At 56.2% G+C, this 54,891-nt stretch carries 57 protein-coding genes, 7 tRNA genes and 1 other annotated feature (1 of these 65 only partly in view); of the genes, 39 read left to right on the top strand and 25 right to left on the bottom strand.

Annotated features, from left to right (window positions below; all coding sequences use genetic code 11):
• The 11 genes from rplK to KQI26_RS09900 form a co-directional block, all read left to right on the top strand.
• Window positions 1–145, top strand: the 3' end of a protein-coding gene (rplK, locus tag KQI26_RS09950; protein ID WP_118427371.1) for a 50S ribosomal protein L11. It extends 281 nt beyond the left edge of the window; the window shows 145 of its 426 coding nt (coding positions 282–426); the start codon falls outside the window, past its left edge; its stop codon occupies window positions 143–145.
• Between the two features lie 72 nt (window positions 146–217).
• A complete protein-coding gene (rplA, locus tag KQI26_RS09945; RefSeq protein WP_216504292.1) occupies window positions 218–913 on the top strand; it encodes a 50S ribosomal protein L1 in 696 nt (231 codons plus the stop codon).
• Between the two features lie 45 nt (window positions 914–958).
• Window positions 959–1,107 (top strand) — a sequence feature (ribosomal protein L10 leader region).
• A gap of 11 nt (window positions 1,108–1,118) precedes the next feature.
• Window positions 1,119–1,661, top strand: coding sequence for a 50S ribosomal protein L10 (gene rplJ / locus KQI26_RS09940; protein ID WP_216504291.1), 543 nt, complete (start codon window positions 1,119–1,121; stop codon window positions 1,659–1,661).
• A gap of 36 nt (window positions 1,662–1,697) precedes the next feature.
• Window positions 1,698–2,078, top strand: a complete 381-nt coding sequence (rplL, locus tag KQI26_RS09935) for a 50S ribosomal protein L7/L12 (protein WP_118747083.1) — start codon at window positions 1,698–1,700, stop codon at window positions 2,076–2,078.
• Between the two features lie 195 nt (window positions 2,079–2,273).
• Window positions 2,274–4,307 (top strand): DHH family phosphoesterase, encoded by a 2,034-nt coding sequence (locus tag KQI26_RS09930; RefSeq protein WP_216504290.1) that lies wholly within the window; start codon window positions 2,274–2,276, stop codon window positions 4,305–4,307.
• Window positions 4,308–4,386: 79 nt separating this feature from the next.
• Window positions 4,387–4,836 (top strand): 50S ribosomal protein L9, encoded by a 450-nt coding sequence (gene rplI / locus KQI26_RS09925; RefSeq protein WP_118747142.1) that lies wholly within the window; start codon window positions 4,387–4,389, stop codon window positions 4,834–4,836.
• A 20-nt stretch (window positions 4,837–4,856) separates the two neighbouring features.
• Window positions 4,857–6,188, top strand: coding sequence for a replicative DNA helicase (gene dnaB / locus KQI26_RS09920; RefSeq protein WP_216504289.1), 1,332 nt, complete (start codon window positions 4,857–4,859; stop codon window positions 6,186–6,188).
• Window positions 6,178–8,073, top strand: a complete 1,896-nt coding sequence (hpt, locus tag KQI26_RS15775; RefSeq protein WP_216504288.1) for a hypoxanthine phosphoribosyltransferase — start codon at window positions 6,178–6,180, stop codon at window positions 8,071–8,073. Before dnaB ends, hpt begins: the two co-directional genes overlap by 11 nt.
• A 47-nt stretch (window positions 8,074–8,120) precedes the next feature.
• Window positions 8,121–10,064, top strand: coding sequence for an ATP-dependent zinc metalloprotease FtsH (gene ftsH / locus KQI26_RS09910; protein WP_216504302.1), 1,944 nt, complete (start codon window positions 8,121–8,123; stop codon window positions 10,062–10,064).
• 108 nt (window positions 10,065–10,172) lie between these two features.
• A complete protein-coding gene (locus KQI26_RS09905) occupies window positions 10,173–10,787 on the top strand; it encodes a hypothetical protein (protein ID WP_216504287.1) in 615 nt (204 codons plus the stop codon).
• Between the two features lie 36 nt (window positions 10,788–10,823).
• The gene (locus KQI26_RS09900; protein ID WP_216504286.1) at window positions 10,824–11,132 is read left to right on the top strand and encodes a hypothetical protein; all 309 of its coding nucleotides are present in this window, start codon (window positions 10,824–10,826) and stop codon (window positions 11,130–11,132) included.
• Between the two features lie 76 nt (window positions 11,133–11,208).
• On the opposite strand, the gene KQI26_RS15770 is transcribed toward KQI26_RS09900, so the two are convergent.
• The 3 genes from KQI26_RS15770 to KQI26_RS09885 form a co-directional block, all read right to left on the bottom strand.
• Entirely contained in the window at window positions 11,209–11,358 is a 150-nt protein-coding gene (locus KQI26_RS15770) for an oligopeptide/dipeptide ABC transporter ATP-binding protein (RefSeq protein WP_371744125.1), read from the bottom strand.
• Between the two features lie 18 nt (window positions 11,359–11,376).
• The gene (locus KQI26_RS15340; protein ID WP_216504285.1) at window positions 11,377–11,850 is read right to left on the bottom strand and encodes an ABC transporter ATP-binding protein; all 474 of its coding nucleotides are present in this window, start codon (window positions 11,848–11,850) and stop codon (window positions 11,377–11,379) included.
• A 284-nt stretch (window positions 11,851–12,134) separates the two neighbouring features.
• On the bottom strand, window positions 12,135–12,359 hold the full coding sequence (locus KQI26_RS09885; RefSeq protein ID WP_216504284.1) for a hypothetical protein: 225 nt from the start codon (window positions 12,357–12,359) through the stop codon (window positions 12,135–12,137).
• A gap of 149 nt (window positions 12,360–12,508) precedes the next feature.
• Between KQI26_RS09885 and KQI26_RS09880 the strand changes: the two genes are divergently transcribed.
• Complete coding sequence (locus KQI26_RS09880; RefSeq protein WP_216504283.1) at window positions 12,509–12,814, top strand: hypothetical protein; 306 nt, start codon at window positions 12,509–12,511, stop codon at window positions 12,812–12,814.
• A 7-nt stretch (window positions 12,815–12,821) separates the two neighbouring features.
• On the opposite strand, the gene KQI26_RS09875 is transcribed toward KQI26_RS09880, so the two are convergent.
• Complete coding sequence (locus KQI26_RS09875) at window positions 12,822–14,063, bottom strand: M20/M25/M40 family metallo-hydrolase (protein ID WP_216504282.1); 1,242 nt, start codon at window positions 14,061–14,063, stop codon at window positions 12,822–12,824.
• A 192-nt stretch (window positions 14,064–14,255) separates the two neighbouring features.
• Between KQI26_RS09875 and KQI26_RS09870 the strand changes: the two genes are divergently transcribed.
• The 6 genes from KQI26_RS09870 (at window position 14,256) to KQI26_RS09845 (ending at window position 20,833) form a co-directional block, all read left to right on the top strand.
• Window positions 14,256–15,656 carry an aldehyde dehydrogenase gene (locus tag KQI26_RS09870; RefSeq protein WP_371744124.1) on the top strand — a complete coding sequence of 467 codons (1,401 nt, stop codon included), beginning with the start codon at window positions 14,256–14,258 and terminating at the stop codon, window positions 15,654–15,656.
• 85 nt (window positions 15,657–15,741) lie between these two features.
• Window positions 15,742–16,743, top strand: a complete 1,002-nt coding sequence (locus KQI26_RS09865) for an asparaginase (protein WP_216504280.1) — start codon at window positions 15,742–15,744, stop codon at window positions 16,741–16,743.
• Between the two features lie 767 nt (window positions 16,744–17,510).
• Window positions 17,511–18,644 (top strand): N-acetylmuramoyl-L-alanine amidase, encoded by a 1,134-nt coding sequence (locus KQI26_RS09860; protein ID WP_216504279.1) that lies wholly within the window; start codon window positions 17,511–17,513, stop codon window positions 18,642–18,644.
• 114 nt (window positions 18,645–18,758) lie between these two features.
• Window positions 18,759–19,412 (top strand): N-acetylmuramoyl-L-alanine amidase family protein, encoded by a 654-nt coding sequence (locus KQI26_RS09855; protein WP_216504278.1) that lies wholly within the window; start codon window positions 18,759–18,761, stop codon window positions 19,410–19,412.
• A gap of 71 nt (window positions 19,413–19,483) precedes the next feature.
• Window positions 19,484–20,122, top strand: a complete 639-nt coding sequence (locus KQI26_RS09850) for a manganese efflux pump (RefSeq protein ID WP_216504277.1) — start codon at window positions 19,484–19,486, stop codon at window positions 20,120–20,122.
• Between the two features lie 78 nt (window positions 20,123–20,200).
• Entirely contained in the window at window positions 20,201–20,833 is a 633-nt protein-coding gene (locus KQI26_RS09845) for an HAD family hydrolase (RefSeq protein ID WP_216504276.1), read from the top strand.
• Window positions 20,834–21,136: 303 nt separating this feature from the next.
• Here KQI26_RS09845 and KQI26_RS09840 read toward each other — a convergent pair whose 3' ends face one another.
• From KQI26_RS09840 to KQI26_RS09825, 4 genes are all read right to left on the bottom strand, one after another.
• Window positions 21,137–22,210, bottom strand: a complete 1,074-nt coding sequence (locus KQI26_RS09840) for a helix-turn-helix domain-containing protein (RefSeq protein ID WP_216504275.1) — start codon at window positions 22,208–22,210, stop codon at window positions 21,137–21,139.
• A 142-nt stretch (window positions 22,211–22,352) separates the two neighbouring features.
• Window positions 22,353–22,437, bottom strand: a tRNA-Tyr gene (locus tag KQI26_RS09835).
• Between the two features lie 9 nt (window positions 22,438–22,446).
• Window positions 22,447–22,522, bottom strand: a tRNA-Thr gene (locus tag KQI26_RS09830).
• Window positions 22,523–22,620: 98 nt separating this feature from the next.
• Window positions 22,621–23,313, bottom strand: a complete 693-nt coding sequence (locus tag KQI26_RS09825; protein WP_216504274.1) for a helix-turn-helix domain-containing protein — start codon at window positions 23,311–23,313, stop codon at window positions 22,621–22,623.
• A gap of 273 nt (window positions 23,314–23,586) precedes the next feature.
• Between KQI26_RS09825 and pduL the strand changes: the two genes are divergently transcribed.
• The 14 genes from pduL to KQI26_RS09755 all read left to right on the top strand — a co-directional run bounded on the left by pduL (window position 23,587) and on the right by KQI26_RS09755 (window position 33,411).
• On the top strand, window positions 23,587–24,153 hold the full coding sequence (gene pduL, locus KQI26_RS09820) for a phosphate propanoyltransferase (RefSeq protein WP_118427336.1): 567 nt from the start codon (window positions 23,587–23,589) through the stop codon (window positions 24,151–24,153).
• A 209-nt stretch (window positions 24,154–24,362) separates the two neighbouring features.
• Entirely contained in the window at window positions 24,363–25,229 is an 867-nt protein-coding gene (locus KQI26_RS09815) for a class I SAM-dependent methyltransferase (protein ID WP_118747319.1), read from the top strand.
• 25 nt (window positions 25,230–25,254) lie between these two features.
• Window positions 25,255–26,103, top strand: coding sequence for an energy-coupling factor transporter ATPase (locus KQI26_RS09810; RefSeq protein WP_118747318.1), 849 nt, complete (start codon window positions 25,255–25,257; stop codon window positions 26,101–26,103).
• Window positions 26,104–26,106: 3 nt separating this feature from the next.
• The gene (locus KQI26_RS09805; protein ID WP_216504273.1) at window positions 26,107–26,973 is read left to right on the top strand and encodes an energy-coupling factor transporter ATPase; all 867 of its coding nucleotides are present in this window, start codon (window positions 26,107–26,109) and stop codon (window positions 26,971–26,973) included.
• A complete protein-coding gene (locus KQI26_RS09800) occupies window positions 26,967–27,770 on the top strand; it encodes an energy-coupling factor transporter transmembrane protein EcfT (protein ID WP_118747316.1) in 804 nt (267 codons plus the stop codon). Before KQI26_RS09805 ends, KQI26_RS09800 begins: the two co-directional genes overlap by 7 nt.
• Window positions 27,767–28,543 (top strand): tRNA pseudouridine(38-40) synthase TruA, encoded by a 777-nt coding sequence (gene truA, locus KQI26_RS09795; protein WP_118747315.1) that lies wholly within the window; start codon window positions 27,767–27,769, stop codon window positions 28,541–28,543. Before KQI26_RS09800 ends, truA begins: the two co-directional genes overlap by 4 nt.
• A complete protein-coding gene (locus KQI26_RS09790) occupies window positions 28,530–29,753 on the top strand; it encodes a DUF5711 family protein (RefSeq protein ID WP_216504272.1) in 1,224 nt (407 codons plus the stop codon). The genes truA and KQI26_RS09790 overlap by 14 nt, the downstream gene beginning before the upstream one ends.
• A 19-nt stretch (window positions 29,754–29,772) precedes the next feature.
• A complete protein-coding gene (locus KQI26_RS09785; RefSeq protein WP_118747313.1) occupies window positions 29,773–30,411 on the top strand; it encodes a CvpA family protein in 639 nt (212 codons plus the stop codon).
• 96 nt (window positions 30,412–30,507) lie between these two features.
• On the top strand, window positions 30,508–32,838 hold the full coding sequence (locus tag KQI26_RS09780) for an ATP-dependent Clp protease ATP-binding subunit (protein ID WP_216504271.1): 2,331 nt from the start codon (window positions 30,508–30,510) through the stop codon (window positions 32,836–32,838).
• Between the two features lie 101 nt (window positions 32,839–32,939).
• Window positions 32,940–33,013: transfer RNA gene (locus KQI26_RS09775), tRNA-Gly, on the top strand.
• Window positions 33,014–33,040: 27 nt separating this feature from the next.
• Window positions 33,041–33,117: transfer RNA gene (locus KQI26_RS09770), tRNA-Arg, on the top strand.
• Between the two features lie 9 nt (window positions 33,118–33,126).
• Window positions 33,127–33,203: transfer RNA gene (locus tag KQI26_RS09765), tRNA-His, on the top strand.
• A 53-nt stretch (window positions 33,204–33,256) separates the two neighbouring features.
• Window positions 33,257–33,331 (top strand) — tRNA-Gln (locus KQI26_RS09760).
• 4 nt (window positions 33,332–33,335) lie between these two features.
• Window positions 33,336–33,411: transfer RNA gene (locus KQI26_RS09755), tRNA-Lys, on the top strand.
• 44 nt (window positions 33,412–33,455) lie between these two features.
• On the opposite strand, the gene KQI26_RS15765 is transcribed toward KQI26_RS09755, so the two are convergent.
• Both KQI26_RS15765 and KQI26_RS09745 read right to left on the bottom strand, forming a co-directional pair.
• A complete protein-coding gene (locus KQI26_RS15765) occupies window positions 33,456–33,734 on the bottom strand; it encodes a tyrosine-type recombinase/integrase (protein ID WP_371744123.1) in 279 nt (92 codons plus the stop codon).
• Window positions 33,731–34,522: a hypothetical protein gene (locus KQI26_RS09745; RefSeq protein WP_216504270.1), complete on the bottom strand. Its 792-nt coding sequence runs from the start codon at window positions 34,520–34,522 to the stop codon at window positions 33,731–33,733. The genes KQI26_RS15765 and KQI26_RS09745 overlap by 4 nt, the downstream gene beginning before the upstream one ends.
• 246 nt (window positions 34,523–34,768) lie before the next feature.
• On the opposite strand from KQI26_RS09745, the gene KQI26_RS09735 reads away from it, so the two are divergent.
• The gene (locus tag KQI26_RS09735; protein WP_216504303.1) at window positions 34,769–35,320 is read left to right on the top strand and encodes a hypothetical protein; all 552 of its coding nucleotides are present in this window, start codon (window positions 34,769–34,771) and stop codon (window positions 35,318–35,320) included.
• The gene (locus tag KQI26_RS09730; protein ID WP_216504268.1) at window positions 35,286–36,158 is read left to right on the top strand and encodes a hypothetical protein; all 873 of its coding nucleotides are present in this window, start codon (window positions 35,286–35,288) and stop codon (window positions 36,156–36,158) included. Before KQI26_RS09735 ends, KQI26_RS09730 begins: the two co-directional genes overlap by 35 nt.
• A gap of 79 nt (window positions 36,159–36,237) precedes the next feature.
• On the opposite strand, the gene KQI26_RS09725 is transcribed toward KQI26_RS09730, so the two are convergent.
• Entirely contained in the window at window positions 36,238–37,770 is a 1,533-nt protein-coding gene (locus tag KQI26_RS09725; RefSeq protein ID WP_216504267.1) for an ABC transporter substrate-binding protein, read from the bottom strand.
• A 448-nt stretch (window positions 37,771–38,218) separates the two neighbouring features.
• Between KQI26_RS09725 and KQI26_RS09720 the strand changes: the two genes are divergently transcribed.
• Complete coding sequence (locus KQI26_RS09720) at window positions 38,219–39,757, top strand: ABC transporter substrate-binding protein (protein ID WP_216504266.1); 1,539 nt, start codon at window positions 38,219–38,221, stop codon at window positions 39,755–39,757.
• A gap of 63 nt (window positions 39,758–39,820) precedes the next feature.
• On the opposite strand, the gene KQI26_RS09715 is transcribed toward KQI26_RS09720, so the two are convergent.
• From KQI26_RS09715 to KQI26_RS09650, 14 genes are all read right to left on the bottom strand, one after another.
• Window positions 39,821–40,282, bottom strand: a complete 462-nt coding sequence (locus KQI26_RS09715; RefSeq protein WP_204750781.1) for a MarR family winged helix-turn-helix transcriptional regulator — start codon at window positions 40,280–40,282, stop codon at window positions 39,821–39,823.
• Between the two features lie 68 nt (window positions 40,283–40,350).
• Complete coding sequence (gene fabZ, locus KQI26_RS09710; RefSeq protein WP_216504265.1) at window positions 40,351–40,776, bottom strand: 3-hydroxyacyl-ACP dehydratase FabZ; 426 nt, start codon at window positions 40,774–40,776, stop codon at window positions 40,351–40,353.
• Window positions 40,776–42,029, bottom strand: a complete 1,254-nt coding sequence (gene fabF, locus KQI26_RS09705) for a beta-ketoacyl-ACP synthase II (protein WP_216504264.1) — start codon at window positions 42,027–42,029, stop codon at window positions 40,776–40,778. Before fabF ends, fabZ begins: the two co-directional genes overlap by 1 nt.
• A 14-nt stretch (window positions 42,030–42,043) precedes the next feature.
• Window positions 42,044–42,787: a 3-oxoacyl-[acyl-carrier-protein] reductase gene (gene fabG / locus KQI26_RS09700; RefSeq protein ID WP_216504263.1), complete on the bottom strand. Its 744-nt coding sequence runs from the start codon at window positions 42,785–42,787 to the stop codon at window positions 42,044–42,046.
• Between the two features lies 1 nt (window position 42,788).
• The gene (gene fabD / locus KQI26_RS09695; protein ID WP_216504262.1) at window positions 42,789–43,721 is read right to left on the bottom strand and encodes an ACP S-malonyltransferase; all 933 of its coding nucleotides are present in this window, start codon (window positions 43,719–43,721) and stop codon (window positions 42,789–42,791) included.
• Window positions 43,718–44,791, bottom strand: coding sequence for a nitronate monooxygenase family protein (locus tag KQI26_RS09690; RefSeq protein WP_216504261.1), 1,074 nt, complete (start codon window positions 44,789–44,791; stop codon window positions 43,718–43,720). Before KQI26_RS09690 ends, fabD begins: the two co-directional genes overlap by 4 nt.
• On the bottom strand, window positions 44,788–45,723 hold the full coding sequence (locus KQI26_RS09685; RefSeq protein ID WP_216504260.1) for a DUF561 domain-containing protein: 936 nt from the start codon (window positions 45,721–45,723) through the stop codon (window positions 44,788–44,790). The genes KQI26_RS09690 and KQI26_RS09685 overlap by 4 nt, the downstream gene beginning before the upstream one ends.
• 21 nt (window positions 45,724–45,744) lie before the next feature.
• Window positions 45,745–46,683 (bottom strand): beta-ketoacyl-ACP synthase III, encoded by a 939-nt coding sequence (locus tag KQI26_RS09680; protein WP_216504259.1) that lies wholly within the window; start codon window positions 46,681–46,683, stop codon window positions 45,745–45,747.
• Entirely contained in the window at window positions 46,680–47,627 is a 948-nt protein-coding gene (locus KQI26_RS09675; RefSeq protein ID WP_216504299.1) for an acetyl-CoA carboxylase carboxyltransferase subunit alpha, read from the bottom strand. Before KQI26_RS09675 ends, KQI26_RS09680 begins: the two co-directional genes overlap by 4 nt.
• A gap of 5 nt (window positions 47,628–47,632) precedes the next feature.
• Complete coding sequence (accD, locus tag KQI26_RS09670) at window positions 47,633–48,517, bottom strand: acetyl-CoA carboxylase, carboxyltransferase subunit beta (protein WP_118747299.1); 885 nt, start codon at window positions 48,515–48,517, stop codon at window positions 47,633–47,635.
• Between the two features lie 7 nt (window positions 48,518–48,524).
• Window positions 48,525–49,904, bottom strand: a complete 1,380-nt coding sequence (gene accC, locus KQI26_RS09665; protein WP_216504258.1) for an acetyl-CoA carboxylase biotin carboxylase subunit — start codon at window positions 49,902–49,904, stop codon at window positions 48,525–48,527.
• 1 nt (window position 49,905) lies between these two features.
• Window positions 49,906–50,361, bottom strand: a complete 456-nt coding sequence (gene accB, locus KQI26_RS09660) for an acetyl-CoA carboxylase biotin carboxyl carrier protein (RefSeq protein ID WP_216504257.1) — start codon at window positions 50,359–50,361, stop codon at window positions 49,906–49,908.
• Window positions 50,362–50,382: 21 nt separating this feature from the next.
• Window positions 50,383–50,607: an acyl carrier protein gene (gene acpP / locus KQI26_RS09655; RefSeq protein WP_253292782.1), complete on the bottom strand. Its 225-nt coding sequence runs from the start codon at window positions 50,605–50,607 to the stop codon at window positions 50,383–50,385.
• A 173-nt stretch (window positions 50,608–50,780) separates the two neighbouring features.
• Window positions 50,781–51,116: a DUF3870 domain-containing protein gene (locus tag KQI26_RS09650; protein WP_216504256.1), complete on the bottom strand. Its 336-nt coding sequence runs from the start codon at window positions 51,114–51,116 to the stop codon at window positions 50,781–50,783.
• 239 nt (window positions 51,117–51,355) lie between these two features.
• Here KQI26_RS09650 and KQI26_RS09645 point away from each other — a divergent pair, with 239 nt between their 5' ends.
• The 4 genes from KQI26_RS09645 to KQI26_RS09630 all read left to right on the top strand — a co-directional run bounded on the left by KQI26_RS09645 (window position 51,356) and on the right by KQI26_RS09630 (window position 54,754).
• Window positions 51,356–52,213: a DUF4392 domain-containing protein gene (locus tag KQI26_RS09645; protein WP_216504255.1), complete on the top strand. Its 858-nt coding sequence runs from the start codon at window positions 51,356–51,358 to the stop codon at window positions 52,211–52,213.
• A gap of 25 nt (window positions 52,214–52,238) precedes the next feature.
• Complete coding sequence (locus KQI26_RS09640; RefSeq protein ID WP_118747295.1) at window positions 52,239–53,033, top strand: putative hydro-lyase; 795 nt, start codon at window positions 52,239–52,241, stop codon at window positions 53,031–53,033.
• Window positions 53,034–53,308: 275 nt separating this feature from the next.
• Window positions 53,309–54,334 (top strand): 1-aminocyclopropane-1-carboxylate deaminase/D-cysteine desulfhydrase, encoded by a 1,026-nt coding sequence (locus KQI26_RS09635; protein ID WP_216504254.1) that lies wholly within the window; start codon window positions 53,309–53,311, stop codon window positions 54,332–54,334.
• 15 nt (window positions 54,335–54,349) lie between these two features.
• Complete coding sequence (locus KQI26_RS09630; RefSeq protein ID WP_216504253.1) at window positions 54,350–54,754, top strand: DUF3592 domain-containing protein; 405 nt, start codon at window positions 54,350–54,352, stop codon at window positions 54,752–54,754.
• Window positions 54,755–54,891: the final 137 nt, after the last annotated feature.

The raw sequence follows: 54,891 nt of genomic DNA, 5'->3' as shown, positions 1-54,891 counted from the left end.
GAACAAGGTGGCCAAGCTGCCGAAGGAAGAACTGCGCAAGATCGCCGAGCTGAAAATGCCCGATCTGAATGCTTCCAGCGTGGAAAGCGCCATGAGCATGATCGCCGGTACAGCGCGTTCTATGGGCGTCACCATCGAAGAGTAAGAGACGCCCCCGCGGAAAATCCGCGGCGTGGGAGGATGATTCCGAAATACCACAAACTAGGAGGATTAAAAAGTGCGCAGAGGTAAGAAATATGTAGAAAGCGCCAAGCTGGTGGATCGCGCCAAGCTGTACGATCCCGCCGAAGCGCTGGATACCGTGATAAAGACGGCCAAGGCCAAGTTTGACGAGACTGTGGAAGTTCATGTGAAGCTGGGCGTTGACTCCCGTCATGCTGATCAGCAGGTGAGAGGCGCCATCGTGCTGCCTCACGGCACCGGCAAGAAAGTCCGTGTGCTGGTGTTCGCCAAGGGCGATAAGGCCAAGGAGGCCGAGGACGCCGGAGCCGATTATGTGGGCGCTGAAGATCTGGTGGCCCGCATCACCGGCGAGAATTTCTTTGATTTTGATGTGGTCATCGCCACTCCCGACATGATGGGCGTGGTTGGCCGTCTGGGTAAAGTGCTGGGCCCCAAAGGCCTGATGCCCAACCCCAAGGCCGGCACCGTCACCATGGATGTGACCAAGGCCATCAACGAGTCCAAGGCCGGCCGTATCGAGTACCGCCTGGACAAGACCAACATCATCCACTGCCCCCTGGGCAAGGTCTCCTTCGGCACTGAAAAGCTGACCGAGAACTTCAACGCCCTGCTGGGTGCCATCGTCAAGGCGAAGCCCGCCGCGGCCAAGGGCCAGTACATCCGCTCCTGCGTGGTGGCTGCCACCATGGGCCCTGGCATCAAGATCAACCAGGCTCGTCTGACCGACTGATCAGGTTTTTCCTGTTCTTTCTTGACAAACCATTGGTTTGTTGATAAAATAATAGCGCTCATTCCAAAGACAGCAGGTGAACTGCGGTTCCCAACGGCTCTGTGCCGCCTGCCGAGGATGCATTGTTCCATTTTATAGTATGGATTTACTGTGCCCTCATGTCCTTTGGATGTGAGGGCACTTATTCTAAACGGAGGTGAAAACAGTGCCGAACGCAAAGGTTCTGAGCGAGAAGCAGGCCATGGTGGCCCAGCTCGCTGAAAAGATGAAGAACGCCACATCCGGTGTGCTGGTGGACTATAAAGGCATCACTGTTGAAGAAGATACCAAGCTGCGCAGTGAGCTGAGAAAAGCCAATGTGGAATATACCGTCGTGAAAAACACTCTGGTGCGCTTTGCTGCCAACCAGATCGGCTTTGAAGAGCTGGACGGCGTGCTCCATGGCACAACCGCCATGGCTGTGAGCGTGGACGATCCCACTGCTCCTGCCCGTCTGCTGGCCGAGTTTGCCAAGAGCCACGACAAGTATTTCAACATCAAGGCCGGCTTCCTGGAGGGCAAAGTGGTGGATGTTGCCACCGTTGAGTCCCTGGCTGCCATCCCGCCGAAGGATATCCTGCTGTCCACTGTGCTGGGCACCATGATGGCTCCTGTGGCCGCCCTGGCCCGGGTTCTGCAGGCCGTGGCCGACAAGAAGAGCGAAGGCGGAGAGGCTGCTCCCGCTGCCGAAGCCGAAACACAGGCTTAATCATTTTCATTAAAAACTAATTGGAGGTACACTATAATGGCAAGCGAAAAGATTGCACAGCTGATTGAAGAAGTGAAAGTTCTCTCCGTTCTGGAGCTGAGCGAACTGGTACATGCTCTGGAAGAAGAGTTTGGCGTTTCCGCCGCCGCTGCTGTTGCCGCTGCTCCTGCTGCTGGCGCTGCTGCTGGTGCTGCCGCTGACGAGAAGAGCGAGTTCGATGTGGTTCTGGCTGAAGTTGGCGCTTCCAAGATGGGCGTCATCAAGATCGTCAAGGAGATCACCGGCCTGGGCCTGAAGGAAGCCAAGGAGCTGGTCGACAACGCTCCCAAGGCCATCAAGGAAGGCGTTGGCAAGGACGAAGCCGAAGAGATGAAGAAGAAGCTGGAAGAAGCCGGCGCCAAGGTCGAGCTGAAGTAAGCTGTTTTTCCATCGTATTAAAAAGAGACGGGATCACTCCCGTCTCTTTTCCTTTCCCCGCTTTTTGAATTTCCAGAAGAAGGCTCCTTCCTGCGGGCAAGATGCCTTGCATGATGAGGGCTTTTTTGGTATACTATTTTTAATTATTTCGTCTTTGGGGCGGCAGGCTCTGAAGAAGGGAAAGGGGGGTGCCCCATGGAAAAATTGATTGCCCGCATGATGGAGTCGGGAACCCGGCTGGCCTTTGCACTGCTTCTGGTGTTCTGCGCCATATCGGCATTCACCAACATCTGGCTGGCCTTGGGTGAGCTGGCCGTTGTGGTGGTGCTTTATATCGTTTACCGGGCCCGGGCCAAACGGCGGCGGGCCGATATTCGCCGGACAGTGGAAACGCTTTTGTTCCAGGTGGATGACGCATCGAAAAACTCCTTGATGAATTTTCCGCTGCCCACCGCCATCCTCCGCATGGATACCGGGGAAGTGGTGTGGAGCAACGACAGCTTTTATGAGATCACCGGCGCCCATGAGCGGATGTTCAATCTGCACATCACCGATGTGATCGAAGGTTTTGATACCCGCTGGATCATGGAGGGGCGGAGCAAGTGTCCCTATGAGGTGGCGGTGAATGGCCGGAAATTCGATGTGTATGGCAACATCGTCCGCTCGGGAAAAGACGCTTCCAGCGCGCTGCTGGTTACTATGTACTGGGTGGATGTGACCGATTACAGCGAACTGCGCACCAAATACGAGCGCACCCGTCCGGTGCTTTCCATTTTGGTGCTGGACAGCTATGAAGAGCTGATCAAAGGGGTTTCGGAAAGCGAAAAATCCAAACTCACCGCCCAGGTGGATGAGGAGATCAGTAACTGGACCGAGCCGGTACATGGCGTGGTGCGGCGGCTGGACCGGGACAAATACCTGTTTTTGTTTGAACAGAAAGATCTGCTGGAGTTTGTGGAGCGGAAGTTTGATCTGCTGGACAAAGTCCGGGAAATCAAAAGCAGCACCGGTATCAGCGCCACCATCTCCATGGGCATCGGCAAGGGCGATACCGATCTGAACGAGCTGTATCAATATGCCCGTCTGGCAGCGGATACCGCTTTGGCCCGTGGCGGCGACCAGGTGGTCATCAAGAGCAAATATGCTTTTGAATTCTATGGTGGTCACGCCAAGGAAGTGGAAAAACGCACCAAGGTCAAGTCCCGTGTGGTGGCCAATTCCCTGCGCCAGTACATCAGGGATTCTTCCTATGTGTTCATCATGGGCCACCAGCTTTCCGATCTGGATGCGGTGGGCGCTGCGGCCGGCATCTGCGCCGCCGTGCGCAAGTGTGGCAAGAAGCCCTATTTTATCGTCAACAGCGAACGCACCTCTGCCAAGGACCTGATCGACAAACTGGCCGGGCTGGAGGAATACCGGGAATCCTTCATCAAGCCGGACGATGCCATTTTCATCGCCGATTCCAATTCTCTTCTCATTGTGGTGGATACCAACCGGCCGGATTTTGTGGATTATCCCGAAGTGCTCCAGACCATTCAGCGGGTGGCGGTCATCGACCATCACCGGCGGGCGGCCAGCTATATCGAAAACTATGTCATCAGCCTCCATGAGCCCTATGCCAGCTCCACCAGTGAGCTGGTTACAGAGCTTTTGCAGTACATCCTCACCAGTTCTCAGGATCTGAAAAAAGAGGAGGCCGAGGCGCTTTTGTCCGGTATTTTCCTGGATACCAAGAGCTTTACCGTCAAAACCGGCGTGCGTACCTTCGAGGCCGCCGCCTATCTGAAACAGTGTGGCGCCGATACGGTGGAAGTCCGCCGCCTGTTCAACAACAATTTCGATTCCTACATCAAGAAATACCAGATCATCAGCAACGCCGAGCAGCCCTATCCGGGGGTTTCCATTTCGGTGATGGACGAAGATACCGAACGGGCCACCGCATCCCAGGCCGCCGACGAGCTGATCAACATCAACGACATCAAAGCATCCTTTGTGGTCTTCCGGGAGCATGAGAACGATGTGGCCATTTCGGCCCGCTCCTATGGGAAAATGAATGTGCAGGTGGTGCTGGAGAAACTGGGAGGGGGCGGCAGCCTGACCATGGCGGGCGCTCAGTTCCAGGACGCCGATGTGGGAGAGGTGGCAGCCCGGCTTCGGGCGGCCATTGAGGAATATCTGGCTGGAGACCAGGAGGATGGGGAAAACAGTTCCAACGCCCCGTCGGCCTGATTTTTGAAGCAGAGCGGGAAGAGCCTGCCGCGCGGGACTCTTCCATCCTGTGTACGCGCGGAGATGGGAGTGAATGACCATGAAATTGATTTTGCTGCAGGATGTAAAGGGACAGGGAAAAAAGGGCGATATCATCGAAGCCAGTGACGGCTACGCCCGCAACTTTTTGATGCCTCGGAAGCTGGCGGCCCCGGCCACAGCCGATGTGCTCAATGCCAAGAAGATCGCTGATGAGGCCGCTGCCCGTCGGATGAAGCTGGAAAAGGAAGCCGCCCAGAAGCTGGCGGAAGAGCTGAAGAATATGCCGGTGCACATCAAGGCCAAATCGGGAGCCGGTGGCAGATTGTTCGGCAGCGTCACCGCCAAGGAGATCGCCGAGGAGATGCAGCGCCAGCATAAGGTGGAAATCCAGAAGAACAAGATCGTGCTGGAAGAGACCATCAAGAATTTCGGCACCTACCAGGTGAAGGTCAAGCTTTACCCGGAAGTGGTGGGCACAGTGAAAGTGGTCGTGGAAGAGCAGAACTGATGCAGTAGGGGGTTTTGACCATGGATGAGCTTCTGGCCCGGCAGACCCCCCACAGTGTGGAGGCCGAGCAGGCGGTCATCGGAGCAATTTTGTTTGATCCCACTTGCGTGCCCAAAGTGGTGGAGCTGCTCCAGCCCGATGATTTTTATATTGAAACCAATCGGATGATCTTCGATACCATCAGCAGCATGTTCACCGGGGGAAAGCGGATCGACCCGGTAACAGTGCTGGAGGAAATGAAGGCCCTGGGCTATAAGGACAAAGCCGACAGGGCCTATTTTCTGCAACTGATCGATGTGACACCCACTTCTGCCAATGTGGAAGATTATGCCAAGATCGTCCGGGAAAAGAAGATGCTTCGGGATCTTCAGCAGATCTGCAATGAGATCTTCGATCTGACCCGCAATGAGCAGGAGACGGCCAGCACCATTGCCGAACTGGCCGAGCAGAAGATCTATGCCATCCGCCAGGGGCGGGAGATCAATGGCCTGCGGCATATCAAATCGGTGATCAAGGATGTGTATGACCAGCTGGATGAGCTGGCGGCCAACCCCGGAAAATTGCCGGGTATTCCTACCGGTTTTGCCGATCTGGACAACGCCCTGGGCGGACTGAATAAATCCGACCTGATTTTGATTGCCGCCCGTCCGGGCATGGGCAAAACCAGCTTCGCTTTGAATCTGGTGTTGTCGGCGGCCCAGAAATCGGGGAAGGATGTGGCCATTTTCCAGCTGGAAATGAGCGATATGCAGCTGACTACCCGGATGATCTCCAGCGAGGCGCTGGTGGACAGCCGGAAATTGCGCATGGGCACCTTGGACGACAATGACTGGGACAAAATCGCCCATGCCTCTGCGCTGCTTTCCAAAACCAACATTTATATTGAGGACAGTTCGGCCATCACGGTGTCGGAGATCAAGGCCAAGTGCCGCCGCATGGGAAACCGGTTGGGACTGGTGGTCATCGACTATCTCCAGTTGATGCAGGGCTCCAAAAGTTCGGAAAACCGGGTGCAGCAGATCTCGGAGATTTCCCGTTCCATGAAGGTGATGGCCCGGGAGCTGAATGTGCCGGTGGTCTGTCTGTCCCAGCTGTCCCGCGGCCCGGAGCAGCGGCCCAATAAACGGCCCATGCTTTCCGACCTGCGGGAATCGGGAGCCATCGAACAGGACGCCGATATCGTTATTTTCCTGTACCGGGACGACTACTATAACCCGGACACCGAAAAGAAAAATGTGGTGGAATGTATCATCGCCAAGAACCGTCACGGTGAGGTATGCACCATCGAATTGCAATGGCTGGGACAGTATACCCGTTTCTCCGGCCAGGACAATACCCATCATGAGTCTTGAGAACCAGGTGCTGGCCTTTATGCAAGAAAAGGCCATGACGGCACCGGGAGACAAGGTGCTCTGCGCCCTTTCCGGCGGCGGGGATTCCATGGCGTTGACCCATTTGCTGCATCGGCTGGCGCCCCGGTTGGGGATTCAGGTGGAAGCGGCTCATTTTATCCACGGCCTGCGTCCGGAGGATGCCCACAGGGAGCGGCAACTGGTGGAAACATTCTGCCGGGAACAGAAAATCCCCCTTTGGATAGAAGAGGGAGACACTCTGGGATATTGCCGCCGGGAAGGCTGCGGCACAGAGGAAGGGGCCAGGGCATTGCGTTATGCCTTTCTCCGCCGGGTTGCCAAAGAAACCGGCTGCCGGAAAATTGCAACCGGTCATCATCAGATGGACAATGTGGAAACCATTTTGTTTCATTTGTGCCGGGGGACGGGTGCCCGGGGCCTGGGAGGAATTCCGGCATCGGAAGGTGATCTGATCCGTCCGCTTTTGACGGCCTCCCGGGAAGAGATCGAAAAATATCTGACGGAAAACCACATACCCTATTGCAGTGACCCATCCAATGAGGAAGAGGCTTATGCCCGCAATCGTTTGCGCCATCGTGTTCTTCCCTTGCTGAAAACCATCAATTCCCAGGCAGAAGAGCACATCAGCCAGGCCGGGGAGCGAGCCCGGAAAGACGAAGAGTTTTTGGAAAGCTGTGCGGCACAGTTTTTGAAGGAACACTCCCTGGCCCCTGGGACGATAGACGCTGGAGCTTTGGCGAAAGCGCCGGATGCTGTGGCTTTTCGGGTGCTTCCCATGCTCTACCGTCAGGCCGGTGGAGAGGGGGTCCTTTCCGAAAGGCATCGCCAGGGAATGTGGGCACTTTGCAAAAAAGGCCCTTCGGCGGCGTGTAGCTTGCCGGGAGGGATAGAGGCCCGGCGGGTCTATGGGCAGCTGGTGTGCCGGAAAAAGGAAGAAAATCCGCTGCATCATACTTTTTCTCCTCGCCTTTTGAAGGAGGGGGAACCGGTAGAAGAAGGGGGCTTTCAGGTCACCCTGCACCGGGGGAAAAAAGAGGCCGGGCCGGAAGAAAAAGCCGATTTCTTTCAGAAACTTTGGGAACCGGTACAGCTGCGTCCCCGTAGGACGGGGGATGCGATCCGGCTGAAAAACGGGCACAAAAGCATTAAAAAATGGATGATCGATGAAAAGATCCCTGTGCATCTGCGGGAAGGGATTCCCCTGGTGTGCGATGAAAAAGGGCCGGTGCTGGTGTGCGGCGGCCCGGTGCGGGTGGAAACAAAAGAGAGAGAAAAAGACCCCGGCTGGACGGTGGTTGTGAGGAGGAAAAAGACCATGGCAAATATGCGGGACGATGTGGCGGAGGTTTTGCTGACCAAAGAGCAAATCGCCGAAAAGGTGCAGGAATTGGGAGAGATCCTCTCCCGGGAATATGAGGGGAAAGACCCCATTCTGGTCAGCGTGCTCAAAGGGGCTTTTGTGTTCATGGGCGACCTGTGCCGTGCCATCACCATTCCCTGTTCGGTGGATTTCATGGCGGTGTCCAGCTATGGAAGGGGCACCCAGACCAGCGGAAAGGTGAAAATTATTAAAGATTTAGACACAATTATCCAGAACAGGCATGTTATAGTAGTTGAGGACATCGTGGACAGCGGCGTGACCCTCAGTCGTTTGCTGGTGATGCTGAAGGAACGGGAACCGGCCTCCTTGCGCCTGGTGACCCTTCTGGACAAACCGGCCCGCCGCCAGGCCCATGTGGACATCGATTATTGCGGCTTCCAGGTGCCGGATGCCTTTTTGGTGGGCTATGGCCTGGATTATGCGGAAAAATACCGCAACCTGCCCGATCTGTGTATCTTGAAACCCGAGGTGTATCAGGCGTAAAGCTCCGCCTCACGAAAGGTGTGAATGATTCGTTGAATAACGGCAAAATGAAGGGCATTGGCCTGTATCTGCTGCTGCTGGTGGTGCTCATCGGAACCATTGGCTTTTTGATGGAGCCCCGTAAGGAGGCTCAGCTGACCTATTCCGATGTGACCCAGGCTTTTGAAAACCAGGATGTGGCCAGCTTTGTCATCGATGAGAACGAACTGACCATGACCATGCGGGATGGCTCTAAGTTCACTTATCAGATCCCCTCGCTGGAGGTCTTCTATTATGATCTGGGTGAAACCATCCGTCAGCAGCGAGCGGCGGGAACGCTGACCCAGGACTTTGCGGAAAAGATGACCATGCCTTGGTGGACGGCCTTTTTGCCCTATCTGATCATTATCGTCCTCTTCGGCTTGTTCTGGTATTATATGATGAATAAACAGGACGGTGGCGGAAAATCCGCCATGAACTTCGGCAAATCCCGGGCTAAGATGGTCAACAGCGAAGACCAGAAGGTGACTTTCCAGGATGTGGCCGGGGCCGATGAGGAAAAAAGTGACTTGCAGGAAGTGGTGGAGTTTTTGAAGGCTCCCAAGAAATTCCTGCAGTTGGGCGCCCGTATTCCCAAAGGCGTTTTGCTGGTGGGCCCTCCGGGCACTGGTAAAACACTGATCGCCAAAGCGGTGGCCGGAGAAGCGGGTGTACCTTTCTTCTCCATTTCCGGTTCGGATTTTGTAGAACTGTATGTGGGCGTGGGCGCTTCCCGTGTGCGGGATCTGTTTGACCAGGCCAAGCGCCATGCGCCTTCCATCGTCTTTATCGATGAGATTGACGCTGTGGGCCGCCAGAGAGGGGCCGGTCTGGGCGGCGGTCATGACGAAAGAGAACAGACCCTCAACCAGCTGCTGGTGGAGATGGACGGCTTCGGAGCCAACGAAGGCGTTATTATCCTGGCGGCCACCAACCGTCCTGACATTTTGGACAGTGCTCTGTTGCGTCCGGGACGCTTTGACCGGCAGGTGTATATCGGTGTGCCCGATGTGAAAGGCCGTAAGGCCATCATGCAGGTTCACTCCCGGAAAAAGCCCTTTGAAGAGGATGTGGACTTTGACGCCATCGCTAAAACCACCGCCGGCTTTACCGGTGCCGATCTGGAGAACCTGTTGAACGAAGCGGCTCTGCTGGCCGCCCGTCGTTCCAAGGAGAAGATCGGCAACCGGGAAATCGATGATGCCTTCCTGAAGGTCATCATGGGCAACGAAAAGAAGAGCCGGGTCTATTCCGAAAAGGAAAAGAAGCTCACAGCCTATCACGAGGCGGGCCACGCTATCGTCACCCGGCTGATGCCTACCCAGGACCCGGTGCATCAGATTTCCATTGTGCCCCGTGGCCGGGCTGGCGGCTTCACCCTGAGCCTGCCCAAAGAGGATAAATACTATTCCTCCAAAAATGAGATGGAAGACGAACTGGTCACTCTGCTGGGTGGACGGGTTGCTGAAAAACTGGTGATGGACGACATTTCCACCGGTGCTTCCAATGACATCGAGCGGGCCTCTGACATTGCCCGCCGGATGGTCACCCGCTACGGCATGAGTGACAAGCTGGGCCCCATCGCCTTTGGCAGCGATCACGACGAAGTGTTCCTGGGCCGGGATTTTGCCGCCTCCAAGAACTACTCCGAAGAAGTGGCTTCCCTCATCGACGAGGAAGTGAAGCGGATCATCGACGAGGCCTATCGCCGCTGCGAACAAATGCTGCAGGAGCATATGGACATCCTGGATCGGGTAGCCGCTTATCTGCTGGAGCATGAGACCATGAGCGGTGAAGCCTTTGAAAAGGTATTCAACGGGGAAGAAGCTCAGGCGCCGGAAAAAGTGGTGGAAGTGGACTATAACGCCCGCTATACCCACCAGCCAGAAGAAGAGGTGCTGAACACCTCTTCTCACACGGAGGAGATTCCCCCCGAAGGAAAACCTGCTGACGATCCCATGGATCATATCTAAAAGCAATCAAAATAACCTGTGAGAAAGACCTCACAGGTTATTTTTTGCCTCCTTGACATAAAAAATGGTTTGATGTATCATGAGATGAAACAGAGAAGAGGGGTAACTATGAAGAGAAAAGCAAAATTTTGTATGGCGGTGTTTTTGATTCTGACCCTCTGCGGAAGTGCCTGGGCGGACGGTTTTGTTGTTTATTGGCAATCGCCGCAGCAGCTTTCCGATTCGGGTAAGCAGCCGGAGGAGGAGAGATCGCCCGGGACCGCTCCATTTTTGGATGCTTATTTTTCCGACCTGCAAGTGGATGCATGGCAGCTGGATGAAACCTATGCCACTTTGGGCAAAGTGGTAGGAGAGAACCATACCGCATCCCCGGAGATCCTCCTGTATCGGCAAAAGGAAACGGTGATCACTGAGGGGAAATGGACGAGCCTTTTGGATAACGGGACCCTGCGCAAACAAGTGCAGGAGTGGATCGAATCCCAGCTAGCCTGGGTGGCCGAAGACCAAGTGGTTTTTGCAGCAAGAGAAGGGTCTATGGGAACTTTGACCCTTTCTCCCGGTATGTCCGGAGGAATCCAGGCCTGGCGAAGCGTTCTGGAGGTACAGGGCAGCTTTTTACTTCAGCGGGTCGATGCTGAAGGAACGGTCTATGAGGTTCGCCGCGTGCCTTTTGCAGGAACCTTCCCTTTGGTGGGCGTTCACCTGGAAAACTGGACAGAATGAAGGGAGTAAAATTTGGCCTTCCATGAATTTGGCGTAATGAAAAAAGTCCCGGCTTCGGAAGAAATGTATGAAAAATACGACCTTTCTCTTTGTGGAGAAACAGCGGCGGTGGAGGACGATGAGGTACATGCTTTGTGGGAGCATTTTGGAAGCATCCCCTGCTTTTGGCATAGCTTACAGCGGCCCGCCCAGGGGCTGGCCTATACCGGGATCACCCTCATTCCTCCCTCGTCTGCTAAAAATCTACTGGATCGATTGCTCCAGCAGGAGCAGCTGTGTTCCCTCAAAGGCATTTTACATGACGCCTGGGAAAAGGGGTGCTATGTGATCCATTTCGGAATATAAACAATGAAAACGGCGAAAAGGCCCTGGAGAAAACTCCAGGACCTTTTCGTTTATGAGGATAGAATAGAGAGAAAGCCTAGGAAAGTTGCCCGGCCAGATGGTAAGCCACCATGTGCCCAGGCGAAACTTCAACAGTGGGAGGTTCTTCGCGGGAGCAAATTTCTTTGGCGTGGACACAGCGGGGAGCAAAGCGGCATCCCGGCTTGGGTTCGATGGGAGAAGAAATTTCTCCTTTCAGAAGAATTCACTGTCTTTGCACATCAATGTCCGGAACGGGAATGGCCGAAAGCAATGCCTGGGTATAGGGATGGGTAGGATGCTTGAAAAGCTCTTCACCAGGGCTGAATTCCATGACTTTACCCAGATACATTACCATGATATTGGTGGAAATGTGCTTGTCCACCGACAGATTGTGGGTAATGAACAGATAAGTCAAGGCTCGCTCTTGCTGGAGATCCTGCATCAGATTCAGGATCTGGGCCTGTACAGATACATCCAGAGCCGATATCGGCTCATCGCATACGATGAACTTGGGGTCCAGAGCCAGGGCCCGGGCAATACCAATGCGTTGGCGGCGGCCACCGTCCAATTCATGGGGATAGGCTCCAGCCAGATTCCGGGAAAGTCCCACGGTTTCCATCAGGTTGAGCACAGTCTGGCTGCGTGCTTTCCGGTTTTCTGCGGTTTTGTAGATCCTGTATGGCTCCGTCTCCCACATCGGCCTTGGTCACCTTTTGAAACAGGCCGCCTTGCACAGGGCGGAAAGGTGCTTTGAACAGATGATCGATAGACAAGTGGATTCCTGCTTTTTTCCAGTGGAAGCTGGATGATTACGGTTTTGAATGTGAGGCCAGTATATCATGGGTAGATATTGGCAGTTTGTAGTCTGCTTTACACTTTTGTGTAGGAAAATGCTGTCGCATTTTTGGTTGATTTCAACAAAAACATCAGGCAGGATGATGAATGCATTGAGGAATTGCCTGCAAACCTTGCTGCAATTCCTCAGGAAGCGAGAAGAAATGGGGAGGCGCCGATCAGCCGGGCAAATTCCCCTTTGGCCAGTTCCACTTCCTCACACCAAAAATCCCAATCCATCCCCACTGTGGCCCAGTTGTCCAGGTAGGATTCGATAGCTGCCCAGCTTTTGCGGGATTGAGGTCCCTGGCTGCAGTTGGGCAGGTAATTGACCTTGCTCAGAACAGGAAATTCTTTCCTCCATTCCGCCACCGTTTCCGCAGAGAGAGGGGGTTGAACCACTTTAGTGGTTACAGGTTTTTTAAGAAATCCATAGCAGTGACTCCTTTCCAATTTTGTAAGTTTTTTAATGAAATTTGAAAAAATTAGAGTTTGACAAGGAGAAAAAAGGAGGCTATAATGTGCGCCATGCAAAAATCGGGAGTGCTCAGCAGAAGAAAGGGAAGAGCCTATATTCGGGATCTGACAGCGCTGCAAAATTTCCGCATGGGAAGGCTCTGAGTGCATTGTACGACAGGGAGAATTGTGTTGTTGTAAAGCACTTTACAAAATGGAAAATTTCTTTTTTAAATGCATTTTCAGGAAAAAAGAAATGGAAGATATCAATCAGATACAGGAAGAGATTTTGCCTGAAAATGGATCACAGTGGCGCAAAAAAATCCCCTGACGAAATTTTCGTCAGGGGATTTAAAATGGCTAAATTTTAAGTGGCGATCAGGCCAGGATAGAGTCGGTGGCGCCGTCTACGCCGGCCAGGAGCAGGGCCAGAAGCAGAGCTTGCTGTACGCCCTTGTGAGCGTCGGTGGTTTCAAAGAACTCCTGCAGGGTGTGAGCGCCGCAATCCAGGCTGCCCATGCCCAGGCAAACGGCAGGGATGTTTTTGCCGATGGCCATGTTGCAGTTGGTGGAGCCGCCATGGAAGAAGATGGGCTCATATCCCAGATAGCTGCTGATGGCATAGGTGGCTTCCACAATGGGAGAATGGACATCCTGAGTACCGGCCGGCACATTGCAATAACGCTTGTGGGTCACGGTAATGGTGTCCTTGCCCCAACGGGCGGTCTCTTCGTCGCAGGCCTCTTGCAAAGCGTTCAGGATCCGCTGGTACAGCTCTTCCAGCACTTCCTGGGAGTCGGAGCGGAGATTGAATTTGATGGTGGCTTCGGGGACGATGGCATGGATGCCGGCGTCGTTGCCCGCATGAAAGTTGGAGACGCAGAAAGAGGTCTTGGGATCTGTCGGCACCTGGAATTCGGCGATCTTGGCTACGGCCCGGGCCGCGGCATTGAGGGGATTGGCCACCTTGCCGAAAGCGCCGTGGGCATGGCCGCCGATGCCGTGGAAAGTAGCCTCGCAGGTCATGTGACCGGTGGCTTCATAAGTGATGCCTTCGGCGCTGGGGCCGTCAATGCTGATGCTGGCGTCCACCTGGTTGTCATCCAGCCATTTGAGCATACCGCCGAAGGAGCCGATGCCCTCTTCTTCCACAGTGCCCACAAACACCAGATCACCCTTGGTCTGGATGCCGGCGGCGTCCAGGGCCCGGATCACAGACAGAGGCACTACCATGCCACGGGTGTCATCCACGATGCCAGGAGCATAAACCCGGGTGCCTTCCTTGCGGGGCTGGGGATTGGTACCGATGGGGAAAACGGTGTCCATATGCCCTTCCATCAGCACTTTTTTGCCGCCGCCCTTGCCGGGGCGCAGGCCTTCCACATTGCCGTGGCGGTCAATATGTACATTTTCAAGGCCCAGCTCTTTATACATCTCAGCATAACGGGCCGCCTTCTTTTCCTCGTGGAAAGTAGGAGCTTCGATTTTGCACAGTTCAATCTGATTTTCCAGGGTCTGGTCGGCATCCTGCTGGGCAAATTCCAGGGCTTTCTGCACCTGGGGCAGGGCCAGCAGCTTGTCCAGTGTTTCCTGGATGTTGGCAGATACTTGATAACTCATCATTGACACTCCAATCGGTAGAAAATTTGCTTTCGGGTTTTATTATGGACTCTCCATGGGGTAAAATCAAGAGAAGGTGAAAACTTCGTGGCACTTGCCAAGAATGGGAGACAGCTTTTGGTGAAATTGCCGCATTGGCACAAAAAATGAAGATATTTCTTTCTATTTGTTTAGAAAGTGATATGATATACTATAAGTATAGAAAAATTCACTAAGGAGGAAGAAATGAATTACACAGAAATTTTGGGAGGGATGCGCCGGTATTATGGGGAAGGACGAACCCAGAGCTTTGAGGCCCGAAGGAAAAGTCTGGAGAAGCTGGAGCAGGGACTGAAGAGATGGGGCAGCCGGTTGGAACAGGCTCTGGCGGAGGATCTGGGCAAAGCGTCCATGGAGGCCTATATGACCGAACTGGGCCAGGTGCGGGAAGAGCTTCGTTGGCAGAAAAAGCACCTAAAGCAGAATATGGCGGTAAAGCGGGCTCCCACCCCCATGACCCAGGCACCGGCCAAAAGTTTGCGCTGGCCTCATCCTTATGGTGTGGTGCTGGTGATGGCGCCCTGGAATTATCCGGTGCTGCTCAGCTTAGGGCCGCTGGTGGGAGCGGTGGCGGCAGGGAATTGCGTGGTGCTCAAGCCATCGGCCTATGCGCCCAAAACAGCGGAAACACTGGCGGCCATGGTGTCAGAAGTCTTTGATAAAGGCCATGTGCAGGTAGTCACCGGAGGCCGGGCGGAAAACCAGGCGCTGCTGGAACAGCGTTTTGACTACATCTTTTTTACTGGCAGCACCCAAGTGGGAAAATTGGTGCTGGAGAAGGCCGTCCGGCATCTGACGCCGGTGACATTGGAACTGGGAGGCAAAAGCCCCTGTATCGTGGCGGAGGACGCCGATCCTTCTTTGACGGCCCGGCGGATCGTTTTCGGCAAATTGGTCAACTGCGGCCAGACCTGTGTGGCTCCTGATTATGTGCTGGCACCGAAAGGAAAGGTTCCGGCGCTGGTGGAAGAAATGAAAAAGCAGCTGCTGATGCAGCTGGGGCCCACACCGCTGAACAATCCAGAATACCCCCGCATTGTCAATGGAAAGCACTATCGCCGGTTGATGGGACTGCTGGAAAGGGCCCGGATAGAGACCGGAGGGCGGGGAGATGAGCGGACGCTGCGCATTGAGCCGACCATCCTTACAGGAGTGACAGAGCAGTCGCCGGTGATGCAGGAGGAAATCTTCGGGCCCATTCTGCCGGTGGTGGAATACGATACTTTTTCCCAGGCCTTGGATTTTGTGGCAGAGCGTCCCCATCCGTTGGCTCTCTATTTGTTCACCCGCAGCCGGAAGACGGCACGACAGGTGATGGACCGGCTGCAATTCGGCGGCGGCTGCATCAATGACACCCTGGTCCACCTGGCCAGCAGCCATCTGCCCTTTGGGGGAGTGGGGGAAAGCGGCATGGGTGCATACCATGGTCAGAAGAGTTTTGACACCTTTACCCATTATCGCAGTGTGTTGTCCCGGGGAAAGGCGGAAAACCCACTGCGCTATCACCCCTACACACCGAAAAAAGAAAAGCTCCTTCGCCGTTTTCTGGGGTGAAGCCTTGGCAAAAAAGAGACGGGGTGCTATACTACAACTATCCGGTGAAACAGTGCCGGGATTCTTACAGAAGTGAGGGATTATTGTGGAAGTTTTGGTCAATACCTATCGTGGGCCGTTGCAGGATATGATGCACACCGGCCATATCGCTGTGGTGGATTATACCGGTAAGCTGCTTTATTCCTGCGGCGATCCGGAGAGAGTCTGTTATGCCCGCTCCTCGGCCAAGCCCATGCAGGCCATGTGCGTGCTGGAAAGCGGCGCTGTGGAAAAATACGGTCTGGACGATCAGGACATCGCTTTGTTCTGCGCCTCCCACAACGGAGAGCCTATGCATATCCAGGCGGTGCGCCGTGCTTTGGGCAAGGCCGGGTTGACAGAGAGCGTGCTCCAGTGCGGCGTCCATTATCCCTTGTACGAGCCGGAAGCCGACCGGATGAAGGCAGCCGGAGAACAGCCCAGCCAGATCCATTGCAACTGCAGCGGCAAACATTCGGGCATGCTGGTCACGGCCACCGCGATGGGAGAGGATCTGGATACCTATTATAAACCGGAACATCCGGTGCAGCAGCGAATCCTTCATATGATCGGGGAGATTTGTGAGTATGATCCTCAGAAGATCATTATGGGTACCGATGGCTGCGGTGTACCGGTACACGCTCTGCCCTTGCGTCAGTTTGCCTATGGTGTGGCCCGTATGGCTCATCCGGAGAGCCTGGGAGAAAAGATGGGAGCGGAAGCGGCCCGCATTACGGCGGCTATGGGAAAATATCCTCTCATTATGTCGGGCACCGGCCGGATTGACGCCCGGTTTATGGAAAAATACGATCGTCTCTTCTGTAAATCGGGAGCCGATGGCTATTACATTGTGGGAGATAAAAAGGAAGGCATCGGCATTGCTGTGAAAATCGACAGCGGCAATGGCCAGGCCCGCAATGCTGTGGTGGTGGAAGTGCTCCGTCAGCTGGGGATCATCTCCCAGGAAGATCTGGCGGAATTTGCCGATACCCACACGCCCAAAATGCGCAACCACAAGCAGGAAGAAGTGGGGAGTATGCGTCCCGAGTTCACTTTGCACAAGGCATAACCGACGGGATACATATAAAAAGGTCCGGGGCCGTAAGGCTCCGGACCTCAGACTGTCGAAAAACCTATATAACGAAAAGGGTCGTCCGCCCTACCCCTATCAATCCGCAAAAAGCCGCGACCTGTGCGTGGCTTTTTGCACTTCTCAAGGGGCAAGTGTGCGCCAAAGGCGTGCATACAGCCCCTTGCAAAAACTCGAAAAAGTGGCCTAAGCCACTTTTTCGACACGCTCAGGTCCGGGGCCGTAAGGCTCCGGACCTTTTTTGGGAAAAGCGCCCGCCCCGCAAAGGAGCGGGCAGGGAGAAATGTGGACCATAGCGGAAAGCTAGGGAGGGAGACCTTTCCGCGGTCCGAGAAAAAAGCGATACAATAATGTATATCTTATTCTTATCATACCCCTCTTTTCAATAAATTACTACTATAAATTATTTGTCAAAATAACCAAAAATTTTATTTGTAAAAAAAGAAAAATCAATTTTTACTTGGGAAAAAAGGCGTTTTTTCAAAAAATAATTGGTTTTGCGGTAGACGAAAGGGGGTAAAAGATGTTATAATGGCCGCAAAGCGATTATTGTACGGATTTTTGCGGCCATCTTTTCTGCTCCCAAGGGGCCGAGGAAAAACATGGCCAACATAACATTTCGCCGGCGCGTCATGGTAACGGTGCAATAACGCTGATTGATAAAATGCTGCGGCGGGGAATGAGACCGCAGACATAATCTTCGCGCCTGGTATGGGAAGCCATGCCTGATTTTTTTGGAGGAGACAATGGGAAAAAGAGGAAGAATCTTGGGCGGTTTTCTGTTGGCTGCTTTGCTTTTCACCCTGCTGGGGTGTGTGGGGCTGGCCGCGGCACAGAAAGCGCAGCTGAACAACATGCCGGTGTTGGTTTATGACGAAGCCATTGGTGTGGAAGCCTATAACATCAACGACAATAACTATTTCAAATTGCGGGATGTGGCCCAGGCCCTCGGCGGCGGGGACAAGTCCTTTGAGATCCAATACAACAACGATACCAATTCCATCTACATCAGCACAGGCCAGAGATATACTTCTCTGGGTACCGAGCTGAGCCCCCCGCAGGGCAGCAATACCATCAAGCAGGCCGTGAGCAGTCAGGCCGCGGTTTACATCGACGGGGTCCGGGCGCAGATGACGGCCTATAATATTGATGGCTATACATATTTTAAACTGCGGGATCTGGGAGATGCCCTGGATTTCAGTGTGCAGTATGACGATGCCCAGCGCCGGGTGCTCATTGAGTGCGCACCTCTGAACACCACACCGGTACCCCCGCCTGACACAACGGTGGATCGGAGCGATATCGTGGTGATGGTGGACCCGGGCCACGGCGGCTCGGAGAGTGGCACCGTGAACAAAGAAATGGGTCTTGTGGAAAGCGAGATCAACTATACAGTGGCCGAGCATCTGGGCACGCTTCTTCGTCAGGCCGGTTATCAGGTGATCTTTACCCGGGGCGAAGGGGAGACATTGTCCCTCACCAACCGGATGAACATGATCCGGAAAGTCAAGCCTGATCTGGTTATCAGCGTTCACCACAATGCCACCGAAGCCCATAGCGCCACTGGCGCCGAAGTACTGGCCCAGGTGGCCGATAAAAACGGTGGCCCGTCTACCGAGCTGGCCGAGCTGATCAATAAGGAATATGCCAAGATGGGCCAGAAAGTCCGGCCCATTATCTACCGCTACAACAGCACCAAAACCGGAGACTATTACGGTCTGCTCCGGGCGGCGGCCGGTGTGGATGTCACCGCAGTCATTTCGGAGTTTGCCTTCATGGACAACCCCACCGATGTGGAAAAGATCAACAGCACCGAAAAGCTGCACCAGGAGGCCGAGGCGCTTTTCCGCGCGGTGGATGCTTTCCTCACCCAGCAATAAGAACTTGAGAAAAGTTTAAGAGAAAATTTAAGATTCGGCGGCCTGGCCCACTGTATGATAGAAGCAGCGGGACAGGCCGCTTTGGCTTTGTCCGGGGAGAAGGAGGGATCGACGATGGCCCAGAAAAGACGGCGGAAAAGAAGAAAAAGAAGAGGCTGCGGCCTGCTGCTGGGGCTGATGGTGATGGCCGGAGTGGCCTTTGGGGCATGGAGACTGCTGAAAGCACCCACGGAAGGGTTGTATCCGGAGGATGTGCTGGGGGTACCGGTGTACACCCAGCTGGCCCCGGAAGGGGCGCAGAACCGGCCGGGAACCAAGAGAGAGATCCGGTACATCGTCATTCATGAAACGGGGAACACTGCCGCCGGGGCCGATGCAGCTGCCCATGGCCAGCTGGAGGCCAAAGGCGGAGAGGGGACCACCGGCTGGCACTATACGGTGGATGACACCGAAGTATGGCACAGCATCCCTGACGATGAAGTGGCCTATCATGCAGGGGACGGCGCCGAAGGGGATGGCAATCTCCACGGTATCGGCGTGGAATTGTGCGTCAATGCAGGCGGGGATTTTGAAAAGACCTTTGACAACGCTGCCCGGCTCACCGGTTGGCTGATGAACGCTTATGACCTTTCGGCCGATCAGGTGAAAGAGCATTATGACTTCAGCGGGAAAAATTGTCCCCAGACCATCCGGGAGAATGGACGGATGGAGGAATTTGTGGCGCTGGCTGAGCAGTATGCCCAGCAGGCCAAAGCGCAGGAGGACTAGGACAAGGGGTAGGGACCCTTTGGAAAGAAAGGGCATAGGATGAAGCAAAAACCGGAAAGGGGTTTTTGCCTTTGCCTGGATTTGTCCGTCAGGGACTGGAAGCCGGAACCTTGGTGCTGGCCCTGTCTCTGGACGCTTTTTTTGCCAGTCTGGCCTATGGAGCGGGAGAGATCCGCTTGCCGGGAAAGAGCGCTCTGGTGGTGGCTTTGTGCTGCAGCGGCGTGCTGGCCGCCGGGGCCTGGGCCGGAGGACTGTGGCAACCATTGGCTGGAGGGCTTCATTGGCTGTGTGCCTTTTTGCTGGCGGCCTTGGGCTCGTGTAAGATCTGCGACAGCCTGCTGAAAAGCTGGGTGCGCAAATGGGGCGGAAGAGGAGAAATGCGGTTTCGTTTGTGGAGCTTTCGGTGTATCTTATGCCTGTATGCCGATCCCTCCCGGGCCGATGCCGACGGCTCCCGCAGCCTTTCCCCCAGGGAAGGTCTTTTGCTGGGAGCTGCCCTGTCTCTGGATGGGGCCGCCGCCGGAGTGGGAGCCGGTCTGGGAGGCATGGACCCACGCCTGCTGTTTCTTTTTTCCCTGCTGGCCACTTTGACACTGCTGGGCCTGGGGCATTTTCTGGGCCGGCGGATGGGGAAGCGGGGAGAGCGGGAAGTGGGCTGGTGCAGCGGCCTGCTCCTTTTGCTCCTGGCCTTTTTTCGCTTGATGGGATAGGAAAGGGGATTGATTTTCTCTTTTGAAAAAGGTATGATGCAAAAGGAAAAATACAGGGAAGAGACAGAGGAGAACAAGATGAAAACAGACGGCATTCTTTTTGATCTGGACGGCACTTTGTGGGACGCAGTGGAGGGGATTCTGGCGGCCTGGAATCAGGTGATCGCAGCCCATTCCGATCTGCGGGGGCCTTTGGAGTATTCGGAGCTTCAGGGCTATATGGGCCTGCCCATGGACGAAATCGCCCGGCGGATGTTCCCCATGTGCCTGGAAACAGAGCAGCAGCGGCTGCTGGAAGAATGCTGCCAGGAGGAGCATGAGGTGCTGGAAAAGCGGGGCGGAAAGCTCTATCCCCAGGTGGAGGAGACCTTGCAGGCCCTCAGCCGCAAGTTCCCCTTGTTTATCGTCAGCAACTGCGAGGATGGGTATATCCAGTGCTTCTTCCGGTCCATGGGCCTGGAAAAGTATTTCAAGGACATTGAGTGCTTTGGGGCCACCGGCCTTTCCAAAGGGGAGAACAACAAGCTCATCATCCGCCGCAATGGTCTGAAACAGCCGGTGTATGTGGGAGATACCCAGGGGGATTCCCAGGCGGCCCGGCAGGCAGACATTCCTTTTGTGTTTGCCCGCTATGGCTTTGGAGATACCGAAGACTACGATACCGCCATCGATCATTTTGCCCAGCTTGTGGAGCTGATGGAGGAAATATAATTAAACAGACTGTCGAAAAACCTATATAACGAAAAGGGTCGTCCGCCCTACCCCTATCAATCCGCAAAAAGCCACGACCTGTGCGTGGCTTTTTGCACTTCTCAAGGGCGGGGCGCCCCGCTGGTCCGGTGGCCGGACGGCCATACTTTCTTTGCCTTTCTGCATCGGACCTGCCCAGCGCGGGAGCGCAGTATGGGAGCGGAGGCACTCCGCCAGCCCCTTGCAAAAACTCGAAAAAGTGGCCTAAGCCACTTTTTCGACACGCTCAAAGAAGGGGCCCGCTTTAGAGAGCGGGCCCCTTCTTTATGGGTTGGATTTCGGAAAGGCACTCTTTTGCCATTTTTTCATCCAAAGGGCATATTGGGGCAGGCCCCGGAGGAATGCACACGCCGGGTCTTCTTCCACCCCGTTTACCATCATGCGCAGCATCATCTGCTGGCCCTTGCTGGCTCCGTCTTTTTCCGGCAAGTGACAGTAGAGAGGGGAATCGGAAAAGGGAGCCGGGCGGTGAATGCTCTGGAAGATCTCCTCCAGCAGAGCCAGGGTCTGAGGGCCGTCCTGACGGAGAAGAGCCAGCTGGAAGGAAAGAGAAAGACGGGAAGCAGCAGGAAGGTGGAGAGCCTCCGCAGTACCTTGGGAAGCGGCGGCAAAGGCTTCGGCCCGATCCAGGTCCTTTTCTTCTGCGGCCAGATCCATCAGGTGGCTCAGCACTTCCAGGACGCCATTTCCCCGGGTGAAGAGTTCCTGCTCCAGCAGCGTCCATGCGGCTGCAATGTTTCCCTCTTTTCGGGCTAAAGAGACCTGGAGAAGCTGTTTGTTTTTGTGGGATTGAGGAAGCTGCTCCAGCAAAGGTCTGGCTTCTTCCAGTTGATTTTGGGCAATGTAGCGGCCGGCTAGAAGAGCGCAGGCCCATTGGCTGATCTGGGGATCATGGCTGTTTGCAGCTCGCTGATAAAGCTGCAAAACTTCCTGGCGGAAGGGTTCGGCTTCTTCTTCCTTTGGAGGAAAAAGACTTAGAATCCCCTCCAGCAATGGAGCCATGGTGTAGGTCAGAAGATCACAGGAGGGAAATTCCTGCATCTTTTCCCGGGCCAGCTGGAAAGCAGCGGCACAGCCTTGCTCCTGGGCCACTATGGTGACTTGTTCTGAAAAGCGTCCGATCTCTTCCGGGGTCAGGTCATCCTGGAAGGAAAGCAAGGTGTTCAGATCCACGCCCAGAGCCCGGGCCAGGGCGGGAAGCAAGGTGATATCGGGATAATTCAGCCCTTTTTCCCATTTGTTCACCGCCGGAGAAGAGACCCCCAGAAGCTGGGCCAGGGCTTCCTGGGTCAATCCCTGGCAGTGCCGGCGGGTGCGGATGATTTCGTTGATTTTCATGAAGCTCCCTCCTTTGCCTCCATCATAACAGAGGGGCAGCGGAGACGCAACGGAGGGGTACGACAGAAAAAGGGCAAAAAATTAACCCCTGGTTAAGGGGCGAGAAAATTAAAAATGCCCAGACGCTATTGCATCCGGGCATTGGTGGGAGAGGACGGATTCGAACCATCGAAGCGAAACGCAACAGATTTACAGTCTGCCCCCTTTGGCCACTCGGGAACTCTCCCATATGAAATTGGAGCTGGTGGACGGATTCGAACCCCCGACCTGCTGATTACAAATCAGCTGCTCTACCAGCTGAGCTACACCAGCTTGTTTGCCACCACATCTGGCGCGAGATATAATATACCACAGCTTTTCCCCTTTGGCAAGGGGTTTTTACAAAAAAGTTTGAGAAAATTTTTCGACCCCTATTCTTGGTCAGGGGCCATTTTCTCCAGAGACTCGGACACATTGTGGAGCACCGACAGAAGAGCGGGGGCCAGATTGGGATATTCCTGGCTGAGCCCGTCGATGGAAAGGTCGGGGAACTCCAGCGGCTCCCGGCTGTCCTGGTTGGAGGAGGCCAGAGCACGCAGGCGGTATTCACGCATTTTCATTTCGGCGTCGCACAGATCGGAAAACAGATGGGCGGCTACCGGGAACATGGTGTCGGAATATTTCCCCGAGATCATATATACATAGCGATAGGCCTTGTAGATGGCGGCGGACAGATAAGCCGACACATCGCCGATCAGGCCTTTGTGGCCCACTTTGCCCAGAATGTCCAGCAGAATGCCGGAGGAGTTGACCAGCAGCTTCTTTTGGAGCATGGCAGAAACACTGCCCCGCAGCACATTGCCCTTTTCCTCCGAAAGGTCCCCCAGCTCTTCCACCGAGATGGCGGCCCCTTCCCGGGACATGGTGCGGCCCAGCAAGTAATCGCAGGAAACGCCGTAGAAGTCGGCGGCCCGGACCACAAAGCTCAGTCCCGGCTCCCGTACGCCGTTTTCATAATGAGACAGCAACGCCTGGGAAATACCCAGTGCCTCGGCTGCCTTTTTTTGGCTGAGTTTTTTCTCCTGCCGCAAAAGCGACAGCGTCCGGGGGAAATCGGTAACCATGTGGCCTCTAACCTCACGAATGAATTTGTAGAATGTGTAAAGAAGTAAAGATACTTGCTTATAGTATAATCCGATGAATACCCTTTGTAAAGGTGCATTTTGTCACAACTATGGGTAAAAAAGAGAAAAATCCAAAAGTGGGGCGAAAAAACACCCCTGGGACACAAATATTTTTCCCCTCGCCGTTGCGCAACCGGCGGGGATGTGTTAAATTATAGAGAGGAAACAAACAATTTGCCCCCATGGAACAAAGAACAAAGGAGATAGAGAACAATGGCCAATGTGATCATCGAAACCTCTGCAAGACATCTGCATCTGAGCCGCAAGGATCTGGACACCCTCTTTGGCGCCGGCTATCAGCTGACCCCCAAAAAGGACCTGAGCCAGCCCGGTCAGTTTGCCTGCAACGAAAAAGTCAAGGTGGAAGGACCCAAGGGTTCCCTGAACATGAGCATCCTGGGGCCGGAAAGAAGCGCTTCCCAGGTGGAAGTTTCCTTCACCGACGCCCGTGCTCTGGGCATCCAGGTTCCCGTCCGTGAAAGCGGCGACATCGAAGGCTCCCCCAGCGTCAAGCTGGTCGGCCCTGCCGGTGAAGTCACCATTCCCTGCGGCGTCATCGCTGCCAAGCGCCACATCCACATGACTCCCGCCGACGCTGAGAAGCTGGGCCTGAAGGACAAGGATGTGGTCAGCGTCAAGACCTCCGGCGAGCGTTCCGTCGTCTTTAACGAGACTGTGGTTCGTGTGTCCGACAAGTTCCTGCTGCGTATGCACATCGATACCGATGAAGCCAACGCCGCCGGCATTGCCGGTGAAGTGGAAGGCGAAATCATCCGCTAACAACCAAAACAAAAGGGGCCGGGGCGCAAACAGCGTCCCGGCTTTTCTTTTGGGGGTCTTTACAGTCCGTTCATTGACGAAGCCCGCTCCGGGTGGTAAAATAAATTGATTATGGGAACATCCGTCTTTTCATAGGGAAAGAATGGATCTTTCCGGCGGAATGGCGCCGGGAGAAAATAGAGAAAACTGGAATCGAGAGGAATAAAATTATGTGGTCTGCCGATGGCTGGAAGGAATATGAGCTGCTGGATTGCGGCGGCGGAGAACGACTGGAACGATGGGGGGAGCATATCCTCGTCCGGCCTGACCCCCAGGCCATCTGGGACAGGGGCGGCCATCCCTTGTGGAAAAAGCCCGATGCCGTCTATCACCGCTCGGATAAGGGCGGCGGCCGGTGGGAGATTTTCCATCTGCCGGAAAGCTGGCACATTCACTATAAAGATCTGACTTTTCAGATCAAGCCCATGAGTTTCAAACACACCGGCGTCTTTCCCGAACAGGCGGCCAACTGGGATTTTATCCGCCGCCAGGTGGCAGAGCGGAAAAAGAAAAAGCCGGTGAATGTGCTCAATCTGTTTGCCTATACCGGAGGGGCCACCCTGGCTGCTGCCTCGGCGGGAGCCAGCGTCTGCCATGTGGATGCATCCAAAGGCATGGTGGCCTGGGCCAGAGAAAATGCCCGTCTGTCCGGCCTGGGCGAGGCTCCCATCCGCTATATTGTGGACGATTGTAAAAAATTTATCCAGCGGGAAGTTCGCCGGGGCCGGAAATACGATGCCATCATCATGGACCCGCCTTCCTATGGCCGGGGACCTTCCGGGGAGATCTGGAAGTTTGAGGAGAGCATCGCGCCTTTCCTTCAGTTGTGCATGGAAGTGCTCACCGACGATCCCTTGTTTGTCATCATCAACTCCTATACCACCGGCATTTCCCCTTCGGTGCCCGTTTATCTGTTGGGCATGACCATGGCCCGCCGCTACGGTGGGGAAGTGGAGGGCGGCGAACTGCTGCTGCCGGTGAGCCAGACCGGCCTGGGCCTGCCCTGCGGCCATACCAGCCGCTGGATTGCCCGGTAAGACCGGATAAGGAGGACTTTTTTCAGTGGAACAGATCATTCAGGTAAAAGACCTTTCCTTTGAATACACAAACAGGGAGGATCAGCCCGATCTGCTGGCCCTGGACGGGGTGAACCTGGAAATAGAGCAGGGGAGCTTTGTGGCGGTGCTGGGCCACAACGGTTCGGGAAAATCCACCCTGGCCAAGCACATCAACGCCATTTTACTGCCCACCCGGGGTCAGGTGCGGGTGGCTGGGATGGACACCCGGGAGGAAGACAAGCTCTTTGACATCCGGGAAAAGGCAGGAATGGTGTTCCAGAATCCGGACAACCAGATCGTGGCCACCGTGGTGGAAGAGGATGTGGCTTTTGCTCCGGAGAATCTAGGCCTGCCCTCCCAGGAGATCCGCCGCCGGGTGGATGAGGCTCTGAAGGCTGTGGGCATGGAGAACTTCAAGCGCAGCGCACCCCATATGCTCTCCGGCGGACAGAAACAGCGGGTGGCCATCGCCGGTGTGCTGGCCATGGAGCCGGAGGTGCTGGTGCTGGACGAGCCTACCGCCATGCTGGACCCGGGAGGACGGGCTGAGGTGATGAACACCATCCGCCGTCTCAACCGGGAAAAGGGAATCACTGTGCTGCTCATCACCCACCATATGGACGAGGCCGCCCAGGCTGACCGGGTGGTGGTGATGGAGGACGGCCATGTGATCGACGACGGCCCGCCCCGGAAGATCTTCGCCCAGGTGGACAAGATGCACCAGACCGGTCTGGGAGTTCCTCAGACGGTGGAAGTGCTGGAGGAGCTGAACCGGAAGGGCTGCTCCCTGCCCATCGACGCTCTGACGGTGGAAGAGTGCGCCCAAAGACTGATGGCCTTTTTGGAGGACTGACCTGTGGAAGAAATTTTGCGAGCCCAAGGGCTCACTTATGTATATAGCCCCGGCACCCCCTTTGAAAAAACGGCGGTGGACAATGTGAACTTGTCGGTGAACAAAGGGGAGTTTCTGGCCCTCATCGGCCATACCGGTTCGGGGAAATCCACTTTGATCCAGCACTTCAACGCTCTCTTGAAACCCACCCGGGGCCAGGTGTTTCTCCATGGCCGGGACATCTGGGAGAGCAAGGAAGTGACCCGCAAAGCCCGATTTCAGGTAGGGCTGGTGTTCCAGTATCCGGAGCACCAGCTTTTTGAGGAGACCATCGAGGCCGATGTGTCCTTTGGTCCCCGGAATATGGGCCTGGAGCCGGAAGAAGTGCATCGGCGGGTGGTGGGGGCCCTGGCCGCCTGCGGCATGGGAGAGGATATGCTGCCCAAATCCCCCTTTGACCTGTCCGGTGGACAAAAGCGCCGGGTGGCGCTGGCCGGTGTGCTGGCCATGGAGCCGGAAGTGCTGGTGCTGGACGAGCCGGCAGCTGGACTGGACCCTCGGGGCCGGGATGATATTTTCCGTTTTATTACGGAATACCATGAAAAACACGGCACCACGGTGATTTTCGTCACCCACAGCATGGAGGATGCTGCCCGTCTGGCCAGCCGCATTGTGGTCATGCGGGACAGCCATGTGTTCATGGACGGCACGCCGCCGGAGATTTTCTCCCGGGCGGGAGAACTGCTGGAGGCCGGGCTGGATGTGCCCCAGATCACCCGGGTCTTTTTGAAACTGCGGGAGATGGGCGCGCCGGTGCGGGAAGGGGTCTACACCGTGGAGCAGGCCGCCCGGGAGATCCTCCGGTGCAAAAAGGAGGGTGTATCATGCTGAAAGACATCACCCTGGGCCAGTATTTCCCGGTGGAAAGCCCGGTGCATCACCTAGATGCCCGCACAAAGCTGATCCTCAGCTTTGCCTTTATCATCGTGCTTTTTCTGGCCCACGGCTTCTGGGCCTATGTGCTCTGCGCCGCAGGGGTCATCGGAGTCACTCTTCTCAGCCGGATCCGTTTTCGGATGCTGCTCAAGAGCCTGAAACCCATTGCCTTTCTGGCGGTGTTTACCGCTCTTTTGAATATGCTCTACACTCCGGGACAGATTTTGTGGGAGTTCTGGATTTTTCACATCACCAAGGAAGGACTTGTAACCGCCGTTTACATGGTGGTGCGCATCATGCTGCTGGTGGCTTCCACCTCTCTTCTGACCTATACCACTTCGCCGGTGGCCCTGACCGATGCTATTGAGAATCTGTTCCGGCCTCTCAGCCGTATCCATCTGCCGGTGCATGAGTTTGCCATGATGATGACTATCGCCCTGCGCTTTATCCCCACCCTTATCGAGGAGACCGAGAAGATCATGAACGCCCAGAAGGCCCGGGGCGCCGATTTTGAAAGCGGCAACCTGCTGAAACGGGCCAAGGCGTTGGTGCCGGTGCTGGTGCCTTTGTTTGTGTCGGCGTTCCGCCGGGCCGATGAACTTTCGGTGGCCATGGAGTGCCGTCTTTACCGGGGCGGCAGCGGCCGTACCCGGCTGAAAGAGCTGAAAATGGGGAAAAATGATGGAGCGGCCTATGCCGTGACCTGTGTGTTTTTTGTTTGCGTATTTGTTTTGACAAGGATGCTGCCATGAAAGAGATCAAAGAACGAAATATCGCCTTCCGCCTGGCCTATCTTGGCACCGCCTATCACGGCTGGCAATACCAGAACAACGCCATCACCGTACAGCAGGTGCTCCAGCAGGCCATTGGCAAGGCCACGGGCTGCCAGGTCAGTCTGTCCGGCGTGGGGCGCACCGACGCCGGTGTCCACGCCAGAATCTATGTGGCCAATGCTCGCATGGCCACCAGTATCCCGCTGGACAAGCTGCCTTTGGCCATCAGCGCCTATCTGCCGCCGGATATTTCGGTGAGCCGGGCGGTGGAAGTGCCCTGGGATTTTGACGCCCGCTTTCAATGCCAGAAAAAAGAATATACCTATCTGATTCACAACAGTCGGGTGCGGGACCCCTTTTATCACAACCGGGCCTATTTCTGTCCCTCCCGTCTGGATTATGACGCCATGGCGGAAGCGGCGCCCTATTTTGAGGGAAAACAGGATTTTGCCGCCGTGCGCAGCGAGGGCACCCCGGTGCGCAGCACCGTGCGGACCATGTACTATTGCCGCACGGAGAAAGAGGGGGATCTGATCTCGATCCGGGTGTGCGCCGACGGATTCCTCTACAACATGGCCCGGGCTATTTCGGGAACGCTGCTCTACTGCGGACTGCACAAAATTGAGCCCCGGCAGATCCCGGAGATCCTGGCTTCCCGGGACAGGGAGCGGGCAGGCCCCACGGCCCCGGCCTGCGGCCTTTATATGACGGCGCTGACCTATGGGATGGAGGAACTGGATGGCAGAGCGTGAAAAAATGCCGCCTCAGAAAAATAACATCACCAAATTTCGTCAGGACCGGCGGGGACAGATCTGCGGCCTGTTCAAAAGTCTGGCGCTTTTGGGGCTTTTGTGCTCCATGGTCTATTGCGTCTGGAATTACCATGAACAGCTCACCCTCAGCAGCCTGCGGCGGATGGCGTCCTATTTTTCCGCTGTGTGGGCTTCGGGGGATGCGGATTTTGCCGGTTATACCTTTGAAGACGGCATCGACAGTGTGTATGACGAGTTTGGCAACGGCCTTGTGGTGCTGGGGGGCGATACCCTTAGTTTTGTCAGCACCCAGGGCAAAGAAGAATTGAGCATTCCTTTGCAATATTCCTCCCCGGCCCTCAGCGTGGCCGAGGACAATATGCTGGCCTATGACCGGGGCGGCCATGGTTTGTGCCTCACAAACCGCTATACCGCTCTGTGGCAGAAGGACCTGGAGTCGGAGATCATTTCGGCTTCGGTGAACCAGAACGGCGCCTTCAGCGTGGTCACCGACGAGCAGGGCTATCGGGCCGCGGTGACTCTTTATGACAATCAGCAGAAGGAGCGTTTCCGCTGGAATACTTCGGAATATTATATCCTGCTGTCCTGTGTCTCGCCGGATTCCCAGCATCTGGCCGCCCTGTGCATGAGTGAGGAAAACGGCAAACGGGTATCCATGATCCGTGTCTTTTCCATTCATCAGGAGCAGCCGCTGTTCGATCTGCCTTTGGGAAGCATGACGGTCTATTCCATGGAATATTATGAAGATGACTCTTTGATGATCGTCACCGACCAGGGAGTGTATTCCTACGACGACCAGGGACAGGAGCGAGGCGTCTTTTCCTATCCGGAAGGGTCTTTGGTCACCTTCAGCCACAAGATGGGCCAGCGGCCTGTGGTGGCGCTGGAGACCGGCGACCAGCAGGAACGCACCCGGGTGGTGATGGCGGGGGAGAACGGCCAGACGGTATTTGAAGCCCGGTATTCTTCGGCTGTGCGCTCCCTTTCCGCCGCCGGGGATCACATCGCCATTTTGCTGCGGGATTCCCTGGTGTGCACATCCATCATTCCCGGCGCATCGGCCCGCCAGGTGCAGGAGATCACCGCCCGGGATGTGATCCAGCGCAGGGATGGGGATGTGATGCTCATCTATGCCGACCGGGCGGAGCTTTTGGATAAGGACGCCGGAGAACAGATAGACCGGGAGTGACCCGGCGAAAGGACAGTCCATGATCGATTTGATTTTTTTGGTGCTCTTTTTGCTTATGTGTTTCTGGGGCGCCCGCAAGGGCATCCTGGGAGCGCTGATGGGGCTTGTGGGCAGCCTTTTGTCCTATGTGGGCGCGCGGATGCTGGTGCCGGTGCTCACCTCCCCCATTGCGGAACTTTTGCAGCCTTTGGTGGGGAAAGTCCTGGAGAAGGCGGCAGAAGGGCAGCTGGAAGCGGCCGGAACCACGGTAGAGGAAAGCATCCACAACCTTCTCAGCGCTGTGCACGCTCCGGAAAGCCTGATGGAAGCGGTGCACAGTCAGGTGGAAAACGGCGGCGGGGAAGTGCTGGAGGCCGCCATACAGACGGTGAGCCAGAGCCTGGCCCCTGTGATCGCCTTCTTGGTGGGCTTTGCACTGTGTAAGCTGGTGCTGTGGCTGCTGGTGCGGGTAGTGGGAGGCACACTCCCCCTTTTCCGCACCGTGAACCATGGGGCCGGGCTGTGCCTGGGCGCTTTGGGAGGCGTTGTGATGATCGCCCTATTGTGTCTGGGGCTGCGCTCCTTTGCTCCGGAGGGAGTGGGCGGCTTTTTTGCCCAGGAGGCCCTGGCAGAAAGCAAAGTAGCTTCTTTTGTCTATCAGATCTTCCCGCAAGGGTAGGTCTTTTGGGATTGATTCCCCTTCCAGGCCGGTCCGCCCGGCGGCGGGAAGGAGCAAACCTAGACTGGGCGGAGAAATGGATGGAATGAAAACGCCATGAATATGCCTCTTTGCTCCAGGTGCAAAAAGAATGTGGCCGTTATCTATATCACCCGGCTGGAGGACGGCAAGGCCCACAACGAGGGCCTTTGCCTCAAATGCGCCAAGGAGCTGAATATCAAACCGGTGACCGACATGATCGAGCGGTTCGGTATCACCGACAGCGACATTGAAAATGTATCCAAAGAACTGGAGAATACCAACCCGGAAGAGCTGATGCAGGGGCTGTTCAGCTCCTTCCAGATGCCCACCGGGGCGGAGGAGGAAGGGGAAGGAGAGGAAGAGCCGGACGAGGAAAATCCCTCTCAGGTGCCGGTGATTCCTTTCTTTTCCATGCGCTCCCAGGAGAGCAGCGCCAAGCAGGAAGAAGAGCCGGATAAGCCGGAAAAGCCCCGGGGCAAGAAGCGGGAGAAAAAGAAAAAATTCCTCAGCAACTATGCCACCGATCTCACCCAGAAGGCCCGGGACGGAGGGCTGGACCGGGTGATCGGAAGAGAGAGCGAAATCGAACGGGTCATTCAGATCCTCAATCGGCGGCAGAAGAACAATCCCTGTCTCATCGGTGAGCCGGGTGTGGGAAAAACCGCCGTGGCCGAGGGGCTGGCCCAGAAGATCGCCCAGGGCGAAGTGCCCTACAAACTTCAGGACAAGGAAGTCTGGCTGCTGGATATGACCGCCATGGTGGCAGGCACCCAATTCCGGGGCCAGTTTGAAAGCCGAATGAAGGGGCTGATCGATGAGGTCAAGCGCCTGGGCAATATCATTCTGGTCATCGACGAGGTGCACAATCTGGTGGGAGCGGGGGACGCCGAAGGCTCCATGAACGCCGCCAACATTCTCAAGCCTGCTTTGTCCCGGGGAGAGGTGCAGGTCATCGGGGCCACAACCTTCAAGGAATACCGGCAGCACATCGAAAAGGATTCGGCCCTGGAGCGCCGGTTCCAGCCGGTGACCATCACCGAGCCTTCCCTGGAGCAGACAGTGGAGATCATCAAGGGCATCCGGCCTTATTATGAAGAATTCCACGGAGTGAAGATCGGCGATGAAGCGGCCCGGCAGGCGGTCTATCTGTCGGAGCGGTATATCAACGACCGGTTTTTGCCCGATAAGGCCATCGATTTGATCGACGAGGCCTGCTCGGAGATCAACCTGAAAAATAAGGACATCAACGAAAAAGCCCAGCTGGAAGAAGAGAGAAGCACTCTCCAGAAAGAGCAGGAAGAGCTGATGCAGGACCCGGAGGAGACCGGGGCTTATCAGCGTCTGGCCTATCTGCGCAGCCGGCTGCTTCAGATCGACCAGCGCCTGACGGAGCTGCGGGACAATCCCACCCCTCAACTGACGGTGGACGACCTGGCCCAGGTCATTGAGCTTTGGACCAAGATCCCCGCCAGCAAGGTGAAGCGCCAGGAATTCGAAAAACTGATCTCCCTGGAAGAGCGGCTGGGCAAAAGGGTCATCGGCCAGGATGAGGCTATCCAGGCGGTGGCCGCTGCCATCCGCCGCAGCCGGGCGGGTGTTTCGCCCAAACGGAAACCGGTGTCTTTCATCTTTGTAGGCCCTACTGGCGTGGGTAAAACCGAGCTGGTCAAATGCCTGGCCGCCGATTTGTTTGATACCCCGGACGCCCTCATTCGTCTGGATATGAGCGAATACATGGAAAAGCACAGTGTGTCCAAACTGATTGGCGCCCCTCCGGGATATGTGGGCTATGACGAGGCCGGACAGCTCACCGAGAAGATCCGCCGCCGTCCTTATTCGGTGGTGCTCTTCGACGAGATCGAAAAGGCCCATCCCGATGTACTCAATGTGCTGTTGCAGATTCTGGACGATGGGGTGGCCACCGATGCCCAGGGACGAAAGGTGTCCTTTGAAAACACCGTCATCATCATGACCTCCAATGCCGGTTCCGACCGGAACCAGGGGGCCATGGGCTTTGGAGGCACGGTGACCCAGCAGAGCCAGGAAAAGGCCATGAAGGCCCTGCAGGAGATCATGCGGCCGGAATTCATCAATCGGATCGATCAGGTGGTGGCCTTTAACCAGCTGAATGAGCGGGATTTTGCCGCCATTGCCCGGATTATGCTGGGAGACCTGCAGGAGACTTTGCAGGGCAACGGCATCGATTTGAAATTTGATGATTTACTGGTTGACTTTTTAGTGAAAAAGTCGTATTCTATAAAATACGGAGCGAGAAATCTCCGTCGGTTCATTCAAAAGGAGATCGAAGATCGGGCGGCCAGCGCGATTATCAGCGCTTACCAGAACCCTATCACCAGTATCTCCCTTTCCTCCGATGGGGAGCAGATCCTCATGGAGTGTCATTAAGCCACAAAAGTCCCCGGTCCGGTAAAAAGCCGGGCCGGGGCATGAAAAAAGACCTTGACAAATCTCGGAGAACATGATATACTCGTTAAGCTGATTACTTTGCGGGTGTAGTTCAATGGTAGAATTCCAGCCTTCCAAGCTGGTTACGTGGGTTCGATTCCCATCACCCGCTCCATTCGGGTGGCTATGGCCGCTATCGTATGTGCCCGTAGCTCAGCAGGATAGAGCAACTGCCTTCTAAGCAGTAGGTTGGGGGTTCGAGTCCCTCCGGGCACGCCAGGATATATGGTGGGTGTGGCTCAGTTGGTTAGAGCACCAGATTGTGGCTCTGGGGGTCGCCGGTTCGAATCCGGTCATCCACCCCATATCTTTTTTCTTTTCTGTACCATCCCGAAAGGCACATCGCAAAGGTTTATACTGGGATGTCGCCAAGGGGTAAGGCACGGGACTTTGACTCCCGCATTCGTAGGTTCAAATCCTGCCATCCCAGCCAATATGACCCATTAGCTCAGTAGGCAGAGCACCTCCCTTTTAAGGAGGGTGTCCGGCGTTCGAGCCGCCGATGGGTCACCAGCAAAAACCCTGCAACCTCAATGGTTGCAGGGTTTTTTGTTGTTTTAATCTTTTGAATTTGATAGTAACTTGTTAGTAACCGCAAAAGAATCCACCGCATGAACGAGGGATTCTGGGTCAAAATGGTTGTAAAAATTAACCGTTGTGGAGTAGTCGGAATGGCCCAGGATTGCTTGAATCATTTCGGGAGATAAGCCCTCTTTGATAGCCCGGGTGGCATAGGTGTGCCGGGTGGAATGAGGGGACTTTTTTTGATTTTGAGTTTTTTCAACAGCGGATAATATTCTCTGTTTCGGAAGTTGTCGGCCACTGAAAGATCTCAGGGGAGAGATACGGCAAAATCCATCTCAATTCCCATCCGCTCCATGGTTTCCGCTTTGGAGGAAAGAACCACATTGGCGGTCTCGTTGTCGCAAAATCGCCTCTGGCCCTGCAGGGCCGGAGAGCCAGCCATTTGCTCCAGGTAGTCAATGGCGCCTTGGGGAGCGCTTTTTCCCAACAGGCCCTGGATGACGGTGAGATGATTGCGCAGGTCATGGCGAAGCTGGCGCACCTGGCTTTCCTGCTGACGCAGTCCCTGGTAATAGACTTCCCGCGATCCGGATAGCTGATTGGCCCGCTCCAAACGCTGGTGATCGGCCAGAATCAGAACGGCGAACAACAGCACGATGGATGTCAGCAATACAAAGGGCAGCACCACAAGCCCTTGATTCATGGCCAGCGTGTTGACAGCATCAGAGTGATACTTTTGAAAGGTCAGCAGTACCACGGCCACTAGAGCACAGAGTGGTATGGCCGCCAGGCCCAGCACCAGTTGCCATAGCCGACGGGAAAGTCGTACCTGCTCTGCTGCAAACCTCCTACGGAGCAAAAGCCACAAAACACCGAAAATCACCGTCCGCAGCAATCGCACCAGCACAGCATAGATGTGGTTTTTGTCCAATACCATCACATAAGTGTCCAGCAGGGCACACACGGACATCTCCAGACAGAAAAAGATGATACAGATTGCCAGACGGCCGGTGAGATCTCCTTTTGTGCAAAGAAGAAAGAGCAGTAAATACACCGGCAGGGTATAGAGCAGGTTGGGGTCTCCCACCCAAATGACCATGCCGCTGCTTCCGGCAAGCGTCAGCAGAAATAAAATTTGCCAGAGCCGGCCCTTTCGAAGTGCAACAAAAGGCTGGCAAAGCTGATATAAGAAAAAACCATTGGACAGGATGTTTATCCACCAGAGCCCGTAAAACCAAAGATTCCAAAGCAATGTGCGCACCGGCTATCCCTCCAGTTCTGTCTGGGCCAAGGCCAACAGAGCTGATCGCTGACAGGATCGGCTGACAGGGAGCCGATCTCCGTTTTGCAGGATGATCTCGCTGCTTTCCATGCGGTCCACAGCTCCGGCGCGTACCAGGTATCGTTGGTGGATATCATCGCATTATCACAGATGCGTTTTCAGGGACGGCAGACCGTACGGAATATGCTGGTGATGACATTGCTTATCGCCGGAGCTTATTTTGCTGCGTTCTATACCCCCATGCTTTCCACCAGCTCTGCTTACAGCTTTTCCAGTCGCCCGGTGGATTTTGAGTATCACTGGCGGAATGACCAGGAACTTCCGCAGAAAGATGGGGTGCAATCCCTGGCGGCGGAGTACGATGTGGAACTGACCTCCTGGAGAGAAGTGGGGGCCGCCATCCTGGGCTGTGACGGCACCACCTCCATAGAGCAGGACAATGGAGCCTTGGGCACCACCTACACCACGGAGTATCGGGAGATTGTCTCCAGTGCCACCTTTTTCTCGGAATCGGCCTGGAATGCCCTAACAGGCCAGCACATTGACTTGCTCCCCGGCACCTGTGCCAATGTGCTGGACGATGAGGGGGGGCAGCGAATATCTCTCTGGTGGTGATGTGACCGTCGTCACCAATATGGTCACCGGAAAAAGCCTGTCTGTGGACCCCGTGGAGCCGCTGCGATACACCATGCTGCTGGGATGCTATGTGCTGGACGATGCCGATTACGCCGCAGTGGCTGGGGGACTCACCGATCTTTGGCAGGAGACCTGGGTATTTTTGGATGTGGCGGATGTGGAGCATAGTTACCCTTTTGCCAAGGCGCTATTTAACCAGATTGTGGATCGCTCTGGCGATGAAGTGATGCAGATGGATGCCTATGACCCGGTGGTGAAGATGCTGGAGGAAGAGGCCGGTGGGGCCTATGAGTTTGATCGGGAAAACATCGCGGCCTATGGTTTTCCGGTGATGGATCGTGAGGACCGGGACAGCACAGAATTCCGCAACTACTGGCTTTATATGCCCCAGTTCCGTGTACTGGATCAGAACGACTTTGTCACCACCATGGCGGTGTTTCTGATGCTGTTTATCTTCATTGCGTTGATTTGCTTTGCGGCCGTGGTGGTGATTGCATTCACTCGCTGCATGACCATTGCCATCACCAATGCCAGGGTTTACGATGACCTGCGGCATCTGGGGGCCTCCCATGCTTATTTGTTCCAGTCTGTGAAAGGGCAGGTGCCCAGAGTGTTTCTGGTGCCTGCCATCGTGGGGACAGCGGTCATTTCTGCTTTTTATCTGATGATTATGTATTTCAATGACAATCGCTTCACGCCGGGGGAAGTGGCCGGCATGGGCACCTGCGCTGGCGTGGTGGTTGTGCTGTCGGCGGCGCTCTATGGTGTATACCGTTTCACCCGGAGAAGGGTCTGCCGCAGCCTGTGCATTGGATAAAATGAGATTCAGAATAGAAAAAGAGTGGGATTTCCATGATGAAATCCCACTCTTTTGTTTGTATAGGGTGATGGGCGGTTTAGGCCTTCCAGCTGATATCCTGGAAGCGGATGCTGCCGCCGGCGTTGATGTCTACGCCTTCCAGGTTTGCGTTATAAGCCCGCAGATACATATCCTGATACAGGGAGACCTGGGGGCACAGCTCGTTCAGCTGAACGGTGACTTCCTTCAGAATAACCTCTCTGGCTTCGGGGTCCACGGTAGCGGCGGCCTCATCGATGAGGGCGTCGATTTCCGGGTTGTTCAGACGGGTCTTGTTGGAAGCGCCAATGGACTTACTGTGGTACACGCCCACCAGGTAGGAGACCATGTCGCTGGAAGAATAGCCGCCGATGGAAGCGGTGTAGTTGCCTTCCGCAGTGGTGGACAGGTAAGTGGCCAGGTCCATGCTTTCGATCTCGCAGTTGATACCGATCTCGGTCAGGTTGGACTGGATCACTTCAGCAGCCCGCTTCTTGGTGTCGTTGGAGCAGATGATGCTCATCTTCACAGACTTGGGGTCCACACCGGAGGCGTCCATATATTCCTGGGCCTTCTTCACATCGTAGGTGTCGGCACCTTCGTCAGTGGAGCCCAGCATGCCAAGGGGAGTGGAGGAATAGGCCGGAGCAGCCATGCCGTTCATGGCAACGGTCACTAGGTCATCACGGTTGATGGCCGAGTTGATGGCGTGACGCACATTCTGGTTGTCCAGGCCGGGCTTCTCGTTGTTGAGCATCAGCCAGTTGATGGCAGTGGATTCGTGCTTCAGCAGAGTCAGGTCGCTGTTGCTTTCGATACGCTCCACATCCATGGCTTCCACTTCGATGATCATATCCACTTCGCCGGCTTCCAGAGCAATGGTGCGGGAGGAGCCTTCGGGGATGATCTTCCAGGTCATGTTCTTGATGGAGGGAGCACCCTCGTAGAAGTCTTCAAAAGCTTCGAACTGGATGCTGTCGCCCCGCTTCCAGCTGACAAACTTGTAGGGGCCGGAACCGATGGGGTTCTCGTTGAAGTCGTTGCCGCTGTCCAGCAGCTCCTTGGGCACGATGGAGTTGCCATGATGGCACAGATCGTACAGCAGAGTAGCGGAGGGGCCGTCGGTGGTCATCTTGACGGTGTAGTCATCCACTGCTTCCACAGAGAGGATGGAGCCGTTGTACAGGTTGATTTCCGGGCAGGTCTTGGCATAAGTGATGGAGGCTACCACATCTTCCGAAGTCAGGTCGCTGCCGTCATGGAACTTGACGCCCTGCTTCAGATGGAAGAGCCACTCGGTGTCGCTGGTGTTTTCATAAGTGTCCACCAGTTCAGGAACCGGATTCAGGTCGGCATCTGTTTCGAACAGGCTGCTGTAAACCAGCTGGTTCATATAGTCTCCGGCCACGGCGTTGTGGTCATAGGGCCCCATGGAAGGAGTTTCGCTCATGGTGGCTACCACCAAGCTGTCCTTTCCCTTGCCGCTGTTACCAGAGGAACTGCCTGTATCTTTGCTGCAGCCGGACAGCAGAGCCAGGGTCATCACCGAGGCCAGCAGCAGGCTGAGCAAACGAGTCTTGCGGTTTGTCATGGTTTCACCTCATTTGTTGATTTGGTTTCCCCGTGGGGAAATACCTTTTGCAGATTAAATTATATTTTGAAAGAAATATTTTTGCAATATTTATTTTATCAAATCGTAATATTTCGTAAGAACCATGGAGCTTTGTAGAAAAGTGGGGGAGAATCTTATCTATTTTGTACATAAATAATCGTTATATTTTTCACATCATGAACAAATAACAGTGGACCTGTCAAGAGGGGGGAACAGCAAAGGGGGATGAATAAATATAAGTAAATAGACCATAATAGCCGGTCAATTTCGGGATTTATTGAATAATATTACTAAAAAATGAAAAAACTATTGCAAAATGAGAAAATGGAAAATATAATGAGAAATATAATGAGAAAGCAAAATGCAAAATGTGCACAATTCTGCAAAATTTGCAGGAGAAGAAAAGAGAGAGTAAGAGGTGTAAACAATGAACAAAGGAAAGAAACATCTGATCAGCCTTGTGACGGTGCTTTCCATGAGTCTGTCTTTGTTGGCCGGATGCAGCCAGCAGGATGGAGGCACAGACAAGGGAGGATCGGCCGACACCGGTAAGGATAGCCTGGTGGTGGCCACCATGAGCGAGACCCCCACCTTGGGAGCCTATGACCACAACTCGGTGGCTGGAGATTATATGAATAAGCTGACTTACAGCACACTCTTCCGCACCGATGCCGATCTGAACCCGGAACCCAGCTTGGTGGATACTTATGAGAATGCCAGCGATACCGAGTGGCTCTTCCACCTGAAGCAGGGCGTCAAGTTCCACGACGGCAGCGAACTGACCGCTCAGGATGTAGCGGCTTCCATCACCTATTCCAAGACTTGCCCGGAAGTCAATCTGTATAACCGGTGCATCCTCACTGTGGAGGCTGTGGACAATTACACCGTCAAGATCGTCACCGACGGCCCATCTGCAACCCTGTTGTACGATCTGTGCCACCATGCCAATGCCATCCTGCCCAAGAAGCTGCTGGACAATGGCAACGACTTCAACGAAAATCCCATCGGCTCCGGCCCCTTCCAGTTTGTAGAGTGGAAGCGGGGCGACAGCGTGGAGTTCAAGGCTTTTGAGGACTACTTCGGCGGTGCTCCGGCCATCAAGAGCATGACCTGGAAGATCATCCCCGAAGGCTCCTCCCGCACCATTGCCCTGGAGGCCGGAGAAGTGGATATGATCATCGAAGTGGAAGCCATGGATGTGGAGCGTATCGAAAGCAGCGATGAGTTCACTCTGCTGAAGCACGATTCCACCAACATCAACTGGCTGATGCTCAACAACGAGAAGCCCGGCCTGGATAATCAGAATGTGCGTCATGCCATCAACTCGGCCATCAACCGTGACGACATCATCGCTGCGGCTCTCAACGGCATTGCCACCCCGGTATATTCGGCCAGCCCCATGGGAATGCTGGGCTCCACTGACGAAGGCGCCGATACCTTTGATGTGAAGAAGGCCAAGGAGTATATGGACGCTTCCGGTGTGGACCCGGCTTCGGTGGAAATGAGCATCATCTGCTCCAATGACACCAAAAAGCGGGCCGCCGAAGTGATCCAGGCCAACCTGAGCGAGATCGGCATCAACTGCGAGATCGAAAGCATGGACCTGGCCACCTATCTTTCCGCCACAGCGGACGGCAACTACACCGCTTCCATCGGCGGTTATTCTCCCAGCGACATGGTCTCCTACCTGGTGGGTGTGTACCACAGCAAGTCCATCGGTGGGGCCAATACCACCCGGCTGAACGATCCCGAGGTGGATGCCCTCATCGATCAGGCGGCGGCCGCTGTGGACCCTGAGGCCAGAGAAGTGGTTCTGAAGCAGGCCACTGTGCGGCTCAATGAGCTGTGCTCCCAGGCCACTTTGTACCAGAGCGTGCTGCTGCGGGCCTATGACAGCGACCTGCAGGGCGTGGCCATCAATGCCGGCGGTCATATCCGGTTTGAGGATATCAGCTGGAAGGCCTGATTCCAAACACCACAATGACAAAAACCCTCCCCGAAACCTTGGGTTTCGGGGAGGGTTTTTGTTTTATTCCGGTACGGAGTTTTGCACCTGGATGGGGATCTCCGGCATCAGCTCCCGGGAGATCACCTGGAGCATTTCCTCCAGCTTTTTCACATCTTCCGGAGGAAAGCGTTTTTCCACCCGCTGGAGAACGGTGGACAGATAGGTGTAGCTCACATTGTAATAGTCCATGTATTTCTGGGTGGGAACGATGTGATATTCCCGCCGGTCGCTCTGGGACTGGACTTTTTTCAGATAGCCTTTTTGGATCAGGCTGTTCACCTTATAGGCGGCATTGGGAGGAGAAATGTGCACAAAACTGGCAAATTCGTTGACGGTGGGAGACCCCATGGCCTGGATGATCTCCATGCAGAAGGTCTCCACCGTGGTGAGGGTGGCTTCCCGGCTGCCGAATTTGCTGAAGACCTTCTGATAAAAATGAAGCTTGAATTTGGTATACACTTCGGAAAAACTTTGCTGCAGCATGCCCTATGGCCCCTTTCTTGTGAACCTTTTTTAACTATATCAGATTTGGGGCAAGGCATCAATGGGCCTTATTCCACAGCGAAGAGAAGTTCTGCTGTGGCGGCCAGCTGGCCGTCCACCTTGGCCGTGGCCTGGCCGATGCCCACCGAGCCCCGGATCTGGGTGAGAACACACTCCAGCTCCAGCACATCCCCCGGCACTACCTGGCGCTTGAAGCGGGCTTTTTTGATGCCGCCGAACAGGGCGATGCGGCCTTTGTACTCCTCTTTGCACAAAAGGATGACAGCGCCCACCTGAGCCATGGCCTCGATGATGAGAACGCCGGGCATCACCGGTTTCTGGGGAAAGTGGCCCTGGAAAAAGGCTTCATTGCCGCTGACGCATTTGCGGCCCACGGCCCGCACCCCCGGTTCCAGATGGGTGATCCGGTCCACCAGGAGAAAGGGGTAGCGGTGGGGCAGAATTTCTTTGATCTGATTGATATCCAGTTCCATTATTGTTGTTCCTCCTCAAAGGCATGAAAAACCAGGCTGGCGTTGTGACCGCCAAAGCCCAGAGAGTTGGACATGGCATAGGAAATGCTTTGGCTCCGGCCTGTGTTGGGCACGATGTCCAGATCGCACTGTTCATCGGGCACCTGATAGTGGATGGTTGGGGGCAGGAAGCCCTCTTTCAGAGCCATCAGGGTGAAGATGGCCTCCACCGCGCCGGAAGCCCCCAGCAGATGGCCGGTCATGGACTTGGTGGAGCTCATGGCCAGCTTGTAGGCGTGATCGCCAAAGGCCTTTTTCACCGCCAGGGTCTCACCGGCGTCATTGAGGGGGGTGGAGGTGCCGTGGGCGTTAATGTAGCCGATCTGTTCCGGTGTGATGCCCGCATCTTCCAGAGCCATGGTCATGGCTTGGGCGGCGCCCCGACCATCGGGGCAGGGGGCGGTGATGTGGTGGGCATCGCAGGTGGCGCCGTAACCGGCCACCTCGCCCAGAATGACGGCACCCCGGGCTTTGGCGTGTTCATAGCTTTCCAGCATCAGCATCCCGGCGCCTTCGCCCATGACGAAACCGCTGCGCTCTTTGTCAAAGGGAATGGAGGCCCGGGCGGGGTCGGGATTGGTACACAGGGCCTTGAGGGAAGTAAATCCGCCCATACCCAGCGGGGTGATGCTGGCTTCGGTGCCGCCGCAGAGCATCACATCGGCATAGCCATGGCGGATGTAGCGCATGGCGTCGCCGATGGCATTGGTGCCCGAAGCGCAGGCCGTGACCGAACAGGAGCACATCCCCTGAAAGCCTAGCTGGATGGCGATATGCCCGGCGCTCATGTTGGCGATGGACATGGGGATAAAGTAGGGGGATACCCGGTCCCAGCCCTTTTCATTGCCTTTGAGGCATTCGTTCTGGATGGTGGTCAGTCCGCCGATGCCGCTGGAGACCAGCACACCGCAGCGGAGAGGGTCTTCTTTCTCCATATCCAGACCGCTCATCTGAAAGGCTTCCTGGGCGGCGGCAATGGCCAGCTGGTTGCACCGGTCCATTTTCCGGGCTTCCCGTTTGTCCATGTAGTTTTCTGCATCAAAGCCGTGGGCCTCACCGGCCAGCTTGACCTTCTGGCCCTCGGTGTCGTACAAGGTGATGGGGCCGATGCCGCATTTTCCCTCTTTGGCACCCTGCCAGGAGGCGGTGAGGCCGCAGCCCAGGGGGCTGATGATGCCCAGGCCGGTAACGACCACTCTTCTGTTCTGATCCATGGTGTTTTCCTCCTTTAAACGGCCATGCCGCCGTCGACGCACAGCACCTGACCGGTGATATAACCGGCTTCCGGCTGGGCGAAAAAGACAGCTGCCCGGGCCACATCCTCCGGCTGGCCCAGCTTACCCATGGGAATGGAGGACAGCAGACCTTCCCGGACCTTTTCCGGCAAAACGGCGGTCATATCGGTTTCGATAAAGCCAGGGGCCACCAGATTGACGGTGATGCCCCGGGCGGCCAGTTCTTTGGCAAAGGATTTGCTCATGCCGATGAGTCCCGCCTTGCTGGCGGCGTAGTTGGCCTGACCGGCGTTGCCGCGCAGGCCCACGATGCTGGACAGGCAGATGATCCGGCCAAAGCGCTGTTTCATCATGGGACGGCAGGCGGCTTTCATGCACAGGAAGGCTCCTTTCAGGTTGGCGTCCAGCACAGCGTCAAAATCCTCTTCGCTCATGCGCATGGCCAGATTGTCCCGGGTGATGCCGGCGTTGCACACCAGGATGTCCAAAGTGCTCCAGGTCTTGAGCATTTTGTCCACCATGGCCTGCACATCAGGGGCCTTGGACACATCGCCCTGGATGGCTTCGGCTTCCACGCCCTTTTCCCGGCAAAGACGGACAGTCTCCAGCGCGGCTTCTTCTCTCCCGGCGTAGCCTACCAGCACATTGGCGCCCCGGGCGGCCAGTTCCAGGCAGATGGCCCGGCCGATTCCCCGGCTTCCGCCGGTGACCAGGGCATTTTTTCCCTTGAGATCCATGTCAATTCTCCTTTTTCAACAGTGTCACGGCGTCCTCCAGCTGCTGGGCTGTTTCCACCGGGATGGTTCTGATATGGGGGGCAGTCTTTTTTACAAAGCCCGACAGGGCTTTGCCCGGCCCCACTTCCACAATGGTATCAATGCCTGCATCGGCCATATGGCGGATGGTGTCCTCCATGTAGACGCTGGTTTGCACCTGGCGCACCAGAAGCTGGGGAATGGTTTCCTCTGCTGTTTTGGGCCGGCCCAGGCAGTTGAAATAGACGGGGAAGGCCATTTCGCCAAAAGACAGACCGGCAAAATGTTCTTCCAGAGCCTTTCCGGCAGGAGCCATGAGGGGGGTGTGGAAGGGACCGCTCACCTTCAAAGGCAGGCAGCGGCGGGCACCGGCTTCCAGCGCCAGACGGCAGGCTTCTTCCGCCCCTTCCCGGCCTCCGCCGATGACGATCTGGCCGGGACAATTGTAGTTGGCCAGATATACTGGGCCTTTCTCAGAGGCTTTCCGGCACACTTCTTCCAGCGTGTTCCGGTCCAGGTTCAATACAGCATACATGGCGCTTTCCATGCCCTGGGCGGCCTCTTCCATAGCCTTTCCACGGAAAGCGGCCAGGGCGATGGCTTCGCGGGGAGTAAAGACCCCGGCGGCCTGGAGAGCAGAATATTCGCCCAGGCTCAGTCCGGCGGCGGCCTGGGGAACGATGCCCCGTTCTTTTAAAAGGGCAGTGACCCCGGCAGCAAAAGCCACCATGCAGGGCTGGGTATATCGGGTCTGGGACAACTGGTCCTCCGGCCCTTCAAAACACAGCTTTTTCAGGTCAAAATCCACCGGCGCATCGTCCAGGATCTGGCGGAACAGGGGATAGATCTCATAGAGATCCTGCCCCATTCCGGCGTGCTGGCTGCCTTGTCCGGCATATAAAAAAGCCAGGTTCATTGTTCGTTCCTCCAATCCCGCATCAGCTGTTCCATCAACTGACGAACAGTGGTCATTTTGTTGATCTGCCCTACCTTGCCGCCACAGAAAAACAGGCCGTTTTCCCGGTCGCCCTGCACGGCCCGGATCAGCGCCCGGGAAATGCAGTAGGGGGCGGTTTTGGGATTGCAGGGGGTGAGACAGGAAATGCATTTTTCCGGCTTCAGCTGTTTTTCCTTTTCCAGACGCTGGAGCAGGGGCGTGCGCACCGCCCGACCAGGCATGCCCACCGGACTGGGGATAATGCACACATCCTTGTCCCGGGCTTCCAGAATCACATCCTTGAAACCCTGGCTGGCGTCACATTCCTCGGTGGCGATAAAGGGGGTGGCCAGCTGGACGCCGTCGGCTCCGGCCTGGCGCAATCCGGCCATTTTCTCCCGGCCCCACACCCCTCCGGCGGCAAACACCGGAATGGCTTTTTTGTATTTTTTCCGGAAGGGAGCCAGGGCATCGCTCACTTCCTTCACGATGGTTTCCAAAGAGGGAGCGGTGTGCTCTCGCATTTGATCATGGGAAAAGCCCAGATGCCCTCCTGCCTGGCTGCCTTCCACCACCACCAGGTCGGGAGCACGGTGGAACCGTTTGTCCCAGGCCCGGCAGATGAGGGATGCTGCCCGTCCAGAGGAGACGATGGGCCCCAGGGCCACCTTTTCCTCGGGAACGATGCCGGGCAGATCCATGGGCAGGCCAGCGCCGGAGATCACCGCCTGCACACCGGATTCCACGGCGGCGCGGATGCTGTCGGCATACTGACGGGTGGCCACCATGGCGTTGATGGCCACCACCCCGGCCCCTTTGGCCAGGGAAAGGGCCTGCTGCACATGGCTTTTCAGTGCCTGCAGATTGGCTCCATCGGGATCGGTTTCAAAATCCGGCTCCTGAAAGCCGGTGACGGCGGTGCTGATGGTGCCCAGTCCGCCCAAGGCGGCCACATGGCCCGCCAGCCGCCCCAGAGAAACCCCCACCCCCATGCCGCCCTGGGCGATGGGAAGGGAGAGGGTGTGTCCGGCAAGAGAAAGGGTGCTCATTTTGTTTCCTCCGTCAAAGCCTGGAGCTGGCTGGTGTATCCGGCCATCAGTTCTTCAAAAATCTGGCGCAGGGGGCGGATTTTGTGAAGCTGACCCACCACTTGTCCGGCCATCAGGCTGCCATAGTCGGTGTCCCCTTCAAAGACTGCCCGGCGCAGACTGCCCAGAGTGTACTTTTCCAGCTCCATCTTGTCGGCGCCGGCTTTTTCCTGGGTGACATATTCCCGGGCCATCTTGTTTTTCAGAATACGCACCGGGGTTCCGGCGATACGACCGGTGACAACGGTATCACTGCCCTTGGCTCCCAGCACGGCTTCCTTATAATTTTGGTGGATGGGGCATTCCTGGCTGGCCAGCAGGCAGGTACCCACCTGCACGCCGCAGGCCCCCAGAGCAAAGGCGGCCAGCAGCTGACGGCCATCGGCAATGCCGCCGGCGGCGATCACAGGGATGTTTACGGCGTCCACCACCTGGGGAACCAGGGCCATGGTGGTCATTTCGCCCACATGGCCGCCGCTTTCGGTGCCTTCGGCCACAATGGCATCGGCACCGTAGCTTTCCAGGCGCTTGGCCAGCAGGGGAGCGGCCACCACCGGGATGACCTTGATGCCCGCCTTTTTCCAGGCGTCCATATAGGGAGCCGGACTTCCGGCGCCGGTGGTCACTACGGGTACCTGCTCTTCCACCACCACCTGGGCCATTTCCGGGGCGGCGGGGTTCATCAGCATGATGTTGACGCCGAAGGGCTTGTCGGTGAGCTCACGGCACTGGCGGATGTGCTGGCGCAGGGTATCGGCGTCCATGCCGCCTGCGCCGATGAGCCCCAGGGCCCCGGCGCTCGAGACGGCGGCGGCAAAGGGAGCGGTGGCGATGTTGGCCATGCCGCCCTGGATGATGGGGAACTCAGTTCCCAGAAGTGCATTGAGTTTCATGGTGTGATCCTTTCTCTGTGTTTAAAAGGTGAGGAGACAGGCGCCCCAGGTCAGCCCGGCGCCAAAGCCCACGCAGAGCACCCGTTTGCCCGGAGTGAGCAGCCCGTCCCGGGACATTTCGTCCAGACAGATGGGAATGCTGGCGGCGCTGGTGTTGCCATAGCGGCCGATGTTCTGATAGAAAAGCCCTTCCGGGGCCTGAAGTTTTTTGGCGGCGTAATCCAGAATGCGGCTGTTGGCCTGATGGCACACCACATGGTGGATCTGGGAAAGGGAAAGGCCGGTTTTCTCCAAAAGCCCATGGACGGCCCGGGGAATGATGTCCACAGCGAAGCGGAATACCGCTTTGCCGTCCATCTGAAGGTGGCTGGGATCAGGGCCGGGGCCTTTGGCCCAGATGCAGCTCTGGGCCCCGTCGGAACCCAGCAGACTGGCGTATGGATGCTGAGGGGAAAGAGTGACCACAGCCGCACCGGCTCCGTCTCCAAAGAGCACGCAGGTGCTCCGGTCGGAGAAATCCAGCACCTGGCTGATCTGCTCGGCGCCGATGACCAGGGCGTATTTGGTATCGTGGGCTGTCAGCAGAGCCCGGGCGGTGTCCAAAGCGTATAAAAAGCCGCTGCAGGCGGCGTTTAAGTCAAAACAAGGGATGCCGTAGGGAAGTCCCAGTTCCTTCTGCACCAGGCAGGCCACAGAAGGGGTGGCCCACTGGGGAGTGAAGGTGGCCACAATGCAAAGGCCGATGTCTTTGGGAGAAAGCCCCGCGGCTTCCAGGGCCTTTTTCCCGGCCTGGGCGGCCAGAGTGGTACAGGTTTCCTCCTGGCACAGATGCCGGGTGTGGATGCCGGTACGGCTTGTGATCCACTCGTCATTGGTGTCCACAAACTGGCGCATATCCTCGTTTGTGAGCACCTTTCGGGGAAGGCTCCGGCCGGTGCCTAAAATCTGAAGTCCGGTCATTGGCTGTCCCTCCCGGTATCATATAAAAATCCATTGCCCATAGCCCGGTATTTGCCGAACCGATGGCGCTGCAGGTCTTTGATCTTGGAAAGACGCTCCAACTGCTCGACTAGAGCGGCGTCCAGACGGCGGTACATCTGCTTGGGGTTTTGGTGGGCACCGCCTAAGGGCTCGGGGATGATCTCATCGATGACACCCAGGTTCAGAAGATCCTGAGCCGTCAGGCCCATCACCTGGGCGGCTTCTCCGCTGCGGGAGGAATCTTTCCACAGAATGGAGGCAAAACCCTCTGGGGAGAGCACCGAATAAATGGCGTGTTCCAACATGAGTACACTGTTGCCCATGCCCAGAGCCAAAGCGCCGCCGCTGCCTCCTTCACCGGTGACCACTGCAATGAAGGGAACGGTCAGACGGCTCATGACGGCCAGACAGTGGGCAATGGCGCTGCCCTGGCCCTTTTCCTCGGCGGCCATGCCCGGATAGGCCCCCGGGGTGTCGATAAAGGTGATGATGGGACGACGGAATTTTTCCGCCCCTTCCATCAGGCGCAGAGCCTTCCGGTAGCCCTCCGGGTTGGGCATACCGAAATTGCATCGCAGGTTTTCCTGCAGGTCTTTTCCTTTCCGGTGGCCCATCACGGTCACCGGCTTGCCGTGAAACAGAGCAATGCCTCCATAGATGCTGCCGTCCTCAGCGGACAGACGGTCTCCCTGCTGTTCAAAAAAATCGGTGAACAGAGCAGAGATATAGTCGGCGGTTCCGGGGCGGGAAGGGTGCCGGGCCAGATAGACCTTGTCGGCGGGGGAAAGAGTACGGCAGGCTTCCAGCAGCTCCTTCATGTCCCGCCGCAGCTGCTCCCGGCGGATCTGGCTGGCGGCATCGTCTCCCAGCTGACCGATCTGGGCACGGAGGGACTGGAGCTGACGCTCGGTTTGTTCCATCATACAGTTCATCGTTTTCTCCTTCCCCGGTGCAGGTCAAGCAGTCTGATGAGGGTGGGGCGCATCTGGGCTCTGGGCACCACCTGATCCACAAAGCCGTGTTCCTGCAAAAATTCCGCCTGCTGAAAGCCCTGGGGCAGGCTTTGGCCGATGGTCTGCTGAATGACCCGAGGGCCGGCAAAGCCGATGAGGGCCCCCGGCTCGGCCAGGGTGATATCTCCCAGGGAGGCAAAGCTGGCGGTGACACCCCCGGTGGTGGGATGGGTGAGACAGACGATCAGAAGCCCGCCGGCCTGAGAGAATCGCTCTATGGCGGCGCTGGTTTTGGCCATCTGCATCAAAGACAGAATGCCCTCCTGCATCCGGGCCCCGCCGCTGGCGGTGAAGAGGATGAGGGGCAGTTTGTACTTCTGTGCTTTTTCGGCAGCCCGGGCGACTTTCTCCCCCAGAGCCACACCCATACTGCCCATAAAGAAGCGGCTGTCCATCACGCCCACAATGACCCCATGGCCGCCGATGCGGCCTTTGGCAGTGACGACGCCTTCCACAAGGCCGGTGCTTTGCTGCTTGCTCAGCAGCTTTTTGCCGTAGCCGGGAAAATGGAGAGGGTCCCGGGCCGTGAGATCCCGGTCCAGTTCCCGGAAGCTGTGGTCATCCAGAATGGTTTTTAGACGGTAATAGGCATCCATGGGAAAATGATGGCCGCAGGAAGGGCAGACCCACATGGTTTCGGCCAACTGCCGTCGGGTGAGGGCTGTGCCGCAGCCGGGGCACTGGACAAAGGGCTGGGACTCATTTGCCGGCTGGGAGCTGGTGTTCTGAGGGGCGGCGCTGTCCCGCATGGCCTTCAGCTGAAACAGCCGTTGGCGCTGGGAAGAAAAAAAGTTTGTCATGGGTCAATCACAGCTCCTTCTCTCCACAGGGTTCCCACTGGAGCAGAGTGTTAAGATTCTGTTCCAGAAAGCCGGTGTCGTAGCGGCCCCGGATGTAGCTGGGGTGATACAGGATCAGGTGGGCCAGAGGGGCGGTGGTGGAATAGCCTTCGATCACCAGTTCCTCCAAGGCCCGGCGCATCCGCCGGATGGCTCCCAGACGGGTGGGGGCGTGGACGATGACTTTGGCGGCCAGAGAGTCATAATAGGGGCTCAGTTCATAGCCGGTGTAAAGGGCGGTGTCCACCCGCACGCCAGGGCCGCCGGGCAGGTGGAGAAACTCCGTTTTCCCCGGACAGGGGAGGAAGCCACGGCGGAAATCTTCTGCATTGATGCGGCACTCGATGGAGTGGCCTTCCAGATGGATGTCCTCCTGGGAATAGGACAGGGGAAGTCCAGCGGCAATGCGGATCTGCTCCCGTACCAGGTCCACCCCGGTGACCATTTCGGTCACCGGATGCTCCACCTGGATGCGGGTGTTCATTTCGATGAAATAATAATGGCCTTCCTGGTCCATGACGAACTCGATGGTGCCGGCTCCCACATAGCCTGCGGCCTCAGCGGCCAGCACGGCGTCCCGGCCCATTTGTTCCCGCAGAGCGGGGGTCAGACCACGGGCGGGGGATTCTTCCATCAGCTTCTGGTTTTTCCGCTGGATGGAGCAGTCCCGCTCTCCCAGATGGATCACATGACCCTGGGAGTCGGCCAGAATCTGCACTTCAATGTGCCGGGGATGGAGGATCAGCTTTTCCACATACATTTCATCGGAACCGAAACAGGCCATGGATTCGGCCTGGGCGGCCTGGAAAGCGCTTTCCAGTTCTTCCGGAGTGTTCACCCGGCGCATGCCCCGGCCGCCCCCTCCGGCGCTGGCTTTGATGAGCACCGGGTAGCCGGCCTTCTCTGCCGCCTGGCGGGCTTCCTCCACATCGGCCACCGGGCCGGGGGAGCCGGGCACCACAGGCACGCCTTTCTGGGAGACCAGCCGCCGGGCGGCAGCTTTGTTGCCCATCTGGCGGATCACATGGCCCGAAGGGCCGATGAACTGGATGCCGCAGTCCCGACACAGATCGGAAAACTCGGCGTTTTCCGACAGAAAGCCGTAGCCGGGGTGGATGGCCTGACAGCCGGTGAGCTGGGCGGCGGTGAGCAGGGCACAGGGGTTGAGATAGCTGTCTGCGGCCCTGGCCGGTCCTACGCACACCGCCCGGGTGGCCAGCTGAGTGGGCAGGCTGCCTTCGTCGGCCTGGGAATAGGCGGCCACCGTTTCGATGCCCATCTCCCGGCAGGCCCGGATGATGCGAAGGGCGATCTCTCCCCGGTTGCAAATCAAAATACGCTTGAACATATCAGCACTCCTTGAGGCGGAACAGGGTCTGGCCAAAGGAAACCAGCTGGCCGTTTTCTCCCAGAACCTCCAGCACTTCGCAGTCGAAGGGAGCGGGGATCTGGTTGATCATTTTCATGGCCTCGATGAGGCAAAGGGTATCGCCTTTTTGCAGCCGTTTTCCCACCGGGGCGAAGGGCTCTTCTCCCGGGGCGGGAGCCACATAAAAAGTGCCCACCAGCGGGGCGGTGACTTCCTTTCCCTCCTTCTTAGGAGAAGGGGCCGGGGCTGCGGGGGCGGCGTTCTGGACAGCGGGAGAGGCAGGGGTCATAGGGGCCGCTGCCGGAGGTGCCGGGGGCAGGGGAGCCGCCGGACCCTTCCGCAGGGTGATTTTTTCTTCCCCTGTTCGGTAACAAAGCTCCCAAAGACCGCTTTGATCAAAGCGGTCCATAAGAGCGAACAATTCAGCTTGGGTCATGGGTATTCCCTCCCGGGAGATTTAGTGATTGGCTTCCAGGTAGCTGACGATATCGCCCACCGTCTTCATCTGGGTGAGAGCGTCATCGGGGATGGAAACACCCAGGGAATCCTCCAGGGCCAGCTGCAGCTCCACAGCGTCCAGGCTGTCGGCGCCCAGGGTCTCGGTGAGGGAGGCCTCCATGGTCACATCGTCGGCGTTGCAGTCCAGGGTATCCACAATGATCTCTTTCACTTTGTCAAACATGATAAAATCCTCATTTCTTTTCGTAAATTGGTTCAAACATTTTAGTTAAAAATTTTTAAATAAAATATTTTAAGCAATATTCTAACAGAAGGCGGCAAAATGTCAAGGGGAAAAAAGAAAAAACCGCCTCTCCCGAAGGAGGGCGGCGTCGATATTATATAAGGAAGAAAAAATCAGATTTTTTCTTCTCTGCGGCACAGGTTCAGGTATTGATTGCGGGCATCTTTCAGGCTGGCCAGCAGAGCCCGCTGGGTCAGGGCGAAATACCGGCTGCGGATGATTTTTTCCAATTCTTCCATGTCTTCCACCAGGCGTTTGCCCACAATGAGGGAGTGGACAAACCGGTCGGTCATGGGCAGAATAGTGTTGCACTGGGCGTCTTCGATGCGCCCTGTTTTCCGGTCTACGATGAGCCCCAGGTAAAAGACGCCGTGGACCAGGGAGATGGCGTCCTCCTTGGCGGGGCGGGCCTGGCCGGTGATGAAAACGGTATCGGGGGAATAGCCCATACAAAATGCCCTCCAAACCCCGGCAGAGCCGGGAAAAATCAGATATAGTATACCACCATCTTTCCCTCCTTGACAAAGGTCTTTTACGGGGGCTATAATAACGGCGGAATCAAATAGAGTTTTACCGCTGGGGCGGGCCTTTGCCGGCTTGGCCCAACGGCGGTGAGATCCGTTGGAAGCGTCTGGGCGACCAGGCGTTTTTGGCGGATCTTTTTTTATGAAACATGGGGGATATTGGTATGGAAAAGAGCGAAGAACTGGCGCGGATTCTCACCTGGGATCCGGGAGAGCGGGGGCTTTTGGGGAAATTGCCTCTGGCCGATCTGAACGCCATGGTAGACGAGATGATAGACGCCCAAAAGGTGATGATCCTCACCGGATTTCCCGTGGCGGCAGCTGAGGTGGGAGAGACTGACGGCCCGGTGGGGGCAGCTCATATTGCCCATGGCCTGACCCAGCTGGGCAAAGAAGTGACGGTGGTCACCGATCGGTGGAGCCTGCCTTTGGTGGAAGCGGCCTGCCGCCATAGAGCGCCTGCGGCTTCCTGCCGCTGTGTGGAGCAGGAGCGGGCCAGGGAGGACTGTGAAAAGCTCCTTTCGGAAAAGCCCGATCTGGTCATTGCCATCGAGCGCCCTGGCAAGGGAGAGGACGGCCACTACCACAATATGCGGGGCCAGGTGATCGACCATCTGGTGGCTGATACCGATCTTCTGCTGGAAAAAGCTCCTCGCTCCATTGCCATTGGCGACGGAGGCAATGAACTGGGCATGGGCACATTTTCCCGGCAGATCCGGGAGAGCGTGCCCCATGGGGAGACGATTTGCGCCAAGGTAGGGGCCGATCATGCCCTGGCCTCCGGTGTGTCCAACTGGTGGGGATGGGGTGTGGAAGCCCTTCTCAGCTGCCGCACCGGCCAGTGGCTGCTCCCCGATGACGAGCAGGAAAAGCAGCTGCTTTCTCAAGTGGTAGAGGCTGGGGGAGTGGACGGCGTCACCGGAAAACGGCAGAGCAGTGTGGACGGGCTGAGTCTGGATGAAAATCTCCAGGTGCTTCGCCGGCTGCGCCAGGCAATCCAGCCGGTTCAGGCGGCACTGTAACCGAAAGAGGGAAGGAGCGGGACAGATGAAACTGGAAGAAATGGGCGGCCTGACGCCTCAGGAAGTACGCCAGGTCATTCGGCGAGGGGAGTATGACGGTCCCACAGCAGGGCTGTGCATGGGATATGCCCAGTGCAATCTGGTGGTGCTGCCCAAAGAGCACGCCTATGACTTTTTGCTCTTTGCCCAGCGGAATAGCCGGGCCTGCCCGGTGCTGGAGGTCAGTGAGGTGGGAAGCCGCAGCTTGTCTTTTTTGGCACAGGATGTGGATATCGCCCGGGATTTTCCCCGGTACCGGCTGTATCGGAACGGGGAACTGGCCGGGGAATACACCCAGGTGGAGGAGCTTTGGCGGGATGATCTGGTGAGTTTTCTCATTGGATGCAGCTTTTCCTTTGAAGCGGCTTTGCTGGAGGCCGGAGTGCCGGTGCGCCATATTGAGCAAGGGCGGAATGTGCCCATGTACCGCACCAACATCCCTTGCCATAGTGCCGGCGTTTTCCATGGGAACATGGTGGTGAGCATGCGTCCCATGCCCTCGTCCCAGGTGGTGCGGGCGGTGACCGTCACCGCCGCCATGCCACGGGTCCACGGTGCGCCGGTTCACATCGGTTCTCCGGCGGAGATCGGCATTGCGGATATTACTCGTCCTGATTACGGCCAGGCGGTGGACATCGCCCCAGGAGAAGTGCCGGTGTTCTGGCCCTGCGGCGTTACCCCGCAGAATGTGCTGACAGAGGCCAGACTGCCCTTTGCCATCACCCATGCCCCAGGGCATATGCTCATCACCGACATCAAAAACAGCCAGCTGAAAGACTGAATGAGAAAAAGAGCGCCGAAAATTCCCGATGCTCTCAGACTGTTGGGAAATTTATTTGGTCAGGGAGAAGAGGCAGTCCTACTCCTACCAATCCGCAAAAAGTTGTGACCAGTGCGCAGCTTTTTGCACTTCTCAAGGGGCCAGTGTGCGCCAAGGGCGTGCATGCAGCCCCGTGCAAAAATTCGAAAAAGTGGTTTGAGCCACTTTTTCGGCGCTCTTGCTTTTGGTAAGGATTCGGAGTACACTGATTGTAATCAGAAAAGGAGGAATGCGCCATGCTGTTCGGATACGACAAGGAACATTTTATCACACTTCCCACACCCATCCAGCATCTTCCTGCCATTTCGGCTATAACCGGCTGCGAGTTTTTCATCAAGCGGGACGATATGACCGATCTAGGGATGGGCGGCAATAAGCTGCGGAAGCTGGAATACCTTTTGTGGGACGCCAAAAGGCAGGGGGCCACACTGCTGCTTACCTATGGCGGCGCCCAAACTAATCACGGCCGACTCACAGCGGCGGTGGCCGCCAGATATGGCATGAAATGCGCCATTCTTTGCCTGGACGACCATCCCGAGGGCATCAATGCCAACATTTTGCTGGACCGGATCATGGGGGCCGAGGTATGGGTCAAGCCCAGCGATGGTTCCGATGAAGGAGAGCAGAACAAACTCTTTGGCCAGCAGGTGCGGGAGCACTATGAAAAGCAGGGAGAAAAGGTTTATGAGATCCCGGTGGGCGGTTCCAACACCGTGGGACTGCGGGGATATTTCGAATGCGCCCTGGAGATGAAGGATCAGCTGGCGGAGATGGATCTTTCTCCTGATTATATCGCCTGCGCTGCCGGAAGCCTGGGCACCTATCTTGGACTTTTCATGGGGGCGCGGTATGCAGGGCTTTCGGCCAAAGTGTTGGGGGTGGCCATCTCTCCCTTTGGCGAGGCCAAGGAGAAGCGGCTGATGGAATATTATCGGGAAGCCTGCCAGGAGTTCGGTTTGCCGGAAGATGCCAAAAGGGAAGATTTCCTCATTGAAAAGGGCTATGTGGGAGAAGGGTATAACTCGGTAGACGAGAGGGCCCGCCGGGCCATTTACACCATGGGCCAGAAGGAAGCCATTTTGCTGGACCCCTGTTATACCGGCAAAGCCTTCGGCGGTCTGCTGGATATGACGGAGACGGGGAAAATTGCCAAGGGCAGCAAGGTGCTCTTCCTTCACACCGGCGGCACACCGGCCCTTTATAATCCCAAGCACCGCAGGGCCATGGAGCAGGAGCTGAAAGAGGGCCTCCACCTGCTGTAAGAAAGGGGAAAACAGATGGAGCCGGGGCTCTGTTTGACCCTGTGCGCCTTAGGAGGTGCTTTTTGGATTCCCGCTTTGCTATTGACTTTTATTGCGGGCAAAAGAAGGAGAAGCTGCACCGCATTGGCCCGGGGCGTGGTGGTGGATATCAAAGGTAGAAGCACTTCCGACGGACTGACCTTTTATCCGGTGTATCAATATGAAGCGGAAGGGACGGTCTGTCAGGGAAAAGGGGCGGGGAAATCCCCTATGCCTTTGAAAAAGGGGGACGCGATCACAGTTTGTTACGATCCCCGTCGCCCCCAGCGATCCTATATCAAAGGGTATGATAGCAGAGTGTATCGCGTACTCAGTATCTGCTTTTTGGTGATGGGGGCCATACCCATTCTGATCTGCCTGGGCATTGCATTGCTGAACTAGAAAACCCCGGCCGGAATTTTGAAGTGACCCCAAAAAGTTAGACAATATTCTGAAGTAAAAATTGTTCAAGCAGCCGAAAGGGCTTGCTGTCTGTGAATTGCAGGCGGCAAGCCCTTTAGCTTTGCCTTGATGCGCCG

It is taken from the genome of Intestinimonas sp. MSJ-38 (assembly GCF_018917925.1).
Classification (GTDB): domain Bacteria; phylum Bacillota; class Clostridia; order Oscillospirales; family Butyricicoccaceae; genus Pseudobutyricicoccus.
This window is presented reverse-complemented; position numbering and strand designations above follow the sequence as displayed.

Excerpts from the sequence above, each read along its gene's own strand:
- rplL (WP_118747083.1), top strand. The coding sequence starts at position 1,698 with ATGGCAAGCGAAAAGATTGCACAGCTGATTGAAGAAGTGAAAGTTCTC.
- KQI26_RS09930 (WP_216504290.1), top strand. The coding sequence starts at position 2,274 with ATGGAAAAATTGATTGCCCGCATGATGGAGTCGGGAACCCGGCTGGCC.
- rplI (WP_118747142.1), top strand. The coding sequence starts at position 4,387 with ATGAAATTGATTTTGCTGCAGGATGTAAAGGGACAGGGAAAAAAGGGC.
- dnaB (WP_216504289.1), top strand. The coding sequence starts at position 4,857 with ATGGATGAGCTTCTGGCCCGGCAGACCCCCCACAGTGTGGAGGCCGAG.
- hpt (WP_216504288.1), top strand. The coding sequence starts at position 6,178 with ATGAGTCTTGAGAACCAGGTGCTGGCCTTTATGCAAGAAAAGGCCATG.
- ftsH (WP_216504302.1), top strand. The coding sequence starts at position 8,121 with ATGAAGGGCATTGGCCTGTATCTGCTGCTGCTGGTGGTGCTCATCGGA.
- KQI26_RS09905 (WP_216504287.1), top strand. The coding sequence starts at position 10,173 with ATGAAGAGAAAAGCAAAATTTTGTATGGCGGTGTTTTTGATTCTGACC.
- KQI26_RS09900 (WP_216504286.1), top strand. The coding sequence starts at position 10,824 with ATGAAAAAAGTCCCGGCTTCGGAAGAAATGTATGAAAAATACGACCTT.
- KQI26_RS15340 (WP_216504285.1), bottom strand. The coding sequence starts at position 11,850 with ATGTGGGAGACGGAGCCATACAGGATCTACAAAACCGCAGAAAACCGG.
- KQI26_RS09875 (WP_216504282.1), bottom strand. The coding sequence starts at position 14,063 with ATGAGTTATCAAGTATCTGCCAACATCCAGGAAACACTGGACAAGCTG.
- KQI26_RS09860 (WP_216504279.1), top strand. The coding sequence starts at position 17,511 with ATGGGAAAAAGAGGAAGAATCTTGGGCGGTTTTCTGTTGGCTGCTTTG.
- KQI26_RS09855 (WP_216504278.1), top strand. The coding sequence starts at position 18,759 with ATGGCCCAGAAAAGACGGCGGAAAAGAAGAAAAAGAAGAGGCTGCGGC.
- KQI26_RS09845 (WP_216504276.1), top strand. The coding sequence starts at position 20,201 with ATGAAAACAGACGGCATTCTTTTTGATCTGGACGGCACTTTGTGGGAC.
- KQI26_RS09840 (WP_216504275.1), bottom strand. The coding sequence starts at position 22,210 with ATGAAAATCAACGAAATCATCCGCACCCGCCGGCACTGCCAGGGATTG.
- KQI26_RS09825 (WP_216504274.1), bottom strand. The coding sequence starts at position 23,313 with ATGGTTACCGATTTCCCCCGGACGCTGTCGCTTTTGCGGCAGGAGAAA.
- pduL (WP_118427336.1), top strand. The coding sequence starts at position 23,587 with ATGGCCAATGTGATCATCGAAACCTCTGCAAGACATCTGCATCTGAGC.
- KQI26_RS09815 (WP_118747319.1), top strand. The coding sequence starts at position 24,363 with ATGTGGTCTGCCGATGGCTGGAAGGAATATGAGCTGCTGGATTGCGGC.
- KQI26_RS09800 (WP_118747316.1), top strand. The coding sequence starts at position 26,967 with ATGCTGAAAGACATCACCCTGGGCCAGTATTTCCCGGTGGAAAGCCCG.
- truA (WP_118747315.1), top strand. The coding sequence starts at position 27,767 with ATGAAAGAGATCAAAGAACGAAATATCGCCTTCCGCCTGGCCTATCTT.
- KQI26_RS09790 (WP_216504272.1), top strand. The coding sequence starts at position 28,530 with ATGGCAGAGCGTGAAAAAATGCCGCCTCAGAAAAATAACATCACCAAA.
- KQI26_RS09785 (WP_118747313.1), top strand. The coding sequence starts at position 29,773 with ATGATCGATTTGATTTTTTTGGTGCTCTTTTTGCTTATGTGTTTCTGG.
- KQI26_RS09780 (WP_216504271.1), top strand. The coding sequence starts at position 30,508 with ATGAATATGCCTCTTTGCTCCAGGTGCAAAAAGAATGTGGCCGTTATC.
- KQI26_RS09745 (WP_216504270.1), bottom strand. The coding sequence starts at position 34,522 with ATGGTCATTTGGGTGGGAGACCCCAACCTGCTCTATACCCTGCCGGTG.
- KQI26_RS09730 (WP_216504268.1), top strand. The coding sequence starts at position 35,286 with ATGAGGGGGGGCAGCGAATATCTCTCTGGTGGTGATGTGACCGTCGTC.
- KQI26_RS09725 (WP_216504267.1), bottom strand. The coding sequence starts at position 37,770 with ATGACAAACCGCAAGACTCGTTTGCTCAGCCTGCTGCTGGCCTCGGTG.
- KQI26_RS09720 (WP_216504266.1), top strand. The coding sequence starts at position 38,219 with ATGAACAAAGGAAAGAAACATCTGATCAGCCTTGTGACGGTGCTTTCC.
- KQI26_RS09715 (WP_204750781.1), bottom strand. The coding sequence starts at position 40,282 with ATGCTGCAGCAAAGTTTTTCCGAAGTGTATACCAAATTCAAGCTTCAT.
- fabZ (WP_216504265.1), bottom strand. The coding sequence starts at position 40,776 with ATGGAACTGGATATCAATCAGATCAAAGAAATTCTGCCCCACCGCTAC.
- fabF (WP_216504264.1), bottom strand. The coding sequence starts at position 42,029 with ATGGATCAGAACAGAAGAGTGGTCGTTACCGGCCTGGGCATCATCAGC.
- fabG (WP_216504263.1), bottom strand. The coding sequence starts at position 42,787 with ATGGATCTCAAGGGAAAAAATGCCCTGGTCACCGGCGGAAGCCGGGGA.
- fabD (WP_216504262.1), bottom strand. The coding sequence starts at position 43,721 with ATGAACCTGGCTTTTTTATATGCCGGACAAGGCAGCCAGCACGCCGGA.
- KQI26_RS09690 (WP_216504261.1), bottom strand. The coding sequence starts at position 44,791 with ATGAGCACCCTTTCTCTTGCCGGACACACCCTCTCCCTTCCCATCGCC.
- KQI26_RS09685 (WP_216504260.1), bottom strand. The coding sequence starts at position 45,723 with ATGAAACTCAATGCACTTCTGGGAACTGAGTTCCCCATCATCCAGGGC.
- KQI26_RS09680 (WP_216504259.1), bottom strand. The coding sequence starts at position 46,683 with ATGACCGGACTTCAGATTTTAGGCACCGGCCGGAGCCTTCCCCGAAAG.
- KQI26_RS09675 (WP_216504299.1), bottom strand. The coding sequence starts at position 47,627 with ATGATGGAACAAACCGAGCGTCAGCTCCAGTCCCTCCGTGCCCAGATC.
- accD (WP_118747299.1), bottom strand. The coding sequence starts at position 48,517 with ATGACAAACTTTTTTTCTTCCCAGCGCCAACGGCTGTTTCAGCTGAAG.
- accC (WP_216504258.1), bottom strand. The coding sequence starts at position 49,904 with ATGTTCAAGCGTATTTTGATTTGCAACCGGGGAGAGATCGCCCTTCGC.
- accB (WP_216504257.1), bottom strand. The coding sequence starts at position 50,361 with ATGACCCAAGCTGAATTGTTCGCTCTTATGGACCGCTTTGATCAAAGC.
- acpP (WP_253292782.1), bottom strand. The coding sequence starts at position 50,607 with ATGTTTGACAAAGTGAAAGAGATCATTGTGGATACCCTGGACTGCAAC.
- KQI26_RS09650 (WP_216504256.1), bottom strand. The coding sequence starts at position 51,116 with ATGGGCTATTCCCCCGATACCGTTTTCATCACCGGCCAGGCCCGCCCC.
- KQI26_RS09645 (WP_216504255.1), top strand. The coding sequence starts at position 51,356 with ATGGAAAAGAGCGAAGAACTGGCGCGGATTCTCACCTGGGATCCGGGA.
- KQI26_RS09640 (WP_118747295.1), top strand. The coding sequence starts at position 52,239 with ATGAAACTGGAAGAAATGGGCGGCCTGACGCCTCAGGAAGTACGCCAG.
- KQI26_RS09635 (WP_216504254.1), top strand. The coding sequence starts at position 53,309 with ATGCTGTTCGGATACGACAAGGAACATTTTATCACACTTCCCACACCC.
- KQI26_RS09630 (WP_216504253.1), top strand. The coding sequence starts at position 54,350 with ATGGAGCCGGGGCTCTGTTTGACCCTGTGCGCCTTAGGAGGTGCTTTT.